60 protein-coding genes and 2 pseudogenes (1 of these 62 running past the window's edge) are annotated in these 56,717 nt (G+C 53.4%); 41 read left to right on the plus strand and 21 right to left on the minus strand.

Annotated features, from left to right (window positions below; all coding sequences use genetic code 11):
* Window positions 1–105: 105 nt before the first annotated feature.
* The 3 genes from HA51_RS27210 to HA51_RS14165 form a co-directional block, all read right to left on the minus strand.
* A complete protein-coding gene (locus HA51_RS27210; RefSeq protein WP_169718787.1) occupies window positions 106–276 on the minus strand; it encodes a hypothetical protein in 171 nt (56 codons plus the stop codon).
* Window positions 277–483: 207 nt separating this feature from the next.
* Entirely contained in the window at window positions 484–1,980 is a 1,497-nt protein-coding gene (locus tag HA51_RS14160) for a SulP family inorganic anion transporter (protein WP_084935247.1), read from the minus strand.
* A gap of 155 nt (window positions 1,981–2,135) precedes the next feature.
* Entirely contained in the window at window positions 2,136–2,393 is a 258-nt protein-coding gene (locus HA51_RS14165) for a biofilm/acid-resistance regulator YmgB/AriR (protein ID WP_084935248.1), read from the minus strand.
* A gap of 484 nt (window positions 2,394–2,877) precedes the next feature.
* On the opposite strand from HA51_RS14165, the gene HA51_RS14170 reads away from it, so the two are divergent.
* The 24 genes from HA51_RS14170 (at window position 2,878) to HA51_RS27220 (ending at window position 24,636) form a co-directional block, all read left to right on the plus strand.
* Window positions 2,878–3,309, plus strand: a complete 432-nt coding sequence (locus tag HA51_RS14170; protein WP_084935249.1) for a MarR family winged helix-turn-helix transcriptional regulator — start codon at window positions 2,878–2,880, stop codon at window positions 3,307–3,309.
* 2 nt (window positions 3,310–3,311) lie between these two features.
* Window positions 3,312–4,991: an MFS transporter gene (locus tag HA51_RS14175; protein ID WP_084935250.1), complete on the plus strand. Its 1,680-nt coding sequence runs from the start codon at window positions 3,312–3,314 to the stop codon at window positions 4,989–4,991.
* Window positions 4,988–6,076, plus strand: a complete 1,089-nt coding sequence (locus HA51_RS14180; protein WP_084935251.1) for an HlyD family secretion protein — start codon at window positions 4,988–4,990, stop codon at window positions 6,074–6,076. The genes HA51_RS14175 and HA51_RS14180 overlap by 4 nt, the downstream gene beginning before the upstream one ends.
* Window positions 6,073–7,443 carry an efflux transporter outer membrane subunit gene (locus HA51_RS14185; protein ID WP_084935252.1) on the plus strand — a complete coding sequence of 457 codons (1,371 nt, stop codon included), beginning with the start codon at window positions 6,073–6,075 and terminating at the stop codon, window positions 7,441–7,443. The genes HA51_RS14180 and HA51_RS14185 overlap by 4 nt, the downstream gene beginning before the upstream one ends.
* 231 nt (window positions 7,444–7,674) lie before the next feature.
* Entirely contained in the window at window positions 7,675–8,067 is a 393-nt protein-coding gene (locus tag HA51_RS14190; protein WP_139810690.1) for a hypothetical protein, read from the plus strand.
* A 197-nt stretch (window positions 8,068–8,264) separates the two neighbouring features.
* Complete coding sequence (locus HA51_RS14195) at window positions 8,265–8,996, plus strand: beta-ketoacyl synthase chain length factor (protein ID WP_084935254.1); 732 nt, start codon at window positions 8,265–8,267, stop codon at window positions 8,994–8,996.
* Window positions 8,986–9,786: a lysophospholipid acyltransferase family protein gene (locus HA51_RS14200; RefSeq protein ID WP_084935255.1), complete on the plus strand. Its 801-nt coding sequence runs from the start codon at window positions 8,986–8,988 to the stop codon at window positions 9,784–9,786. The genes HA51_RS14195 and HA51_RS14200 overlap by 11 nt, the downstream gene beginning before the upstream one ends.
* Before the next feature lie 2 nt (window positions 9,787–9,788).
* A complete protein-coding gene (locus tag HA51_RS14205) occupies window positions 9,789–10,046 on the plus strand; it encodes a phosphopantetheine-binding protein (protein WP_034820252.1) in 258 nt (85 codons plus the stop codon).
* An 11-nt stretch (window positions 10,047–10,057) separates the two neighbouring features.
* Window positions 10,058–10,312 carry an acyl carrier protein gene (locus HA51_RS14210; protein ID WP_084935256.1) on the plus strand — a complete coding sequence of 85 codons (255 nt, stop codon included), beginning with the start codon at window positions 10,058–10,060 and terminating at the stop codon, window positions 10,310–10,312.
* 8 nt (window positions 10,313–10,320) lie between these two features.
* Window positions 10,321–10,881: a COG4648 family protein gene (locus tag HA51_RS14215; protein ID WP_084935257.1), complete on the plus strand. Its 561-nt coding sequence runs from the start codon at window positions 10,321–10,323 to the stop codon at window positions 10,879–10,881.
* Window positions 10,878–12,206 carry an AMP-binding protein gene (locus HA51_RS14220; protein ID WP_084935258.1) on the plus strand — a complete coding sequence of 443 codons (1,329 nt, stop codon included), beginning with the start codon at window positions 10,878–10,880 and terminating at the stop codon, window positions 12,204–12,206. Before HA51_RS14215 ends, HA51_RS14220 begins: the two co-directional genes overlap by 4 nt.
* Entirely contained in the window at window positions 12,193–12,540 is a 348-nt protein-coding gene (locus tag HA51_RS14225; protein WP_084935259.1) for an ApeI family dehydratase, read from the plus strand. Before HA51_RS14220 ends, HA51_RS14225 begins: the two co-directional genes overlap by 14 nt.
* A complete protein-coding gene (locus HA51_RS14230; RefSeq protein WP_281253444.1) occupies window positions 12,534–14,216 on the plus strand; it encodes a glycosyltransferase family 2 protein in 1,683 nt (560 codons plus the stop codon). Before HA51_RS14225 ends, HA51_RS14230 begins: the two co-directional genes overlap by 7 nt.
* Window positions 14,209–14,625 carry an acyl-CoA thioesterase gene (locus HA51_RS14235; RefSeq protein ID WP_084935260.1) on the plus strand — a complete coding sequence of 139 codons (417 nt, stop codon included), beginning with the start codon at window positions 14,209–14,211 and terminating at the stop codon, window positions 14,623–14,625. Before HA51_RS14230 ends, HA51_RS14235 begins: the two co-directional genes overlap by 8 nt.
* Window positions 14,622–15,233, plus strand: a complete 612-nt coding sequence (locus HA51_RS14240; RefSeq protein ID WP_084935261.1) for an outer membrane lipoprotein carrier protein LolA — start codon at window positions 14,622–14,624, stop codon at window positions 15,231–15,233. Before HA51_RS14235 ends, HA51_RS14240 begins: the two co-directional genes overlap by 4 nt.
* Window positions 15,199–17,520, plus strand: a complete 2,322-nt coding sequence (locus HA51_RS14245; protein WP_084935262.1) for an MMPL family transporter — start codon at window positions 15,199–15,201, stop codon at window positions 17,518–17,520. Before HA51_RS14240 ends, HA51_RS14245 begins: the two co-directional genes overlap by 35 nt.
* Window positions 17,517–18,092 (plus strand): DUF3261 domain-containing protein, encoded by a 576-nt coding sequence (locus HA51_RS14250; protein WP_084935263.1) that lies wholly within the window; start codon window positions 17,517–17,519, stop codon window positions 18,090–18,092. The genes HA51_RS14245 and HA51_RS14250 overlap by 4 nt, the downstream gene beginning before the upstream one ends.
* Window positions 18,089–19,246: a beta-ketoacyl-[acyl-carrier-protein] synthase family protein gene (locus HA51_RS14255; protein WP_084935264.1), complete on the plus strand. Its 1,158-nt coding sequence runs from the start codon at window positions 18,089–18,091 to the stop codon at window positions 19,244–19,246. The genes HA51_RS14250 and HA51_RS14255 overlap by 4 nt, the downstream gene beginning before the upstream one ends.
* On the plus strand, window positions 19,239–19,715 hold the full coding sequence (locus HA51_RS14260; protein ID WP_084935265.1) for a hotdog family protein: 477 nt from the start codon (window positions 19,239–19,241) through the stop codon (window positions 19,713–19,715). Before HA51_RS14255 ends, HA51_RS14260 begins: the two co-directional genes overlap by 8 nt.
* The gene (locus HA51_RS14265) at window positions 19,712–20,443 is read left to right on the plus strand and encodes a 3-ketoacyl-ACP reductase FabG2 (protein WP_084935266.1); all 732 of its coding nucleotides are present in this window, start codon (window positions 19,712–19,714) and stop codon (window positions 20,441–20,443) included. The genes HA51_RS14260 and HA51_RS14265 overlap by 4 nt, the downstream gene beginning before the upstream one ends.
* Window positions 20,440–21,675, plus strand: coding sequence for a beta-ketoacyl-ACP synthase (locus HA51_RS14270; RefSeq protein ID WP_211282944.1), 1,236 nt, complete (start codon window positions 20,440–20,442; stop codon window positions 21,673–21,675). The genes HA51_RS14265 and HA51_RS14270 overlap by 4 nt, the downstream gene beginning before the upstream one ends.
* A 266-nt stretch (window positions 21,676–21,941) precedes the next feature.
* Entirely contained in the window at window positions 21,942–24,149 is a 2,208-nt protein-coding gene (locus HA51_RS14275) for a TonB-dependent receptor (protein WP_084935267.1), read from the plus strand.
* Window positions 24,150–24,279: 130 nt separating this feature from the next.
* The gene (locus HA51_RS27215; RefSeq protein WP_166931877.1) at window positions 24,280–24,423 is read left to right on the plus strand and encodes a hypothetical protein; all 144 of its coding nucleotides are present in this window, start codon (window positions 24,280–24,282) and stop codon (window positions 24,421–24,423) included.
* 39 nt (window positions 24,424–24,462) lie between these two features.
* Window positions 24,463–24,636 (plus strand): hypothetical protein, encoded by a 174-nt coding sequence (locus tag HA51_RS27220; RefSeq protein WP_167135866.1) that lies wholly within the window; start codon window positions 24,463–24,465, stop codon window positions 24,634–24,636.
* Here HA51_RS27220 and HA51_RS14280 read toward each other — a convergent pair.
* On the minus strand, window positions 24,633–25,772 hold the full coding sequence (locus HA51_RS14280; RefSeq protein WP_084935268.1) for a glycoside hydrolase family protein: 1,140 nt from the start codon (window positions 25,770–25,772) through the stop codon (window positions 24,633–24,635). The two genes, HA51_RS27220 and HA51_RS14280, sit on opposite strands and share 4 nt — an antisense overlap.
* 155 nt (window positions 25,773–25,927) lie before the next feature.
* On the opposite strand from HA51_RS14280, the gene HA51_RS14285 reads away from it, so the two are divergent.
* Window positions 25,928–27,388 (plus strand): phospholipase D family protein, encoded by a 1,461-nt coding sequence (locus HA51_RS14285; RefSeq protein WP_084935269.1) that lies wholly within the window; start codon window positions 25,928–25,930, stop codon window positions 27,386–27,388.
* A 90-nt stretch (window positions 27,389–27,478) separates the two neighbouring features.
* On the opposite strand, the gene mdoC is transcribed toward HA51_RS14285, so the two are convergent.
* Window positions 27,479–28,618 (minus strand): glucans biosynthesis protein MdoC, encoded by a 1,140-nt coding sequence (gene mdoC, locus HA51_RS14290; protein WP_084935270.1) that lies wholly within the window; start codon window positions 28,616–28,618, stop codon window positions 27,479–27,481.
* A 279-nt stretch (window positions 28,619–28,897) separates the two neighbouring features.
* Here mdoC and HA51_RS14295 point away from each other — a divergent pair, with 279 nt between their 5' ends.
* The 3 genes from HA51_RS14295 (at window position 28,898) to HA51_RS14305 (ending at window position 33,389) form a co-directional block, all read left to right on the plus strand.
* Complete coding sequence (locus HA51_RS14295) at window positions 28,898–30,433, plus strand: glucan biosynthesis protein G (RefSeq protein ID WP_211282946.1); 1,536 nt, start codon at window positions 28,898–28,900, stop codon at window positions 30,431–30,433.
* Complete coding sequence (gene mdoH / locus HA51_RS14300) at window positions 30,426–32,975, plus strand: glucans biosynthesis glucosyltransferase MdoH (RefSeq protein ID WP_084935272.1); 2,550 nt, start codon at window positions 30,426–30,428, stop codon at window positions 32,973–32,975. The genes HA51_RS14295 and mdoH overlap by 8 nt, the downstream gene beginning before the upstream one ends.
* Window positions 32,976–33,149: 174 nt before the next feature.
* On the plus strand, window positions 33,150–33,389 hold the full coding sequence (locus tag HA51_RS14305) for a YceK/YidQ family lipoprotein (RefSeq protein WP_084935273.1): 240 nt from the start codon (window positions 33,150–33,152) through the stop codon (window positions 33,387–33,389).
* Between the two features lie 3 nt (window positions 33,390–33,392).
* Here the strand turns inward: HA51_RS14305 and HA51_RS14310 are convergent, their stop codons facing one another.
* From HA51_RS14310 to HA51_RS14320, 3 genes are all read right to left on the minus strand, one after another.
* A complete protein-coding gene (locus HA51_RS14310; RefSeq protein ID WP_084935274.1) occupies window positions 33,393–33,791 on the minus strand; it encodes a MysB family protein in 399 nt (132 codons plus the stop codon).
* Window positions 33,792–33,910: 119 nt separating this feature from the next.
* On the minus strand, window positions 33,911–34,177 hold the full coding sequence (locus tag HA51_RS27545) for a hypothetical protein (protein ID WP_084935275.1): 267 nt from the start codon (window positions 34,175–34,177) through the stop codon (window positions 33,911–33,913).
* A gap of 558 nt (window positions 34,178–34,735) precedes the next feature.
* Window positions 34,736–35,659, minus strand: coding sequence for a Kdo(2)-lipid IV(A) acyltransferase (locus tag HA51_RS14320; protein ID WP_084935276.1), 924 nt, complete (start codon window positions 35,657–35,659; stop codon window positions 34,736–34,738).
* Between the two features lie 267 nt (window positions 35,660–35,926).
* Between HA51_RS14320 and trhO the strand changes: the two genes are divergently transcribed.
* Window positions 35,927–36,982, plus strand: coding sequence for an oxygen-dependent tRNA uridine(34) hydroxylase TrhO (gene trhO / locus HA51_RS14325; protein ID WP_084935277.1), 1,056 nt, complete (start codon window positions 35,927–35,929; stop codon window positions 36,980–36,982).
* Window positions 36,983–37,026: 44 nt separating this feature from the next.
* Here the strand turns inward: trhO and HA51_RS14330 are convergent, their stop codons facing one another.
* The 10 genes and pseudogenes from HA51_RS14330 to mdtH form a co-directional block, all read right to left on the minus strand.
* Window positions 37,027–37,602 carry a YceI family protein gene (locus HA51_RS14330; RefSeq protein WP_084935278.1) on the minus strand — a complete coding sequence of 192 codons (576 nt, stop codon included), beginning with the start codon at window positions 37,600–37,602 and terminating at the stop codon, window positions 37,027–37,029.
* 4 nt (window positions 37,603–37,606) lie between these two features.
* Window positions 37,607–38,176, minus strand: coding sequence for a cytochrome b (locus tag HA51_RS14335; RefSeq protein WP_084935279.1), 570 nt, complete (start codon window positions 38,174–38,176; stop codon window positions 37,607–37,609).
* Between the two features lie 297 nt (window positions 38,177–38,473).
* Window positions 38,474–39,589: an N-methyl-L-tryptophan oxidase gene (solA, locus tag HA51_RS14340; protein WP_084935280.1), complete on the minus strand. Its 1,116-nt coding sequence runs from the start codon at window positions 39,587–39,589 to the stop codon at window positions 38,474–38,476.
* A gap of 105 nt (window positions 39,590–39,694) precedes the next feature.
* Window positions 39,695–39,949 carry a biofilm formation regulator BssS gene (bssS, locus tag HA51_RS14345; RefSeq protein ID WP_013508627.1) on the minus strand — a complete coding sequence of 85 codons (255 nt, stop codon included), beginning with the start codon at window positions 39,947–39,949 and terminating at the stop codon, window positions 39,695–39,697.
* A 287-nt stretch (window positions 39,950–40,236) separates the two neighbouring features.
* Window positions 40,237–40,506, minus strand: coding sequence for a hypothetical protein (locus HA51_RS14350; RefSeq protein ID WP_084935281.1), 270 nt, complete (start codon window positions 40,504–40,506; stop codon window positions 40,237–40,239).
* A 143-nt stretch (window positions 40,507–40,649) separates the two neighbouring features.
* Entirely contained in the window at window positions 40,650–40,895 is a 246-nt protein-coding gene (gene dinI, locus HA51_RS14355; protein WP_084935282.1) for a DNA damage-inducible protein I, read from the minus strand.
* A 68-nt stretch (window positions 40,896–40,963) separates the two neighbouring features.
* The gene (pyrC, locus tag HA51_RS14360; RefSeq protein WP_084935283.1) at window positions 40,964–42,010 is read right to left on the minus strand and encodes a dihydroorotase; all 1,047 of its coding nucleotides are present in this window, start codon (window positions 42,008–42,010) and stop codon (window positions 40,964–40,966) included.
* A gap of 134 nt (window positions 42,011–42,144) precedes the next feature.
* A pseudogene (locus HA51_RS14365) lies at window positions 42,145–42,707 on the minus strand (lipoprotein).
* Between the two features lie 110 nt (window positions 42,708–42,817).
* Window positions 42,818–43,465, minus strand: a complete 648-nt coding sequence (grxB, locus tag HA51_RS14370; RefSeq protein WP_084935284.1) for a glutaredoxin 2 — start codon at window positions 43,463–43,465, stop codon at window positions 42,818–42,820.
* Between the two features lie 89 nt (window positions 43,466–43,554).
* A pseudogene (mdtH, locus tag HA51_RS14375) lies at window positions 43,555–44,758 on the minus strand (multidrug efflux MFS transporter MdtH).
* A gap of 245 nt (window positions 44,759–45,003) precedes the next feature.
* Here mdtH and rimJ point away from each other — a divergent pair.
* The 4 genes from rimJ (at window position 45,004) to murJ (ending at window position 48,821) form a co-directional block, all read left to right on the plus strand.
* Window positions 45,004–45,591, plus strand: a complete 588-nt coding sequence (gene rimJ, locus HA51_RS14380) for a ribosomal protein S5-alanine N-acetyltransferase (protein WP_084935285.1) — start codon at window positions 45,004–45,006, stop codon at window positions 45,589–45,591.
* An 18-nt stretch (window positions 45,592–45,609) separates the two neighbouring features.
* Entirely contained in the window at window positions 45,610–46,239 is a 630-nt protein-coding gene (locus HA51_RS14385) for a DUF480 domain-containing protein (protein ID WP_084935286.1), read from the plus strand.
* A gap of 1 nt (window position 46,240) precedes the next feature.
* Entirely contained in the window at window positions 46,241–47,161 is a 921-nt protein-coding gene (locus HA51_RS14390) for a Gfo/Idh/MocA family protein (RefSeq protein WP_084935287.1), read from the plus strand.
* Between the two features lie 121 nt (window positions 47,162–47,282).
* Window positions 47,283–48,821 carry a murein biosynthesis integral membrane protein MurJ gene (murJ, locus tag HA51_RS14395; RefSeq protein WP_084935288.1) on the plus strand — a complete coding sequence of 513 codons (1,539 nt, stop codon included), beginning with the start codon at window positions 47,283–47,285 and terminating at the stop codon, window positions 48,819–48,821.
* Between the two features lie 30 nt (window positions 48,822–48,851).
* Here murJ and flgN read toward each other — a convergent pair whose 3' ends face one another.
* The 3 genes from flgN to flgA form a co-directional block, all read right to left on the minus strand.
* Window positions 48,852–49,283 (minus strand): flagellar export chaperone FlgN, encoded by a 432-nt coding sequence (gene flgN, locus HA51_RS14400; protein ID WP_084935289.1) that lies wholly within the window; start codon window positions 49,281–49,283, stop codon window positions 48,852–48,854.
* A gap of 5 nt (window positions 49,284–49,288) precedes the next feature.
* Window positions 49,289–49,597 carry a flagellar biosynthesis anti-sigma factor FlgM gene (gene flgM, locus HA51_RS14405; RefSeq protein ID WP_084935290.1) on the minus strand — a complete coding sequence of 103 codons (309 nt, stop codon included), beginning with the start codon at window positions 49,595–49,597 and terminating at the stop codon, window positions 49,289–49,291.
* 105 nt (window positions 49,598–49,702) lie between these two features.
* Window positions 49,703–50,362 (minus strand): flagellar basal body P-ring formation chaperone FlgA, encoded by a 660-nt coding sequence (gene flgA, locus HA51_RS14410; RefSeq protein WP_084935291.1) that lies wholly within the window; start codon window positions 50,360–50,362, stop codon window positions 49,703–49,705.
* A 153-nt stretch (window positions 50,363–50,515) separates the two neighbouring features.
* On the opposite strand from flgA, the gene flgB reads away from it, so the two are divergent.
* From flgB to HA51_RS14450, 8 genes are all read left to right on the plus strand, one after another.
* Window positions 50,516–50,929, plus strand: a complete 414-nt coding sequence (gene flgB, locus HA51_RS14415) for a flagellar basal body rod protein FlgB (RefSeq protein ID WP_034830667.1) — start codon at window positions 50,516–50,518, stop codon at window positions 50,927–50,929.
* A gap of 2 nt (window positions 50,930–50,931) precedes the next feature.
* The gene (gene flgC, locus HA51_RS14420) at window positions 50,932–51,336 is read left to right on the plus strand and encodes a flagellar basal body rod protein FlgC (protein ID WP_034830669.1); all 405 of its coding nucleotides are present in this window, start codon (window positions 50,932–50,934) and stop codon (window positions 51,334–51,336) included.
* A gap of 12 nt (window positions 51,337–51,348) precedes the next feature.
* Window positions 51,349–52,023 carry a flagellar hook assembly protein FlgD gene (flgD, locus tag HA51_RS14425; protein ID WP_084935292.1) on the plus strand — a complete coding sequence of 225 codons (675 nt, stop codon included), beginning with the start codon at window positions 51,349–51,351 and terminating at the stop codon, window positions 52,021–52,023.
* A 24-nt stretch (window positions 52,024–52,047) separates the two neighbouring features.
* Entirely contained in the window at window positions 52,048–53,304 is a 1,257-nt protein-coding gene (gene flgE / locus HA51_RS14430) for a flagellar hook protein FlgE (protein WP_084935293.1), read from the plus strand.
* 20 nt (window positions 53,305–53,324) lie between these two features.
* The gene (locus tag HA51_RS14435; RefSeq protein WP_084935294.1) at window positions 53,325–54,083 is read left to right on the plus strand and encodes a flagellar basal body rod protein FlgF; all 759 of its coding nucleotides are present in this window, start codon (window positions 53,325–53,327) and stop codon (window positions 54,081–54,083) included.
* Between the two features lie 17 nt (window positions 54,084–54,100).
* Window positions 54,101–54,883 (plus strand): flagellar basal-body rod protein FlgG, encoded by a 783-nt coding sequence (flgG, locus tag HA51_RS14440; protein ID WP_084935295.1) that lies wholly within the window; start codon window positions 54,101–54,103, stop codon window positions 54,881–54,883.
* A 63-nt stretch (window positions 54,884–54,946) separates the two neighbouring features.
* Window positions 54,947–55,657, plus strand: a complete 711-nt coding sequence (locus tag HA51_RS14445) for a flagellar basal body L-ring protein FlgH (protein ID WP_084935296.1) — start codon at window positions 54,947–54,949, stop codon at window positions 55,655–55,657.
* 11 nt (window positions 55,658–55,668) lie between these two features.
* Window positions 55,669–56,717, plus strand: partial view of a flagellar basal body P-ring protein FlgI gene (locus tag HA51_RS14450; protein WP_084935297.1) — the 5' portion only. Its footprint extends 58 nt past the window's final position; 1,049 of the gene's 1,107 nt are visible here — the first part of the coding sequence; the start codon lies at window positions 55,669–55,671; its stop codon lies beyond the right edge, outside the window.

Here is a 56,717-nt window from a genome sequence, read left to right on the forward strand (position 1 = left end):
TAGTAATCGCTAAAACCAAATAAAATAAAAGCAATAAGCAGCAATGTCGTGACCGCCTAAGGGCGGTTTTTTGGTTTTTGTCGCTAATGAATCTTACCCGTCTCTTTAGGCTTGCGGCTGTCCGACCGGGCCTTTGCTCATTGGGCCGCCCGGAATCGGCTGCTCAGTGGGCACATTTGGACGACCATCCGGGCCGATAGGTCTTTCTGGCTGTTGGCAGCCAACCAATGCCGTCAGGCAAGTGATGATCAGTATCCCACCTAAGAAGTGATGCATAACAGCGTCCTTTAATCAGCAACCCAGCGTTGCTCCCTAAGCGTAGTTGATATCGCACCATCACCATCACCATCACCATCACCATCACCATCACCATCACCATCACCATCACCATCACCATCGCCGTGCATTGCCCTTTACGCCGATAAAAAAACGGCCATCTCGTGAGAAATGGCCGTTTCAGTGATCAACCTGGGTGTGAAAGGGCTAGCCTAAATTCCCACTCAAGCGGTCGCGGAAATCGCTGCTGCGGTTATCCAGCCCAATAAAGTGCACTGATGCCCCATGCCGTTGATAGCGATACTCAATGGCATCCAGCGCGGCAACACTGGAGGCATCCCAAATTTGCGCATGGGTCAGATCAATGGTGACGTTTTTCGGGTCGTGGCCATAATCAAAATGTTCAAACAGATCGTTACTGCTGCCAAAGAATAGGGGCCCGCGCACGGTGTAATGCACTTGCTCACCATCATCGCTTAACTGGCGCTCAGCATGGATAACGTGCGCAATGCGGCGGGCGAAGAGCATCATGGCAAGGATCACGCCAATGAGCACGCCCAGCGCCAGGTTACCTGTCCACACGGTGACTGCAACAGTGAGGACCATCACTGAGGTTTCGGACCATGGCATACGCTTAAGGGTGGCGGGCTGCAGGCTATGCCAGTTGACGGTTTTCACCGCCACCACCATCATGATCCCAGCCAGGACCACCATGGGAATTCGCGCCATGATTTGGCTTAACCCTGTCACCAGCAACAGCAACACCACACCCGCCGCAATGGTCGAAATGCGCGTGCGCGCTTTGCCAAGCTCGACGTTAACAATCGTCTGACCAATCATTGCGCAACCGGCAATCCCACCGTAGAAACCGGCAAGGATATTTCCCACTCCCAGTGCCCACGACTCGCGCCGCTTACCTGACGGCGTATCGGTAATGTCGTCGACTAATTTGGCAGTTAGTAGCGATTCCATCAAACCCACAAAGGCGATGCTCAACGCGGTGGGCCAGACAATGGAAAGCGTCTGCAGATTAAAAGGCACTAACAGGGTGGTGAAGCCGGGCAGGCCTGAGCTCATTGGGCCTTCGTCTCCAACATTCGGTACGCGGTATCCCAATAGCAACGCAACACCGGTCACCACCACAATCGCCACCAGCGGGGAGGGAACGCTCTTCAGAATTTTTGGCAGCAATAGCACGATGGCTAAAGTCACGGCGAACAATGCCCAAACCAACCCCGACTGCCCCCAAACATGAGGGACTTGAGCAAAGAAGATCAGAATACCTAAGGCATTAACGAAGCCGATCATCACCGAACGGGGGATGTAGCGCATCATGCGTGACAGGCCAGCCAGGCCAAAGATGATTTGGATAATGCCACCGAGAATCACGGCAGGAAGAATGTATTCCACGCCGTGGACATGCACCATCGGTCCGATAACCAGTGCGACCGAGCCGGCGGCAGCGGTCACCATGGCTGGGCGTCCACCGAGGATTGACAGGGTCAAACACAGTACCACCGATGCCACCAGGCTTACCTTGGGGTCAACTCCGGCAATCACCGAAAAGGAGATCACTTCAGGGATCAGTGCCAACGCAGTAATGACACCTGCCAGGCACTCTCGGGTCAATAAAGCGGGCGAGCGTAGGACGCTGCCCACGGTGATATCGTTCGCCCCAGGGGCGTGTTCAGCGGGTTGGCTCATAAATTTTTGCAGGCTCTTTTATTTTTTGCACATGTCGTCACGACACGGCAGTAACCAGACAGGAATTAGACGGGGATGATGTTACCGGGCAATGAAGAGGGATGCCAGTATCAATGGCGGGTAAACAAAGCAGATTCCATCCTTGGAATCAGGCATTAGGCGGAAAGGTCATCAGGCGTTTTATTGACCACTAATTCCAGCAAATGACGATAAATATCCAGCTGTACCACATCACTCTCCAACTCAAGGCGATAGATGAGTGATGAAATAATCGCTTTGTTAGTGACTGGCATGCGGGTTTGCAGGATTTCAGCGATGATCTGTCCGAAAACTTCCATCTCAGCGCTGTCGCTGTTACCCGGCAATTTAAAATAGTCAGCGATAGCTTCGCTGCTGGTGACAGCATTTTGCATAGTGTAGCCCTTAGGATCGGAGCGAAGGCGTGTTGCCTCCAGCGCCATGATGAAATAATTTACGTGCGGACAGGCACGTAAAACCCAAACTCATCAACCAACGCAAAAAAGACACCTCTGAAGGTGGAAATCCACTGCACCTTCAGAGGCGACGCAAAGTGCATCATTCGTTACGGAGCTATTCGCTAGCTCACGGCGAGTAAAGTTATACAATTACAGGTAAGTTGTACAAGGTAAATTTTGAATTATTTTCAATATTTGTTTTAAAACAATGTGATGGGTTGGCGCTTTGGCTTTAAAGCTATACAGGATAATTGTACAGGATTGCTTTTCGGCAGTTTTCTACATCTGAAAACAGAAAATTGGTCTTAAAGAAGGGGAGCGTCTAAATTTGAGGTTGTAAGCAATCTTTTCAATGGCCTCATGCTTTGATTATAATAACGCACCCGTTTAGTTAGATACCTAACAATTAGGCTACTACGTTTTGAGCGACTATCCACAACCTTTTTCACGTTTACTTCATCTGACGGCCCACGCCTGGCGGCTGGCGGTGGATCGCCGCCTGAAAGAGAGTGGGCTCAGTATGAGCAGTTGGATGGCGATTGCCACGATTGCCACGGCCAGTGAGCCTCCCACGCAAAAAGCACTGGCACAACTGCTGGGTCTAGAAGAGGCGAGTGTAGTGCCACTGGTTGATCGGCTGGTCCGACAACAACTCTTGGCCCGTGTACAACCCAAAGAGGATCGCCGTAAGCGCTTGTTGGTGTTAACGGAGCAGGGCGGTGTGGCTTTCAATGAAGTGAAAACGCAGGCGGATGCATTACGTGCGCAGCTGCTGGCAGATATCGACCCTGAAGCGCTTGCCGTCACTGAAAAGGTGCTGCAACAACTGCTGACCCGGCTGGGGACCAGCTGAACGTGGCGAAACGCAACCCCTATGCTCAGCGTGAATGGCTACCCCATGAAAAACCCATGCTGCCTGGGTCTCCCTCCACGCCGATTCATTCGCCGTCAAAACGTGTAGCCTTTGGTCTGATTGGACTCCTCATCTCAATAACCGGCGCGCTAAGTAACGCGCTGGTGACGGCCAATCTCACCAATCTGCAAGGCACTTTTGGTGCTTATAGCAACGAAATCGCCTGGTTACCGGCGGTTTATGTGATGGGCAATATCTCCATCAATCTACTGCTGGTGAAATTCCGCCAACAGTTTGGTCTGCGGTTGTTTACTGAAGCGTTTCTGGTGCTGTATGTGATTGTGGCATTCTTCCACATTCTTGCGAACGATCTGAGCTCGGCCATTATCGTGCGGACTGCACACGGTATGGTGGGGGCAGCACTGAGTTCCCTGGGCATTTATTACCAAATCCAGGCGTGGCCTGCGAAACATCGACTCAAAGCCTTGGTCATTGGTATTACCGCCTCCCAGCTGGCCATTCCACTGGCACGCTTGTTCTCCACCGAGCTGTTGCAGTTAGAAGAGTGGCGCGGCTTGTATCTGTTTGAACTGGGGTTGGCAATGATTGCGTTGGGGTGTGTGCTGGTGGTGAAACTGCCGCCGGGTGACCGCATCAAAGCCTTCGAGAAAATGGATTTTGTCACCTTCATGCTGCTGGCTCCGGGTATGGCGCTGCTGTGTGCTGTGCTATCGCTAGGGCGCATTGAGTGGTGGTTCACTACGCCTTGGCTGGGTATCGCGCTGGCCATGTCTTTAGTGCTGATCGTTGCGGCGGTCGTGGTGGAGCACAACCGAGCTAATCCTCTGATCAATACACGCTGGCTAAGCAACGGCATGATCGTCCGACTCGGCATTGTGATGATTATGATGCGTATCGTACTGGCCGAGCAGAATACCGGTGCGGTGGGCTTTCTGCAGCAGCTTGGCTTACTGAATGATCAGATGCGTGGGCTGGCACTGGCGATTATTGCAGGTGTGATTTGCGGCATGGTGGCCAGTGCGCTCACCATTAAACCCACGCACCTTAGCTGGCCGATTGTGACTTCACTGGTGGTGATGATCATAGCGTCTTACATGGATGCGCAATCCAGCCCTGTGACGCGTGGCAACAATTTATATGTGAGCCAGTTTTTGCTTGGCTTCGGCAGTGCTTTCTTCCTTGCACCCGCGATGCTATTAGGGATTGGCGGCGTAGTGACGCAGCCGAAAAACCTGGTGAGTTTCGTGGTGCTGTTTGGCATGAGTCAAAACCTGGGGGGCCTAATTGGTGCCGCTATTCTTGGCACATTTCAAACATGGCGCGAAAAATACCACTCCAGCCAGTTGGGCGATCAGCTATCGCAGCTTGATCCCAATGTCATTGAGCGGCTGAACCAATACAGTTCGCTTTTCAGCAACCAGCTGCCGGATAACGTGCTACTCAGTGCGCAAAGCACCAGCCAGTTACAAACCGTCGCTACCCTTCAGGCGAATGTGTTGGCTTACAACGATACCTATCTACTCACCGCCGCCGTGGCATTTATTACCCTGATGTGGGTGCTATGGCGACTCACACGGCAGCGTTATCTCAATTGGCGTCAGGCGCGCCGCAACCTAACAGAACAACAACATCAAGCATCAAATCAGACGGAGAATTCATGAGCCAACAGGATGATCTTCAGGCCGCGGAACGCGAGCGCGTTAACCGCCGACGCATTCTTTCTATCGCCTTCGGCAGCGGTATCGCGATTGTTGGCGTACTGGTCATTTTGTATGCCTGGCAACTCTGGCCGTTCACCAGCACCATTCAGTCGACGGAAAACGCCTATGTGCGCGGTCAAGTGACCTTCATCAGTCCACAGGTGAGCGGTTACCTCACCGACGTGCAGGTAGTGGATCTGCAACCCGTGACGAAAGGGCAGTTGCTCATGACGATTGACGACCGGATCTATCGTCAACGGGTGCATCAGGCGCAGGCGCAGTTGGATATGAAGATTGCCGCGCAGAATAACAACCAGCAGCAGCGTCGCAGTGCCGAAGCGACCATCCTGAGCAACAAGGCCGCGCTGGAAAACGCTAAAGCCCAAGCGTTAAAAAGTACTCTAGACCTCAAACGCGTGGAGAATCTGGCGGCTGATGGATCGCTGTCTGTGCGCGAGCGCGATGCCTCACGCGCCGCTAATGCCCAAGCGCAGGCCGCACTGCGCCAGGCGGAAGCGCAAGTTGCCGTGTCGCAACAGAGTTTGCAAACCGTGGTGGTGAATCGGGCCTCTTTAGAAGGGGATGTTGCCAGCGCGAAAGCCGCACTGGAGTTGGCCAACATTGATCTGGACAACACCCGGATTATTGCGCCAGACAGTGGGCAGTTGGGGCAGTTGTCCGTACGCAAAGGGACTTACGTCACCGCGGGGACGCGACTGACATCGGTGGTGCCTGATAACAAATGGGTCATCGCCAACTTAAAAGAGACCCAGCTGGCACGTGTACGACCTGGCTTGCCGGTCACCCTTCGTGTCGATGCGCTGGAAGGGCGGCGTTTTGACGGGCGCGTGGAGTTCATTTCCCCTGCTGCTGGCTCCGAATTTAGCGCCATTTCGCCAGACAATGCCACGGGCAACTTTGTGAAGATTGCCCAGCGTATCCCGGTACGTATCAGCATACTCGGTGACACCCAAGACCTGCGTCCCGGTATGTCAGTGGAAGTGAACATTGATACCGCAGCAGAACCGCACAAGGATGCACCATGAAGCGCATATTACTGGCTTCATGGGTTGCATTACTGGTTGGCGGTTGTGCGACGGAAGTCGAAAAGGCCCCCTCATCATTACCAATACCTGATAGCTGGCGGCAGCAAGTTGGGCCGACTGCCGCACCAGAAGCACAGTGGTGGCGGAGCTTCGGTGACGATAACCTGAATCATCTCGTCAATCAGGCCTTAAACCACAACACTGATATCCTCACGGCCCGTTCACGGGTCGATCAGTATCGTGCCCAACTGCGGGCCGCACAGGGAGATAATTTCCCGACCTTATCAGCAGGGGTTGCCGCAACGCATCAACGCGCCTTGTCGGCCGCCACTGGGTTACCCTACGAGAACGCCGTGTTTCAAGGGTTGTTGCAGGCGAACTATGAAGTCGATCTTTGGGGGAGCCGCAGCAATAGCATTCGGGCAGCAGAGGCCACACTCGATGCGCAACGCGCGGCAGCCTCAGCGGCAGAATTGACGGTGGCCAGTTCCGTTGCGTCAGGCTATCTCAGCCTGTGTGCGTTGGATGAGCAACTGCGTGTCACACAGGCGACGTTAGCCACACGTGAAAACGCCCTTAACCTGGCACAACGTCAGTTTGAAACCGGCTACACCTCACGGCTGGAGTGGATGCAAGCGGCATCAGAGTATCAAACTGCTAAAGCGCAGATCCCCCAGTTGCAGCACCAGATTGAGCAACAGGAAAATGCGCTCAGCGTGCTGGTGGGGATGAATCCGCGTCAGATTGCGCGCACCAGCCAGTTTGATCATATCAAGCCGCAAACATTGCCATCCTTGTTACCCTCTCAATTGCTGAATCGTCGACCAGATATTGTGCAGGCACAGCGGCAACTCATTGCAGCGGATGCCTCACTGGCATCGGCGCAAGCCAACCTGTTGCCGTCACTCAATCTCACGGCCACGGGGACGTTACAAAGCAATGAGTTACATCAACTGCTGGATAATCCTTTCCGTCTCTGGAGCATTGGTGGCAGCATATTGGCCCCGTTGCTTAATCGTGAAGCGTTAACCGCTCAGGTCGATGTGGCGATGGCGACGCGCAATCAGGCGCTTTATGGCTACGAAAAGGTGGTGCGCAGCGCCTTCTCCGATGTCGATAACGCGATTGACGCCATCAGGCGTAGTCAGGAGCAACTAGACGAGTTGCAGAAACAAGAAGGCTATGTCGCCGAAGCGTACCGTATCGCGCAGAATCGTTATGAAAATGGTTATGCCTCCTATCTGGATGTACTCGATGCTCAACGCACATTGTTCAACACGCAGTTGAATATCGTTTCAGTGAAAAATACGCTCCTGCTCTCACAAATCGAACTTTACCGTTCGTTAGGGGGCGGCTGGCAGGGTTAGAATTGATGTGGTAATGGGATTTTTCGGCATTTTCAACGCTGTAAACCCGTTAAATTCTGCTTTTGCCGCAAAGTGCGTCAATTCTTAAGTCATTCGTGCTTTTTTTTACTTGTCTTTACATATAGTGGTATTATCCGCGCGCTTTACAAAGTCTGAACGGAATAGTGCAGTTGGGTTAACTTGCACGGTCGCGGTGATTCGTGACTTGCCATGACAGGGGAAAAAAAGGAAATGATGAATAAAAAAGCAGTTCTCGCATTAGTCGTGACCGCTGCACTAATGAGCGGTTGTGCTCCGCGCACCGCACCGATTCAAAATGTGAGTCAAACCGTTGGTCAGAGCTATTCAGATAGCCAGATGCAACGTGCGATTGTCGAAGCAGGCGCAGCGAACCATTGGGTGATTTCACCTGCAGGACCGGGTGTGATGAACGGTCAACTGGCCGAGCGTGGCCACACTGCTGACATTCGCATCACTTACACGGCGAACAGCTATCGTATTGATTACGTGAGCAGTACCAACCTCAAAGCAGGCAGTGGTCAGATCCACCGTAATTATAATCGCTGGATTCAGAACCTGAATCAGGGCATTCAAACGCGTCTTGCCGTTCAGGCGGTAAAATAAGCGCCAGGCATTTTGGCTGACGGATAGATATAAAGTTAGCTCAAACGCTGCCGAAATAGAAAACAGGCGGGCTATGTGCCCGCGTTGTTTATCGGTGACATCCGCATAAGACGGGTGATAGGAATAGTATGCAAGCAGGGAAGGGATGCCGCGCAGCGCAATCTGACCATTCCCGAGGCTGAAGAAAGAATGCAGGTATGAAACTCGCTTACACCTTGGTTGACTGGCACGCAATGGCTCCGGGCCACAGTACCGCCGAAGAATGGCGACACTGGGCTGAACACGCGCCTGTGCTGGATGCCAGCCAACCTATCGCAAAACCGCAATTTTTACCCATGATGACCGCGCGTCGTCTCAGTGCGGGTAGCCGTGCTGCTGTTGAGTGCGGGCTGACGCTGCTGGCGCGCCAATCGGTTGATGCCGTGGTCTTCACCAGTCGTCACGGTGAACTCGAGCGGAACTTACGTATCCTGACCGCGCTCGCGGAACAGCAGGCGCTATCGCCGACGGATTTCGCCATGTCGGTACACAACTCAGCCGTCGGCAGTTTAACCATCGCTGCTCGTCAGCCACTGGTATCCTCCTCCCTTTCCGCCGGTATCGACAGCTTCCAGCAGGGATTAATCGACGTGACTGCGCTGCATCAGGCGGGGTATCAGCAGGTATTACTGGTGGATTTTGAAGGCGCAGTGCCGGACTACTACCGACCCTGGCTGCCGGAAACGGAGCACTTCAATTCACCCTATGCCGTTGCCTTGCTACTGCGTGCCGGTCAGGAGTGGCATTGTCAGGGCCAGGCTGCGCAACCTCTAGCCGCTGCTCTGCCGCAAAGTTTGCAGTTTCTGCGTGCGGTATTACAGGATGCCGAGCGTGTGACCATCCCCGGCGAACGTCATCAGTGGCATTGGGAACGCCGTCATGGCCGGTAATCCACAGCCAATGCCGCGCCAGCCTGGTTTTAATTATTACTGGCGTCTGGTCATGACCGCCATCAGTTTCACGTTGTTCAGCCTTGGCGCCTTATTGCTCTCCCTGACATGGTTCAATTTGCTACTGCTGTTGAATCGTGATGGCCTGCGCCGCCGACAGATTGCGCGCAGCAGCATTGCGTGGAGCTTCCGCTGTTTCCTGCGCTTTTGCCGCTTTGTTGGCGTGTACGATTATCAGATTATCGGTGCTGAGTTACTGCGCCAGGACCGTGGCTGCCTGATTGTGGCTAATCACCCTTCATTAATTGATTACGTGATGATTGCCTCGGTGTTACCAGAAATGGATTGCCTGGTGAAAGCCGACTTGCAGCACAACTTTTTTTTCCGCGGCGTGATCAAGTCCGCGGATTATCTGATAAATAGCGAAGCGGACACGCTGCTACCTGATAGCCAACAGCGCTTGGCGCGTGGCGACACCATCCTGATTTTTCCAGAAGGTACGCGCACCCGTTACGGTGAGCCGCTTAAGCTACAACGCGGTGCGGCTAACATTGCGGTGCGTGCCGGATGCGATCTGCGCGTGGTTCATATTAGCTGTACCCAGCGTATGCTCGACAAACAAAGTCGCTGGTATCAGATTCCGCTGGTTAAACCGCTTTTTACTGTACGCGTACAATCGCGTATTGATAGCCAGGCCTTTTGCGAAGCGGATGAAGATGCGCAGCCATTGGCCGCACGTCGCCTGACGCGTCACCTGCAACAGGCGCTGGTCCCTGAAGAGACAAAGTAAGCATGCAAGCACTGATTGACGACATCAAACTCATGATTATCGACACGCTGAATCTGGAAGATATCAGCCCGGACGATATAGAAACCGACGCGCCACTGTTTGGCGAGGGATTGGGCCTCGATTCCATCGATGCACTGGAGCTAGGGCTGGCAGTGAAAAATCGCTTCGGCGTACAGCTCTCAGCGGAGAGCGAAACGTTGCGCGCGCACTTTTTTTCCGTGGCCACCTTGGCTGCGTTTGTTGAACAACAGCAAGCCTGAGAACAGTCAAAATGATGAACAAAGACGAAATTTACCAGGAAGTGGCCACGCTGCTGACCTCGCTGTTTGAAATTGATGCCGATGATATCCGCCCGGACGCGCGTTTATATGAAGACCTTGAGCTCGACAGCATTGATGCGGTCGATATGGTCGTCCATCTGCAAAAGCGCACGGGACGTAAAATCAAACCGGAAGCCTTCCGTGCGGTGCGTACGGTGCAGGATGTGGTTGACGCCGTTGACCAACTCATGCACAACGAGGCCTGATTAGGCCTATGCCTGCACTCCTGCGCCTGCTGAATGCGCTGGCGCTGCTGACCTGGCCATTTTTGGTCTGGCTGGCGGTGACACACCCGCAGTGGCGCGGAGTGATTGTCGTGCTGGCACTGGTGTTTGGCTGGCGGATCTGGAACTTGCGGCATGCGCAGGGCGCGATGGGCCGCGTGATGCTGCTGCTGGCGCTGGTTGGTACCCTGTTGTGCCTGGCCAGTGTGCTCTTACGCAGCCAGCATCTGCTGCTGTGGTATCCGGTGGTGGTCAATGTGCTGATGCTGCTGATGTTTGGTGGCTCCTTATGGAGCCCGATGCCATTGATTGAGCGGTTGGCGCGGCTACGTGAGCCAGAACTGCCGCCGCGAGCGGTGCAATACACGCGACGCGTGACGCAGGTGTGGTGCATTTTTTTTATCGGTAATGGCAGTGTGGCGTTGTTCACCTGTCTGCTCAATGATGTCACGCTATGGACACTCTGGAATGGGTGCATCAGTTACCTGTTAATGGGGACGCTGATGGGCGGCGAATGGCTGTTACGCCAACGCTTAAGGAACAAGACATGAACGTTTTGAGTATCCGCGAATGGTTTACCGCTCCGGATCGCGTGGTCGCCTGGCAAGGGCAGCAGCAACACTGGTTATCAGAAATGCGTCAGCAGGTGCAGGCGCTGGCGGATAAGCTCCGCAGCCAACCCGGCCAACACTGGGCGTTGTGCTTCGATAACAGCTACCATTTCACGGCCGCGCTATTGGCGTTGTGGTACGCCGGTAAGACACCAGTGATCCCTGGACATTGCCGTGCCGCGCAACTCGAAGAGATGGCGGAACATCTTGATGGCGTCATCAGTGATATGCCGCTGGCCATCTCTCTGCCACAAATACGCTGGGACGGAGCGTTAGCGTTGGGTGAATTGCCGATATTAGATGCTAGCGCCGAGTTAGTGCTGTTCACATCGGGTTCAACGGGCGCGCCACGTCGGGTGGTGAAATCCTTACGGTCGTTGGATTTGGAGGCGCAATGGCTGGCCACCTTATGGGGCCATCGCTTACAGCAGTGTCATGTCATCGCTTCAGTCAGCCATCAGCATCTGTATGGGCTGACATTCCGCATCATGCTGCCAATGGCGCTCAGTTTGCCACTCGCCGCACAGCAAATATTCTACAGTGAACAGCTGGCCGATCAGCGCCGCGATCGTCGCTACCTGTTTATTAGCAGCCCAGCCTTTTTACGTCGTCTGGACACGTCGTTAATCACACCGCCTTGTGCACTGGTGGTCTCTGCCGGAGGCGCCTTACCTCGGTCTGATGCGCAGCGTGCGCAAGCCGCTTTGCACTGTGTCGTGGATGAAATCTACGGAAGCACCGAAACTGGGGTGATTGGCTGGCGCTCCGCCGATGCCGAGCAGGCACTGTGGCGCTGTTTTCCCGATGTGACCTTGCGTGAGCAGGAGGCGGGACGCTGGCGGGTATTTTCCGCCCTGCTTGAAACCGAAGCCGGCTGGCCGCTTGATGATCGTATTCTTCAACAGCCTACTGGTGAATTTCAGCTGGCTGGTCGCCAGGATCGCGTCGTTAAAATTGAAGATAAGCGCGTATCGCTGAGCGAAATTGAACGCCGTTTGTTGACGCTATCCGGCGTCGAAGATGCTGCGGCGCTGGCGATTCAGCGCCATGGACGTCATGCGATAGGTGTGGTGCTCGCCTTGCCTGACATCCCGGATGCGGCAACGTTGTCACAGTATAAGAAGCAGTGGAAAAGCGCGTTACAGCCTTGGCTTGAACCCGTGGCGATGCCGCGCTACTGGCGCGTGGTGACCAACATTCCCATCACGGCGCAGAGCAAACGCGCGTGGCCACAAATTGAGGAGTTATTTGATGTTGCCGGTTGAACTTGACGCCCAGCAGCAGGGGACGACGCTGACGTTGCGCCTGCGCGCCTCCGCCGATCTTTTTTGGTTTCGCGGCCACTTCCCCACGTTGCCGATTTTGCCCGGTGTGGCGCAACTTGACTGGGTCATGCACTACGGTCTAACTCGCCTGGCGCCCGGCAAAACCTTTGCTTCTATTGATAACATCAAGTTCCAGCAGCCCGTACCGCCGGATGCGGAACTGGAACTGCAACTCATTTGGCAGGAAGAGAAATCGCTGCTGAGTTTTAGCTATAGTCTGATGGGTCATGACAGCGTTGACGTTGCGAGCAGCGGGAAGATCCGCCTGTGCTGAAGCCCTGTATTTTGATTCCCTGCTACAACCATGGTGCGATGTTGGCATCGGTGTTAGCACGGCTTGCCCCCTTTAATCTGCCGGTGATCATCGTTGATGATGGCAGTGATGCAGAGACGAAACAGCATATCGCCGCCTTGAGCGCGCCACAGTTAGAGATACTGACTTTGCCGCACAATCAGGGGAAGGGCGCTGCCGTGATTGCAGGTATGCGTAAAGCCGCAGCGGCAGGCTACAGTCATGTGCTGCAACTTGACGCTGACGGTCAACATCAGGTTGAAGACACACCCCGCATGCTGGCAGAAGCCGAGCGCCATCCTGAGTACTTGATCTCCGGCCAGCCGATTTATGACGCGTCGATTCCCAAATCGCGCTTGTATGGTCGCTACATCACCCACTTCTGGGTATGGGTTGAGACGCTGTCATTCTCACTGAAAGACAGCATGTGTGGCTTTCGCGTCTATCCATTGCAACCTTCGCTATCACTGTGCGATCGCCGAGCGATCGGACAACGCATGGACTTCGATACTGAAATCATGGTGCGTTTGTACTGGCAGGGTACGCCAAGCCGCTTTATCAGCACGCGCGTAACCTATCCCGCCACCGGTCTGTCTCACTTCGATGCGCTGCGTGACAATCTGCGTATTTCATGGATGCATACGCGTCTGTTCTTTGGCATGTTGCCGCGCATCCCTCAACTGTTGCGCCGCCGCGACCCGATGCAGCACTGGTCAGCCACGCCGGAACGTCGTGGGCAGCATGGCTTACGCTTCATGCTGTGGTTGTATCGTCGTGCCGGGCGATTGCCGTTTAAGTTATTGCTGTGGCCAGTGGTGGCGGTGTACTGGCTGAGCGGACGTGAAGCGCGTGCGGCATCCAGGCAATGGCTGGCGCGTGTGCAAGCGGAAGCCAGTAAGCAGCAGATTGCACTGCCTGCTCCCCTCAACAGCTATCAGCACTTTTTGCGTTTCGGCTATAGCATGCTGGATAAAGTCGCCAGTTGGCGCGGTGATGTGCAATGGGGGCGTGATATTGATTTTGCGCCCGGTGCTGAACAGGTCATTCGCTCGGCAGACGGTAAAGGACATTTGATTCTGGCCTCACATCTCGGTGATATCGAAGCCTGTCGCGCCATGGCGAAACAGGTGAGCGGGCTGGTGATTAATGCGTTGGTGTTTACCGATAACGCACAGCGCTTTCGCGACGTGTTAGAGAGCATCGCGCCACAGGCCGGGGTCAACCTGATGCCGGTGACGGACATTGGCCCTGATACGGCGATCTTGCTGCAACAGAAACTGGATGCCGGCGAGTGGGTCGCCATCGTGGGCGATCGTACGGCAGTGCATCGCCAACGCGGCGGTGAACGTCGCGTGGTGTGGAGTCCATTTATGGGGCGTCCGGCACCGTTTCCCCAAGGACCCTTTGTGCTGGCCGCTGCGCTGCGCTGTCCGGTACTGCTGATGTTTGCTTTGCGTGAACAGGGCACATTGCGGGTGCACTGTGAACCCTTCGCCGATCCGCTATTGCTGCCACGTGCCCAGCGCCAACAGGCGTTGCAGACAGCGGTAGATCGCTATGCCGAAAGATTACAACAGAATGCGCTGATGGCGCCGCTGGACTGGTTTAACTTTTACGATTTCTGGACCTTACCAGAGGAGAAAAGCCGCGATGAGTGAACGCATCTGGCGCGCTGAAGTTGCATTAACCGTGTCATTCCACGACTGCGATCCGATGGGTGTGGTGTGGCACGGTAACTACTTCCGCTTTTTTGAAGTGGCGCGAGAAGCGCTGCTGCGTAGCGTCAACTACAGCTACAGCGAAATGGCTGCCAGCGGATTTGTCTGGCCAGTGGTGGATACGCGTGTGAAATACCGCCAACCGCTTCGCTGTGAAGAGGCGATCCGCGTGGAAGCCAGCATCAGCGAATATGAAAACCGTCTGCGCATCGATTATGTGATCCGCAATGGTGCAGGGCAGGTCACCACCAAAGCACATACATTGCAGGTGGCGGTTGATGCGAAGAGCCAGGAGATGCAATTCGTTTCACCTGACATTTTGTTTGAACGCTTAGGGGTTAAACCGTGATCAGAATCTTTTGCCTGTTACTCACGCTGGTGGCTGCCGGTGCCCAAGCTGTCACGCTCGACCAGTTACAGCAACGCTTCGCTAGCCAGCCGGTGATCCGGGCTAACTTCGAACAGGTGCGCACCATTTCCGGCATGTCGCAGCCGCTGGTGTCGCGCGGCCAGCTTTTGATTGCCCAGCAACAGGGTCTGTGGTGGCATCAGGCGACGCCGTTTGTCATGACGTTAATCCTTGACGACAAACGTATGGTGCAAAGCATGAGCGGCCAGCCGTCACAGGTGATCACTGCTGACAGCAATCCGCAGATGTTCCAGTTTAATCACCTACTGCGTGCGCTTTTTCAGGCCGATGAAAAGGTTTTGCGGGAGAATTTTGACCTCGATTTTCAGGACCGGGGGAACGATAACTGGCAGCTCAGCCTGATACCGAAGGCGGCACCGCTAAATAAAATCTTTAACCGTATCGATCTGCAAGGCGCGGCCTTCCTGAATGGCATCACATTGGATGACAAACAGGGCGATAAAACGGTGATCACCCTCAGCGATACCCGAACCGAACCCAAACAACTGACTGATGAAGAGCGAGCGCGTTTTGCCCCAGCGCAGTGAAAAAACCTTCGCATTGCTGTGGTTAGCGGTGTGTCTGGCACTGGCGATCGCGCTGGCAATCCTACTGCCACGCAGCCAGTTAAACAGCAGCGTGCTGGCCTTGTTGCCCCAGCAAAATCTGGGACAGGCACCGGCTGAAATTCAGCAAGGCTTTATGCAGCGCCTGGATCGTCAACTGGTGTGGCTGGTCAGTGCCAATCCGCAGGAGGGTGATGCGGTAGCACAGTGGTGGCAAACGCAGTTACAGGCGTTGCCGATGTTGAAACAAGTGAGTGGTGCGCTAGATGATGACCAGATGCAACGTTGGGGCGCCTACGCTTTTCAGCACCGCAATGGGTTGATAGACCCTCTCACGCGCGCACGCTTGCAAAATGGCGGTGGGGCGCAGGCTGACTGGATCCTGGCGCAGCTATTTTCAGCCTTTGCCGGTGTGGGTAGCAAAGAGATCCAAAACGATCCGCTGCTGCTGGTGCGTGGAGCACAGTTGGCGCTGCAACAGAACGCCAGCAAAATGGTGCTACACAACGGCTGGCTAACGGTGAATGACGCTCAGCAGCGCCGCTGGTATTTCCTGCACGGTGAACTGGCGAGTAATGCATTCAGTATCCAGCAGAGCCATCAACTGGTCACCGCGCTGAATCAGTTAGAACAGCAGTTGAAAACCCGATGGCCGGATGCACAGTTGCTGACGCGTGGCACGGTATTGTTTAGCGATGATGCCAGCCAGCGGGCACAACATGATGTTGAAACGCTGGGCAGTGTGACGTTGGGCGGTTTGCTGCTACTGATTTGGCTGGTGTTCCGGTCGCTGCGGCCTTTGGCGCTGTGCGCATTATCCGTGGCGATAGGCGCGATGGCGGGAACCGTCATGACGTTGCTGTTTTTTGGTGAGCTGCATCTCACCACGCTAGTCATGAGCCTCAGTATTGTCGGCATCTCTGCCGATTATACGCTCTACTATCTGACGGAGCGGATGGTGCATGGCGAGCACACTACGCCCTGGCAAAGCTTGCACAAAGTGCGTGCGACCTTGCTGCTGGCACTGGGCACCACCGCGATAGCCTGGTTGCTCATGCTGTTAGCGCCTTTCCCTGGTCTGCGTCAACTGGCGGTCTTTGCCGCAAGTGGGTTAAGCGCATCCTGCCTGACGGTGATTTTTTTCTACCCCTGGCTGGTGCGCGGCTTACCCGTACGTCCGGTTCCTGCCATGGTGTGGCTAGCACGCTGGTTAGCGGCGTGGCGTCGTCACAACGGGTTGAAGTTTGGCTTACCGCTGTTGGTGGCCATTTATGCCATTAGCGGCATGATCCAACTGCATGTCGATGATGATATTGCGCATCTGCAAAGTGCGCCGGCCAAACTTTTAGCCCAGGATCGCCAGTTAGCGCAGCTCACTGGACAGCAGGCAGATCAAACCTGGTTTGTGGTATGGGGCGACAACGAGCAGCAGGCGCTTCAGCGCTTAAGTGCGCTGGCGCCAAAGTTACAGCAGGCGCAGCAGAAGGGTTGGTTTGCCGGCTACCGGGTGTTGCCGCTTAATTCACTGGCACAGCAGCAGCAAGATAGTGCGCTGTTACAACAGGCGGCACCGACCATTTTGCATCGTTTACAGCAGGCGGGTATCACCGCAGCGAATGCCGATCTGAGTACGATGTCGGTCACCCCGCAAGATTGGCTGGCCAGCCCACTGAGTGAAGGCTGGCGATTGCTCTGGCTGTCGTTGCCGGATGGACGCAGCAGTGTGTTGGTCCCGGTTAACGGAGTGAAAAACAGTGCGGCGCTGTTTGAGCTGGCAACCCAGCAATCTGGCGTTAGCTGGGTCGATCGCAAAGCCAGCTATGATGAACTGTTCCGCTTCTGGCGCACGCTGTTGAGCGGTTTACTGGCGTTAGCGCTGCTGTTGATCACGGTGAGTTACACCGTGCGCCTCGGGTTTAAAGTCGGCCTACGCAGTGCCTTGCCGTCGTGGCTATCGCTGGCGGCTGCATTGGCAACGCTGGGGTGGATTGGGGCGAGTTTAAACTTATTCGCGCTGCTGGCGCTGATTCTGGTGCTCGGCATTGGGATCAATTACACGCTGTTCTTCAGCAATCCGCGTGGCACACCGTTGACGTCGATGCTGGCCGTGACGCTGGCGATGATGACTACACTGTTGACGCTGGGCATGTTGGTGTTCAGCAGCACGGCGGCGATCAGTGGCTTTGGTACGGTGCTGTGTAGCGGTATTTTTTGTGCATTCTTGCTGGCGCCAATGGCGCTGGCTCCGGGGAAAAGGAAACAACGATGAGAACGGGTGCATTTCTGCTGATGCTGAGTCTGCTATTAAGCGGCTGTGCGCAGCATGAGGGTCAGTCCAATCGGCCAACCGCATGGCTCAAGCCAGGCGTGCGCGTCACCTTACCGGCTCCGGGTATTTCCCCTGCGTTTCAGCAGCAGCAATTGTTGACCGGTCACGCGAAAGGGAAAACCCAGTCGCTGCTGGTGTTGCTGAGTGCTGACGCGCAACAAATCAGCCTGGCGGGGCTATCCTCGTTGGGGATTCGCTTGTTCCGCGTGACCTATGATAAAAACGGCATTCATACTCAGCAAATGATGGCACTGCCAGAGATGCCACCTGCGAGTCAGGTGCTGGCCGATGTGATGCTCAGCCACTGGCCTGTTAGCGCCTGGCAGCCACAGTTGCCGCCAGGCTGGCAGTTGGTCGACATCGGCGATCGTCGCGAGTTGCGCGATGCGTCCGGCGAGCTGGTGACGCTGATTCGCTACCTGCAACGCGGGAAGATCCGCGAGCCGATCAGCATCGATCAGCGCGCCTTCGGTTATCAAATTGACATCCAGCATCTGGACGCTTCTTCATGATCTACATCTCGGCTTTCGGTATGGTGAATGCATTGGGCAACAGCCTGGCACAGATTGCTGCGCAGCTGACGCAAGGCCGTGCGCCCGGCATGCAGCCGCGCGAAGGCTGGTTGCAGCAGGGGAAGGTTTGCTGGCTCGGCGAAGTGCAGGGCGAGTTGCCGTCGATCCCGGTTGCGCTTGCTGCGCATAACACACGCAATAACCAATTACTGTTAGCGGCACTGGCTCAGATTCGCCCAGCCGTCGAGGCCGCCATAGCCCTGTATGGACGTGATCGCGTGGCGATTGTGCTCGGCACCAGTACGTCGGGTGTGGATGAAGGTGACCGTCAGGTCGATGAAGGCCTGGCGGGTTACGATTATCGCATGCAAGAGTTAGGTGACCCCTCACGCTTCCTGGCGCACTACCTTGAACTCGACGGCCCGGCCTACACCCTTTCTACAGCTTGCTCTTCCAGCGCTCGCGCTCTGATCAGCGGGCAACGCTTAATTCAGGCTGGACTGGCGGACGTGGCGCTGGTGGGAGGAGCCGACTCCCTCAGCCGTATGCCGATTAATGGTTTCGCCAGCCTGGATTCACTCTCTGCGTCCCAGTGTGCGCCGTTCAGCGCCGAGCGTGATGGCATCTCCATCGGGGAAGCCGCGGCACTGCTCTTACTCACGCGTGAATCCCAGCCACTGGCGCTGCTTGGAGCTGGCGAGTCGTCGGATGCCTGGCATATGTCAGCACCGCATCCAGAAGGCGAGGGTGCTGAGCGCGCGATGCGGATGGCGCTCCAGCAGGCGGGTTTGCAGCCGCAGGAAGTTGGCTATATCAATCTGCACGGTACGGCTACGCCGCTCAATGACCAGGTGGAAGCGGGCGTTATCCATCGTTTGTTTGGCGACAGCGTGCCATGTAGCTCGACCAAACATCTGACGGGCCACACCTTAGGCGCAGCCGGTGCGACGGAGGCCGCCTTGGCGGCGCTGATTGTGCAACAAAACTTGCCTTTACCGGCGCAGGATTTTAGCGCAAGCACCCAAGATTCTACGTTGCCAGCCTGTGGATTACTCACGTCACCCCAGCCGCTGGCACGTCCCATTATTGCCTCAAACTCTTTTGCTTTTGGCGGGAACAATACCTGCCTGATTGTAGGAAAGCCTCATGACTGATTTTCTGCCGGTGAGCCAATATTTGCCGCACCGCGCACCGATGTTGTTATTAGACCGCGTCCTTCAGGTCAGCGAAGACAGCGTCGTGTGTGAAGTGACAGTAAATAACCAAGGTGTGCTGGCCCCTTTTCTTACCGCGCAAGGTGAATTACCCGCGTGGTTTGGCGTTGAAATCATGGCGCAAACGGTGGGCGTCTGGTCCGGTTATCATGCCCGCCAACGCGGCGATATCGATATTCGTCCCGGTATGCTGTTAGGGGGGCGAGGCTATCGTGCAATAACGCCCAGCTTTGCGGCGAATAGCAGGTTATGCGTTGCAATGCACCTGCTAATGCGGGATGACAAACTCGGCAGTTTTGAAGGCGAAATCCGTAGTCAGGACAGAGTGATAGCCAGTGGTCGGCTGAACACCTATCAGCCGGATGAACAGGAACTCACCCGATTAGCACAACAAGGAACTCAGCCATGACACGCAACGTATTAGTGACCGGCGCAAGTAAAGGTATTGGCCGTGCCATCGCATTGCGTCTGGCGCAGGATGGATTTCAGGTGGTGGTGCATTATCACCGTGATGAGCAGGGCGCGCAGCAGACGCTGGCGGAAATTGAAGCCGCGGGCGGCAACGGGCGCGTGCTGGCATTCGATGTCGCACAGCGCGAGGCGACACGTTCAGCCATTGAACAGGATATTGCTGCGCACGGCGCTTACTACGGTGTAGTGAACAATGCGGGCATCACGCGGGATGGCGCGTTCCCGGCGCTAACCGAAGACGAATGGGATACGGTGATCCACACCAATCTCGACAGTTTCTACAACGTTCTCCACCCCTGTGTGATGCCGATGATTGGTCTGCGTAAAGGTGGACGTATCATTACGTTGTCATCGGTTTCTGGCCTGATGGGCAATCGTGGTCAGGTGAACTACAGCGCGGCGAAAGCCGGGATTATCGGCGCGACCAAAGCGCTAGCGATAGAACTGGCTAAACGAAAAATCACCGTCAACTGTATCGCACCGGGATTGATCGACACCGGAATGACCGACCTGGAACCGTTAGTGATCGATGAAGCGCTGAAGATCATTCCGATGAAGCGTATGGGGGCGGCGGAAGAAGTCGCCGGGCTGGCCAGCTATTTGATGTCAGATATCGCGGGCTATGTCACGCGTCAGGTGATTTCAATTAACGGAGGTATGTTGTGATTCAGCGTGTAGTGGTAACCGGCATGGGCGGCGTCACGGCGTTTGGTGAAAGCTGGCCTGAAGTGGCTGCGCGTCTGAAGCAGGGGGAAAATGCCGTGCGTAAGATGCCTGAGTGGGAGATTTATGATGGCCTCCATACCTTACTCGGTGCCCCGGTCGATAACTTCGCTTTGCCTGCGCACTACACCCGTAAGCGCATTCGCTCCATGGGCCGCGTGTCATTGATGGCGACGCGTGCGACTGAACTCGCACTGGAACAAGCGGGGCTGATTGACCATCCGGTGCTGACCAGCGGTGAAACCGGTATTGCGTATGGCTCGTCCACCGGCAGTACCGGTCCGGTGAGTGAATTCGCCACCATGCTGACGGAAAAGCATACCAATAATATTACCGGCACCACCTACGTGCAGATGATGCCGCACACAACGGCAGTGAACGCGGGTTTATTTTTTGGTTTACGGGGTCGCGTGATCCCTACGTCAAGTGCCTGTACTTCAGGCAGCCAGGCGATTGGTTATGCGTGGGAAGCGATTCGTCATGGTTATCAAACCGTCATGGTCGCGGGAGGGGCAGAAGAGCTTTGCCCGTCCGAAGCGGCGGTGTTTGATACCCTGTTTGCCACCAGCCAGCGTAATGATGCGCCTCATACCTCACCGGCACCGTTTGACCAGCAGCGTGATGGTTTAGTGATTGGTGAGGGTGCCGGTACGCTGATCCTCGAATCTTTGGAACATGCGCAAGCGCGCGGCGCAACCATTTATGCCGAGCTGGTGGGGTTCCACACTAACTGCGACGCGGCGCATATTACCCAGCCGCAGCGTGAAACCATGCAAATCTGCATTGAAAGAGCGTTGAAGACCGCCGGCGTGACGCCAGACCAGATTGGTTATATCAATGCGCATGGTACGGCTACTGACCGCGGCGATATCGCTGAAAGCCTGGCGACCGCGGCGATTTTCGGCGAACAGACGCCGATATCATCATTGAAAAGCTACTTTGGGCATACCTTGGGGGCGTGTGGTGCACTAGAAGCCTGGATGAGCATTGAGATGATGCGTGAAGGGTGGTTTGCGCCTACGTTGAATTTGTCGCAACCGGCGCAAGAGTGCGGCGAACTGGATTACATCATCGGCGAACCACGGCTGATTGATACGGATTACATCCAGTCTAACAACTTTGCCTTCGGTGGTATTAATACTTCGCTGGTGTTCAAACGCTGGAGTGAAGCTTAAATCTCGTTTCAAGGCGGCTTTCGGTATGGAAGCCGCTGTTTTTCAGTGATAACCCGCCCCAAAATCCCCACATAGCATGTGCCAAAGTGACGATGCTTGTTCACCTCACCATTCAATGAGTTCAAATCGATAATTTCAACTTTTTCCCCTGACCTTTTGTGGCCTTAAAAGTTCCAAGATTTTTCTTGCTTTCCGTTTAGCAGAACGCATAATCGCAAACCGTAATAAAAATGATTATCAATTTCCTTCTTAATCAGGGGTTCTTCATGCGTTCGACGCCTTTCAATCCCGGACTGAAACCGACGCTGCTTGCCGTCATGGTCAGCGCCGGTTGTTTGCCAGTGATGGCTGCTACCACCAACACCACCAGTACTCCTTCAACGGCTGCGAAAAATGATCAGCAGACGCTCGTCGTGACCGCCACACCGCAATCGGACTTCAAGCCGGGTGGTAATGATTTAGTGCCAGCATACCTGGATGGTCAGATCGCCCATGGCGGCCGCCTCGGCATGCTCGGTGAGCAGAATGCGATGGATGTGCCGTTCAACGTTATCAGCTTCACCTCGAAGATGATTCAGGACCAACAGGCGAAAACCATCGCGGATGTCGTGCGTAATGACGCCAGCGTGCAGAATGTACAGGGTTATGGTAACTACGCTGAAACCTACCGCATTCGTGGTTTTGAGCTGGACGGTGATGATATGACATACGGTGGCCTGTCAGGCGTTGTGCCGCGTCAGGTCATTGATACGCAACTAATTGATCGTGTTGAAGTATTTAAAGGTGCGAACTCTCTGGTAAACGGTGCGGCGAGTTCGGGTGTGGGCGGGATGATAAACCTCGAACCTAAACACGCTGAAGATACGCCAATGGCACGTGTCGGCCTTGATTACACCTCATCTTCTCAGGTGGGTGGCTCTGTTGATGCGGGCCGTCGTTTTGGTGATAACAACCAGTTTGGTGTGCGCGTCAACGTGCTGGATCGCGAAGGTGATACTGCGGTTCATGGCGCGAAACGCCGTACAACTGCGGCATCAATCGGTCTGGATTACCGTGGCGATCGCCTGCGTACTTCACTGGATGTGGGCTATCAAAAGCAGACATTCCATGGGGACCGCATTGGTATCAACGTCAGTGGGCTGGACTTCATTCCTGCAGCGCCATCTGCCACGCACAACACCAGCCAACCGTGGGTGTATAGCGATATCGAAAGTGAATTCGGTATGGCAAAAGCAGAATATGATTTCACTGATAATTGGACCTGGTACGGTGCAGTTGGTGCGCAGCATTCACATGAGATTGGTTTGTATGCCAGCCCAGTTGTGTCTAATGCCAGCGGTGATGCACAGTACGGTCGTTTAGATACTAACCGAATCAACGATGGCTTCAGCGGCATGACGGGCATTCGCGGTAATTTCTCTACCGGCCCCGTTACCCACAAGGTCAACTTTGGTTACTCAGCAAATATTGCGAGCAACAAAACTGCGTGGCGGTATGGCGGAGCGTCTGTTGATACCAATATTTATGACACGCCGACCACATCCGTTCCAGCAAACACCCTCAGCAGCGGTGATTATCACGACCCTCTGACCACGGGGCGCACCCGTACGCAAGGTTATCTGCTGAGCGATACGCTGGGCTTCTTCGACGACACCTTGCTGTTCACGGCGGGTGCTCGCCACCAGAAAGTAGTCGTGCGCAGCTATGATAACAATACGGGTGCAGAAGATTCAGCCTCTAACTTTGACGCTAGCCGTTGGATGCCGACCTATGGTGTGGTTTACAAACCATGGAAAGAAGTCTCTTTCTATGCAAACCATACCGAAGCGTTGCAACCGGGTACTGCTGCGCCGAACACGGCGACCAACTATGGTAAAACCACTGGCATTGCTCACTCGAAACAAAATGAAGTGGGTGTGAAGGTTGATTTCGATCGCATGGGTGGTGCTCTGTCACTGTTTGATATCCGCAAACCGAATGCCATCACCAATAGCGATGGTTTCTATGCGCTGAATGGTGAGCAGCGCAACCGCGGTGTGGAATTGAACCTGTTTGGTGAACCGGTACTGGGCTTCCGCCTGAATGGTAGTGCAACCTGGCTGGATGCACAGATCACCGAATCGGCGAACGGAAGCTTGAACGGTAAGCAAGCGATTGGTGTGCCGCGCTACTACTTCGTACTGGGCGCAGAATATGACATCAAGCCAGTAGATGGTCTGACAGCAACCGCCTATGTTAACCACTCTGGTTCACAATTTGCCGATGCGCAGAACACCAAGTCACTGGATAGCTACACCACGCTGGATCTGGGCGTGCGTTATCGCACCAAAGTTAACGAGCATGACATGGTATGGCGTGTGGGAGTGGATAACGTCACCAATGAGAAATACTGGGCAAGTGTAGAAAGCTACGGTACTTACATCTATCAGGGCGATCCACGTACGCTGAAAGTCTCTATGAGCTACGATTTCTAATCTGCTCTTAATGGGGTGCGATTGCACCCCATTGTCCTTTCATTCTGAAATAATTCTGTACCTTAAGACGTATTCCATTACACTCAGTACGGCAATCCTGCACGACAAGTATCTCTTTCATTGAGCTAACATGAGTTCACCCGCGCCTCCTGACGATCACGACGAACCCTTACGGCAGTCATTGGACGACGCGCACTTCGCCATTGTGGTACTTGCAGTGACCTCTGTTACCCTTATAATCTTCGTCCTGATGGTGACGTTATGGATGAGCTAAGGTCAGCAACGGTTCAAGGAAGCCTGCAAGGAGATGTCGATGGAAGCCCGAGATGACAAACTGATAGCCATAATTGGCTTGCTCTCTGCCTGTTTAATTGGTGTGGTGTTTCTATTCACCATGACCTGGCTGACCGATGTGCGTCACCCGGCTGATCCCACACTGGATGTCCAAACCTGCCCGCCTAAAACTGTACCTTCACAACACACTTAGATCTGATTACGCCATTTAATCTGCTGGCTGCGTAACTCCAGCGCCAGTGCCTCATGCAATGTTCGATTGCCATTAGGATCGCCAAGACCAAATAGTGCGCCTGGTGAACGGCGATCGTCGGCCCACGCGGGATACTCCACCACCGGGTAAAGGGATATTCCCTCCAGTGCAACGCCTTGCGCCAGCGCCAGCATCGCTTCTTCAGCTACGTGTCGTAACCAGGGCGCGCGTGCCTCACCTTCCGCGCCCGTTTCAGCCAGCAGCAGCGGACGCTGGTAGCGCTGCCAGCATTGCTGAAGTAGCTGATGCAGCGGCTGATAGGCCGCATGTTGTGCGGAGAGCGTATCACCGGATAAAAACCAGTGATTATCCGGGTAGTAGTTCAGGCCAAGAATATCCAAAAAATCCTCGCGTCCGCCCAGCTCAGGCGCATCACGTCCGGCAATCCAGTCCCAGGCTTCAAACTGCGCCTGATTTTGCGCATCAGCGTAGGGCTTACTGTCGGGATTATCGGGATCGGGGGCGATCTGCACCAGCGGGTCGGTGAGCACGAAACGGGCATCAGGATAGATATCACGAATCGCATGCATGGCCGCGATCGTCGCGCGCACCAGTTGGCGCTTGAGTTCGCGTCCGCGTTCGCTGGCGTAGGGGTCGAGCCACGAGACATCGGCTCCTGCCCATGACCAGAACGAGATCTGATTGATAGGGGTAAAGAAGGGATGTTGTACTCCCTCATCTCGCATCAGTCGCGCCATCGCGCGTGCGAAGCGCTCGAAATGATCGACAAAAGAGGTGCGCCAGATATCGAGGTGCTCGGGATAGCCAAAATGCGCCAATTCCCAGATGATTTGCATATCGTGTCGGGCCGCAGCGTGAATCATCGGTAAGAAGCTGCGCCAGTCATATTCATTGGGTGTGGCTTCAATTAAGTGCCAGCGCGCGCCGTCACGCGCAGTGAGTAAACCTTCTTGCGCCAGCGCCGCGTAATCTTTTTCCAGCAGCATGTCATGACCGCTACTGATGACCATATCAATTCGACGCCCTCCACTGCGACAGGCGGTGGAGCAGGGGAAACTGCCCTGGAAGAAACTGCGAAAAAGATGTGGGTGATGGTGTGGGGATTGCTGGGGCATAATCCTCTCCTCACGGTAAACGCCGGATGCAGAACGCAAGCCTAAGTCTAGACTCTAAATTAACGTCGCGTCAGCGAGCCGATACAGAAGCCTCTGATTGGCTTCAGGCGCGGGAATACCAACAATAAAAGATCCAGTGAATTCAGGGATTCGGTATGAGTGAAGCAGCACCTGTGCAACCCACGGCGCCAACAGGCGATGGGTTACGAGAGATTGTTGATGCGCGCTGTGCGCTGCATCCTGATATGAGCGGCATTCATCCACTTAACGATGGACTGGACGCATTCGCCGCACGTTATCTGCTAATGGGCATGGCGCAACAGACTATCGATGTGCAGTACTACATCTGGCACAACGATATGTCAGGGCGTTTGTTGTTCAGCGCCTTGCTGGATGCGGCCGAACGCGGGGTGAAAGTCCGTCTGTTGTTGGATGATAACAACACGCCGGGTCTGGATGACACGCTGGCTGAACTTGACCGTCACCCAAACATTGCCGTGAAATTGTTTAATCCTTTCTCTTTCCGCACGCTAAGGGCGCTTGGCTATCTGACCGATTTCGCGCGCTTAAATCGCCGAATGCACAATAAGAGCCTGACGGTGGATGGCGCTGCAACATTGGTGGGCGGACGTAACATCGGCGATGAATATTTTGGCACGGGTGATGAGCCGCTGTTTACTGACCTGGATGTGCTCGCCATTGGCCCGGTGGTACAGCAAGTCGCGCACGATTTTGAGCGTTATTGGCAGAGCAAAGCGGTATCACCCCTGCGCAGTGTGGTGGATGTATCGGTCGATGCACATCAGACGGTGAGGTTGCCCGCTGAGTGGCAGCAGAGTGAGGCGGTTCAACGCTATCTGGCGCGTCTGGAACACTCTTCTTTTGTCAGCCAAATGGAGCAGGGCTCGATGCAGATGACGTGGGCAGAATCGCGCTTGCTCAGTGACGATCCACGCAAGGGTTTGGGCAAAGCCAAACGTTCAAGTCTCTTACCGCAGCGCATGCTGGAGGTGATCGGCACACCGCAGCGGCAGTTCGACATAATCTCAGCCTACTTTGTGCCGACGCGTGCCGGTGTTGCCCAGTTGGTGGCGCTCAAGCGGCGCGGGGTAAAAATCGCTGTGTTGACGAATTCCCTCGCCGCCAACGACGTTTCAGTGGTGCATGCGGGCTATGCGCGCTGGCGAAAAAAACTACTGCGCCATGGCATCGCTTTGTATGAGATGAAGCCCCAGGACAATGGTCGCGAAGCCCCGCACGACCGAGGCCTCACCGGTAATTCTGGCTCCAGTTTGCATGCCAAAACCTTCACCGTAGACAACCGTAAAGTCTTTATTGGTTCGTTCAATTTTGATCCCCGTTCTGCGGTACTTAATACGGAAATGGGGTTGGTAATTGAAAGTGAAGCGCTGGCTCAGCAAACCCATCAGCGTTTCATTGCCGGGATGCGCGATCGTGCCTGGACGCTGCGTCTGGATAACTGGGGGCGGGTTAACTGGGTCGAGTATGCTGGCGAATCAGGGGAAATTGTGCACAAGCACGAACCCCAGTGTACGGTACTGCAGCGATTGTTGGTGCGGTTGGTGTGGCGTTTGCCGGTGGAATGGCTGTTATAGGAACATGAAGGTAGCGGCACGATGCATTGCGAACTGAAGCGACAGTGTCGCTGACGAATGCGCAATGCATGGCGCCGCTCACCCTTTTAGTCACGTCTTAATGGGTTGTTTACGCTGCGGTTTGCCTGAGAAGAGAAAACGCAGCAGTGGAATGCGCAGATGAATCTCATACAACGCAAAGGCCACGGCGAACACGATTGCCAAACCGACAAAAAAGCCAAGCGTGTCGCTACTGATGTGCGGCATGACATAAATACCGTACAAAATGGTCAGCGGGTGGTGTACCAGATAGATAAACAGTGAAGCATTGACCAGATACATGATGCGTGGCGAGTGGCTATTGAGCAGTTTGTGGCCCACGCTAAAGCACAGATTCAGCATGCAAAGCCCCATCAAGGTCGAAACGATGGCATCGATCTCATACAACCAGCCATCACCGCTGCTGAAGCGCTGATTCAGGGTGTAGGCAGCAAACACCACGATGGCACCAAAGCACATCACCGGGTTGAAGCGCACGAACAACGCTTTCAGCGCCTGATGTTTCCAGGCAAGTGCGCCGAGCATAAAGAATGGCAGGAAGGTGAGGGTTTGCATCACGGCGACGCTAAACAGACCATCCGCAAATACATTGGGTACCGTGTAAAACAGCGCGCGGCGCAACAGGCACCACAACAGTGCATAGGCCATAAAGGCCAAGGTGAGTTTCCCCCAGCCAACCTGCTGATAATCAATGCGGCGCTGTTGTTTACTCAGCCAGCGAAAGGTCAACATACCTAAAGCGGTCAAGATCACTAAGACCAGTAAAAACCACAGGTGAGAAATCAACTCCCACGCCAGAGTGTTGTACTTGTCGTAAAGGGAAAAACGGTTCCAGTCACCCACTTTGTCCGTCAGGTTTTTTAGCATAAAAAACTGCGGCAGGGTGATGAGTGGAATGGCTGTTAGTAAGGGTATCCCGACACGCTCCATGCGCACCTTCAACCAGCGCTGTGGTTGATAACGCAGGTAAAGCATGTAGGAAAAATAACCCGAAATAACGAAGAAGACCTGCATGCGAAAGGCGTGGATAAAATCATTGAACACCGTCAGCCACATAGAGGCTTCCTGGCTGTTCACCGCCCAGCGTTGGGTGGAGTAAATCAAGGAGACGTGGAAAGGTACGCCTAATAACATCAAATATGCTCGAATAGAGTCGAGAAAATATTCACGTTCGGGTTTTGCTGAACTCATAAGCTTCCAATTTGTCAGTTTACCTGCCGGTTTCGCCCTGAAACCAGATTATGCTGGATGAAAATTCTACCTGCTGTAAACAGCGTATACTATCAGGTGATTCTGTATCTTAACCTGAAGGGTTTAATTATCCGAAAAGCACACTTTCAGCTTACAAATCAGCGGAACAATGTTGTGCATATGCTGTCGGAAAACGGAATAATCCTTTAAGATAAATGGGTTTGATTAGAGCGCACGAAAGGGGGGGATGTGCTAAATAAAGTGAATAATAAAGTAGGACTGGTAAAAATGCGGTGGGTTGGCGCGGCAGTTCTGCTGGCGTTGTACGCCAACAATAGTTGGGCGTTCAACATTGATGATGTAGCAAAACAAGCCAAGGCGTTGGCCGGGAAAGGTTACGAAGCGCCGAAGAGCAATTTACCCTCTCAGTTTCGTGATATGAAATTTGCTGACTATCAGCAAATTCAGTTTAACCACGACAAAGCCTACTGGGGCAAACTGCGCACGCCGTTTAAGCTCGAGTTCTACCATCAGGGCATGTATTTCGATACCCCGGTAAAAATTAATGAAGTCACTGCGTCATCGGTACGTGAAATCAAATATAACCCTGACTATTTCAACTTCGGCAATGTAAAACACGATGCTGATGCGGTTAAAAATCTTGGCTTTGCTGGTTTTAAAGTCCTGTATCCGTTAAATAAAAAGGGTAAGGACGACGAGATTGCAAGCTTCCTTGGTGCCAGCTACTTCCGCGTCATTGGTGAAGGGCAGGTCTACGGTCTGTCAGCACGTGGTTTGGCAATCGATACTGCGCTGCCATCCGGTGAAGAGTTCCCGCGCTTTAAAGAGTTCTGGATTGAACGTCCAAAACCGCAAGACAAGCAGCTGGTGATTTATGCCCTGTTGGATTCACCGCGAGCATCAGGTGCCTATCGCTTCATTATCAAACCGGGCAAAGAGTCCACGGTTGATGTGCAGTCAAAAGTTTACCTGCGTGATAACGTCGGCAAATTGGGTGTCGCACCCCTGACCAGTATGTTCCTGTTTGGTGCTAATCAGCCTTCACCTGTGACCAACTTCCGCAATGAATTGCACGACTCCAACGGATTGTCGATTCACGCGGGGAATGGTGAGTGGATCTGGCGTCCGCTGAATAACCCGAAACATTTGGCGGTGAGCACGTTCACCATTGAAAACCCGAAAGGTTTCGGTTTACTGCAACGTGGACGTGATTTCAGCCACTATCAAGATCTTGACGATCGCTATGACCTGCGCCCAAGTGGCTGGGTTGAGCCGCTGGGTGACTGGGGTAAAGGTCGCGTTGAACTGGTAGAGATCCCGACCGCTGATGAAACCAACGACAACATCGTTGCTTTCTGGTCGCCGGAAAAACTGCCAGAACCTGGCAAAGAGATGAACTTCCAGTATCGTCTGCACTTCACACGTGATGAAAACCTGCTGCATCAAGATGATGTGGCATGGGTGAAAAACACACTGCGTTCTGCCGGTGATGTGAAACAGTCCAATCTGGTGCGTCAGCCAGACGGCTCCATTGCCTTCACCATCGACTTCGTGGGTAAAGCCATGAGTAAGTTGCCGGATAACACGCAAGTGGCGCCGCAGGTCAGTGTCGGTAACAACGCCGATGTGGTTGAGCAGAGTGTACGCTACAACCCGGTGACCAAAGGCTGGCGTCTGGTGTTGCGTCTGCGCGTGAAAGATAACAAGCAGCCGACCGAAATGCGTGCGGCGCTGGTGAGCGGCGACAAGACATTGACGGAAACCTGGAGCTATCAGCTACCTGCCAATGAATAATTCGACATTTTTACCTCAATCTTATGTGGAAGCTCTGCCGCTTGATGCGGCAGGGCGAGCTCGCCTGAGTGATTCACTGCAACATGCTCAGGCGTTCCACGCTATTCATTCGTCGCTGGGGCAAGATATCGCTGCCAGCGAGCGCCCGGATGATGCACCGCTGAAATCGGTGTCATCCCGCGTGCAAATGGCTTGGCCAGATTCACTGGCTGAGGGTCAGCAACTCAGTAAAGATTATCTCGACCGCACCACACTGAAGGCGATGCCGAAAGTGAAGCGCTCGCTGATGTTCCCGGAAATCTGGCGCACCAACCCAATTGCGCGCGCCTGGGATTCACTGCGAGGCCAGAAATCCACTCCCCGTTATGCGACGGCGGAAGAGCAAAAGACGGAAGACAAATGGCGTCATGTGGGTTCAATGCGCCGTTATGTGCTGTTGATTCTGACGCTATTGCAGACGGTCATCGCCACCTGGTACATGAAAACCATTCTGCCCTATCAGGGCTGGACGCTGCTCGATCCTATCGAGCTGTTTAACCAGAACTGGTTGCAGTCGGTGGAGCTGATACTGCCGTACATTTTGCAAACCGGGATATTATTCCTGTTTGCGATTCTGTTCTGCTGGGTATCCGCCGGTTTCTGGACCGCATTGATGGGCTTCCTGCAGCTGCTGATTGGGCGGGATAAATACAGCATTTCGTACTCGACTAACGGTGACGAGCCGCTCAATCCTGAGCACCGTACGGCGCTGATCATGCCCATTTGTAATGAAGACGTCGAACGTGTGTTCGCTGGGCTTCGTGCAACTTGGGAATCAGTGAAGCGTACCGGTAATGCAGAGCACTTTGATGTTTATATCCTGAGCGACAGCTACGATGCGGATATCGCTATCGCTGAGCAGAAAGCCTGGATGGAGCTGGTGCGTGATGTCGGCGGTGCAGGTAAGATTTTCTATCGTCGCCGTCGTCGTCGTGTGAAGCGTAAAAGCGGCAACATCGATGACTTCTGCCGTCGCTGGGGGAGCAACTACAGCTATATGGTCGTGCTGGATGCTGACAGCGTGATGAGCGGTGAGTGTCTCACTGGCTTGGTGCGCATGATGGAAGCTAACCCGAACGCCGGTATTATCCAGTCGTCGCCTAAAGCGTCTGGTATGGATACGCTGTATGCCCGCTGCCAGCAGTTCGCCACGCGCGTTTACGGCCCGCTGTTTACCGCCGGTCTGCACTTCTGGCAGTTAGGGGAGTCGCACTACTGGGGGCATAACGCCATCATCCGTGTTCAACCCTTCATTGAGCATTGTGCTTTGGCACCGTTGCCGGGTGAGGGTTCCTTTGCTGGTTCGATCCTGTCGCATGACTTCGTTGAAGCCGCGCTGATGCGTCGTGCTGGCTGGGGTGTCTGGATCGCTTACGACCTGCCTGGCTCCTATGAAGAGCTGCCGCCGAACTTGCTGGATGAGCTGAAGCGTGACCGTCGCTGGTGCCACGGTAACCTGATGAACTTCCGCCTGTTCTTGGTGAAAGGTATGCACCCGGTGCACCGTGCAGTGTTTCTGACAGGCGTAATGTCTTATCTCTCCGCACCGTTGTGGTTTATGTTCCTGGCACTGTCTACTGCTTTGCAGGTGGTGCATACGCTGATGGAACCGACCTACTTCCTGCAACCGCGCCAGTTGTTCCCGGTGTGGCCGCAGTGGCGTCCAGATTTGGCGATTGCGCTGTTCTCTACCACTTTGGTGCTACTGTTCCTGCCGAAGCTGCTGAGCGTGGTGCTGATCTGGTTCAAGGGTGCGAAGTCATATGGGGGGGCGATTCGACTGTTCTGCTCCCTGATTCTGGAAATGCTGTTCTCGGTGCTGCTGGCACCCGTGCGTATGCTGTTCCACACCGTGTTCGTGGTCAGTGCTTTCCTCGGTTGGGAAGTGGTCTGGAATTCGCCGCAGCGTGATGATGATGCCACTCCGTGGAGTGAAGCTTTCCGTCGTCATGGTTCTCAGATGCTGTTAGGTATCGTTTGGGCTGGCGGTATGGGTCTGCTCGATCTGAACTTCCTGTGGTGGCTGTCGCCAATTGTATTCTCACTGATTCTGTCGCCGTTTGTGTCGGTGATGTCGAGCCGCGCGACGATAGGGCAGAAGAGTAAGAACGCGAAGCTGTTCCTGATCCCGGAAGAGTATGACCCGCCGAAGGAACTGATTGATACCGATAACTATCTGCAACTCAACCGCGAGCGTGCGCTGAAGAATGGCTTTATGCATGCGCTGTTCAACCCCGCGTTTAACGCATTAGCGACTGCGATGGCAACGTCACGTCACAAGCAGAGCACCTTGCTTGATCATGCCCGCGATCGTCGCGTCGATCAGGCACTGAGCGATGCACCTGAAAAGCTTAACCGCGAGCAACGCTTGCAGTTGATCAGCGATCCAGTGGTGCTGGCGCGTGTGCATTCACGCCTGTGGGAAAGTGCGGATAAATATCATCAGTGGGTGGAGAGCTATCAAAAGCTGAAACTCAATCCTGAAGCGCTGCCTCAGCGTTAAGATGGAAACAGAAAAGCGGCAGAGATGCCGCTTTTTTATTGCCGTTAGATACGCGAGGAGGGGTTCATAAGGGACATGATAATGGATGCCACTACGCAATCTTTACGCTTCAGGGTGTGGTTATTAGCGTGCGTCAACGGTTAAAATGGCGCCAGTTCATTGTGAGTAAATGTTGTGAATGATTTCCTGAAATTAACCGCGCTCAGCGCCGCCATCCTGCTGCTCAGTGGATGTGGCAGTATCATTAGCCGCACCATTCCTGGTCAGGGCCACGGCAGTCAATATTACCCTGGGGTACAATGGGATGTTCGAGACGGCCCATGGCGCGTATTGACCATTATTGATTTGCCCCTGTCTCTGGTGATGGACACGCTGTTGTTACCGGTCGATGCCCATCACGGTCCCTACGAATAATATTTACGCCCACTTGTCTGAAGGACTGTCGTCATCTTCCCACTCTTCCGCTGCGGCTTCACCTTCTTCGAGGTCGCGTGGGGGTTCCAGCTGGAATTCACCTTCATCCCATTCGTGCAAAGTATTCTCTGCCTGCCACTCTTGACGCAGTTCCACTTCGTCAAAATCACCGTCAAATACGGCCTGTGCCGCTTGGCCGCTGTAGATGGGTAGGCATTCACCCTGATCATCATCACCGGCAAAAAATTCGGCCTGCCACATAGTATCGCCATCCTGCATCACATACTTTTGCAGCGCAAACTGACTGACGCTGGCATCGTCTTCATGAGTATCGGGTTGGCTGGCAAGAAACTCTTCCCGTGCTGCGTCAATGGCTTCTTCAAGGGTGCTGTAGAGGCTCATCATAAACTCCATGTCTGTTTAAAGGGGATTTCTCAGAAGGATAGACGAAAATTGGCGGAGTGCAGGGCAGGATGGAAATAACGGCGGGCGATTGAGTGATTCTCAATCGCCCGGTCCGTTTAGATCATCTTTTGCGGGAAATGCAGTACAGGACGTACAGACTCGCGAATAATAGGGGCAGAATAACGGATGCAGCATTTAATACAGGGTTTCACCTTTTTGAAATTAATTCGCGCGGTCGATAAGGCCTGATTTAAATTATAGAGTGTACCGATAAATACCATGTCCTCCTTTACAGGTAGACGCTTACACTCTTTCCGATGCAAGAGGTGATATCCCTCCGGATCAGTACTGATCGTTACATAGTAATAGATGCCTTTATTCATATTATAAGTTCCTGCGATATATATGCTGTGTGTAATCTTTTTATATTTTTAGAAGGGCAGTTATTGAACTAACTGTCACGGTTGAAACTAACTGGAATCGATTTCGCGAACAAATTCCAGAATGGTATAACGATATTGCTAATGTGATAGAAAAAGCATATAGGTCTAAACACCTAAGACAAAACCTTGTTAAGTAAGTTAATTTTATTGGATTGATAAGCGAAGCCGAAGCATTCAGCAATATTAAATAGGAATAGGCCTGGAATTACTTAAAATCAGATCCGCGCAGGTGTATTTCAATCGGTAAACGAGTCTGATGAGGTAAGATAAGAATTCAACAAGATGCGCCATTCGTTATTCACATTTTGTTAACAAGGGTTAAGATTCTGCACGCCTATTAATGTTTTAAGATGAGTTTTGAAGTTTACATTGGATCTGTCTGAAGCAGGGGCCTGAATTCAGGCTGGTCCAGTTTTAACAAATTTTGCCGGATATCATCGCGGCCTAAGCCAAATTAGGTTGGGAGTAAATGGAGCACATAACGTGCTCCAGGTCACATTAATAAAGGGAAGGTTGACCTTCGGGGCGAGTTTTAAAACGGCGGTGCAGCCACATGTACTGTTCTGGCGCCAGCAGTACGGACTCTTCTACGACTTTGTTCATCACGATGGCCGTATCAAGTTCATTCTCCAGAGAAAATTTATCGCGAATGTCGGGCATCATCTTTAATTCATAGCCGCGGGCATGAGGCAAACGACGTGCGAGAAATGGGATCACACTGGGGTTACCCAGGCGAATGAGCATATGGGTTCCGGTGGTGGTCGCTGCATCGGGTACGGCAAAGAAGGGTGCGAAGACACTGCTGCGTGGGCCGTAATCATGGTCCGGTGCGTACCAGATAATATCGTTATTCTTCATGGCACGAATCATGCCCTTAAGGTCTTTGCGATCGAGCATGCTTTTATTGGAGCGCATTCTTCCCCAGGTCTGTAGCCAGTCAATCAGCTTGTTATCATTAGGACGATAAACACCGATACCTGGATTGTGCATGCCAAACACGCGTGCTCCCAACTCGAGGGTCAGAAAATGCATGCCAATCAAAAGAATGCCACGTTTCTCAGCCAGCGCATTGGCAACGTGTTCAAGCCCGGTAGTGGCTACCCATTTTTGAATGCGCCAGTCCGGCCAGAACCATGCCATACCGGTCTCGATCAGCCCCATGCCGACTGACTCAAAATTATGCTTCACCATTGCCTCACGTTCGCTGGTGGGCATATCCGGAAAACACAACTCCAGATTACGTTCCGCAACCTCAACACGACGTTTCAAGAAGCGCATTGCAATACGACCTAAGCCGCAGCCAATTGCGTGTAACACCGGGTAGGGGAGTAATACCAGCAGGTAGAGAAAACCGATGCCAATCCAGGTTAACCAATAGCGTGGATGAAGAAGCTCACGAGAAAGTTGGGGAAGTTGAGTCATTGAAATGTCAGTATCCTGCGTCTTGTGCCAGAGAGTCCGGTTTCTGTTATTTGCCGCGATTATGCCATTTTTTCTCGCTGACTGAAATCAAGCATAGCTTGCCCCCTGGCTGTCGGCGGCAGCTTTACGCATTAAAATGCAATAGCGAAAGAGAAATGCGCCTGAAATCACGACCTGGAGGATAATGGCACCAAAGGCTTTGCTTCAGGGTGAATTCAGGTATCATGTGCGCGCTAAATTTCTCTGATTGCTAACAGGAAGAACACCATGCCAGTGTTACACAACCTTGTTTCCAATAAAGAGCTGAAAGAACGTATGCTGGCGGAAACTGAGCCGCGTACCACAGTCTCTTTTTATAAATATTTCCAGATCGCCGACCCTAAAGCCTTCCGCGACGCCCTGTATATTGAGCTGACTAAGCTTAAAGTGTTTGGCCGCGTGTATGTTGCTCATGAAGGGATTAACGCACAAATCAGTGTTCCAGCCAGCCAATATGAAAGCATGAAGGCTGCACTGTATGCCTTTGAACCCGCGTTCAACCAGCTGCGCATGAACATTGCGCTGGACGATGACGGTAAATCATTCTGGGTATTGCGTCTCAAAGTCCGCGAACGCATTGTGGCTGACGGGATTGAAGACAATAGCTTTGATGCCAGTGATGTGGGCGCCTATTTAAAAGCAGCGGACGTTAATGCGTTGCTGGACGATCCCGAGGTGGTTTTCGTCGATATGCGTAACCACTACGAATTTGAAGTGGGGCACTTCGACAATGCGATTGAAGTTCCTGCAGATACGTTCCGCGATCAGCTGCCTATGGCTGTGGATATGTTGCAGGAGCAGAAAGATAAAAAAATTGTCATGTACTGTACCGGCGGCATTCGCTGTGAAAAAGCCAGTGCATGGATGAAACACAACGGTTTTAGCGATGTTTCTCACATTGAAGGCGGGATTATTGAATATACCCGCCGTGCTCGTGAACAGGGATTACCTGTACGCTTTAAAGGCAAAAACTTTGTCTTTGATGAACGTATGGGAGAGCGTATTTCCGACGATATCCTTTCCAGCTGTCATCAGTGTGGCGTCCCCTGCGACAGCCATACCAACTGCGTTAATGATGGATGCCATCTGTTATTCATTCAGTGCCCTAGCTGCGCGGAGAAGTACCAAAACTGCTGCAGCCCGATTTGCATGGAAGAGTCAAAGCTGGAGCCAGAAGAACAGCGCGCACGCCGTGCGGGCCGTGAAAATGGCAATAAAGTGTTCAATAAATCTCGCGGATTATTGAATATGACCATGGCGATCCCTGCGCCAGACAAGAAGTAATCGATGTTCAGCCTGAAGTCACTCGACTTCAGGCTGCTTGCGTTTTATTGACGTACACCTTCCACCGATATAATCAGTTCTGCAGTTTGCGAAGCCGGCCCTAAATCTTTGCTGATATTGAATTCTTTCAGCACGATGTTGCCACTCGCCTCAAAGCCTGCACGATAACCTCCCCACGGATCTTTGCCTTCACCCATTAATTTGGCATCCAGCGTAATCGGTTTAGTCACACCGTTGAGCGTCAGATCGCCGGTAATCTTGTAGTCCTTGCCTTCTTTTTTTACTGCGGTGGAAGTAAAGGTGGCTTGCGGGAATTTGGCGCTATTCAGGAAGTCAGCGCTACGAATATGCTTGTCTCGCTCTGCATGGTTAGTATCGAGACTGGCAGTATTCAGGGTTACACTCACTTTATCCGCAGCGGGATTGGCCTCATCAAAGGTGAAAGTACCGTCAAAGTCTTTGAAGGTGCCGTATAACCAGCTGTAGCCTAAATGCTGGATGCGGAACTGCACAAAGGCGTGTTGGCCTTCTTTATCAAACTTATAGTCAGCGGCGTTGGCCATCAAGCTGGCGCTGAGCACGCTGACGGCGCCGAGTGCCAGTAGGGTTTTCTTTAACATATTACTATTCCTTTTCAGAGGTTAACGGGATGCGGTAACCCAACATCCTTTTCAATGTCACATCACGATCAACAAAATGGTGTTTCAACGCGGCGAGCGCATGCAGAGCCGAAAGCAGCACCAACCCCCAAGCCAGCCATAAATGAATGTCACCCGCCAGGTCGGCTTGCATACCTGCACCACTGAACAAAGCGGGCACGCTGAACCAACCGAAAACTGAGATAGGTTTACCATCGGCGGTGGAGATCAGATAACCACTCAACAGCAAAATCAGTAGCAGGCCATACAGTAGCCAGTGTGCTGCAGAGGCGGAGCGACGAACCTGAGGTGAGTAATGTGCCAGTGGAGCAGGCGGCGGTGAGACCACGCGCCAACTCAGCCGCAACAGTAACGTGGCAAATAATAAGATACCGATGCCTTTATGTATTTCCGGCGCACTGCGATACCAGCCATCATAATAACCCAAGCCCACCATCCATAAACCCAACGCAAACATGCCGTAAATGGCCAGCGCCATCAGCCAATGCAATAAAAGGGATAAGAGCCCGAAGTGTTGAGTGGAATTACGCCACATGATTGTTGACCGGAAAATGAAATAAGTAGTAATGAGCATCCACATTTTGAAATGTGAAAGCAATCAGGCTTACTTTTCTATAACTTTTAAAAAGTCATTCGTAATAAATGGGTAATTATTCCAATGTTGATCAAGATTATTGAATGCAGAGGACGGTTAGCGGGAAAAGATATGAATAAAAAATCAATTGCTACACCAAATGCGGCAATGGCTGTTTTAAAAATTAATGAAAGATAAATTAACGTCAATTTATGTCAACCATGCTGGCGCGGCAGTGCGCCAGCACGGTGATATTATTCAAGCAAAGCGTGCCAGGGAGAATGGCGTGAGATCGAATGAGAAAGGTTTGTCCTGAGCGAATTCGCTGGCGAGTTCACCGAGCACGCTGGCAAATTTGAATCCGTGGCCGCTTAAGCCAGTGATGATCAAACGATTTGGCTCACCCGGTAGCGTATCAATAATGAAATCTTCATCAGGCGTATTGTCGTAGCTACAAGCTTCACCGTGCAAACATACTCCGACGCCCGGCAGGAACTGGCGCAGGAAACTGAATGCCTCATTGCCATCTGCCGCTATGCTGCCAAAAGGTTTACGATCTTCAGGTTTCTGCATCAGCTGGCCGCCATCATGGCGTCCTACTTTTAATGCATTGTTATCCGCTGGGAAGCCATAAAAATGCGTGCCATCCGGCATCTCCACGGTAAACCCTGGAAATTGATTATTTTCACTGTAACGTCCGTCAGCCTGATACCAGGCAAACACCTTACGTACTGGGCTGACAGGCAGGTCTTGCACCAGTTGACTGACCCAGGTTCCCGCGCTGACCAGTAGCTTACGCGCGCGGAACACGCCATCGCGCGTAGTGACTTGCTGCAGGTCGCCGTCGCGGCTTATTTCACTCACAGGGCAATTAAACAGCTGCGCACAGCCAGCTTGTTCAGCCAACTTTATCCAGCTACGTACCGCTTGCTCACACTTAAGGAAACCGGAGTTAGGCTCAAATACACCAATGTATCCATCTGGCACTTCGATTTGTGGCCAGCGCTTACGCACCTCGTCCGCCTGTAACACTTTCACATCCAGCTTGAAGGCTTTTGCACTGTCGATGACATTCTGAATAAAGGTTGAAGTCAGTGGCGCGAGGTTGAGGATACCGCTGCGGTGCATAATACGCTCGCCGCCTTGGCGTTCCAGCTCATCCCATAAGGTTTGTGCACGCAGCACCAGTGGCACATAGCGTTCACCTTCGCCGTAAGCGTGGCGGATGAGGCGCGTTTCACCATGATGTGTGCCCTGGCTGTGTGGGGGATGGGCGCTATCAATCATCAATACCGATAAGCCCGCTTGGGTCGCATAAAAACCGGCGGCTGCGCCAACCGATCCGCTGCCCACCACAATCAGATCATAAACCATAACCACATCACTCCTGCACACGGCGAATTTTTTCAACAGCATACCAAAAGAGAGCGCCCATGAAAAAGGCACCCGATTGGGTGCCCTTTCACGCGAAGATAAGAATTAATGCTTTTGATTGTCGCGTAGGTATTGCTCTGTGGACTCTATCTTTGCAATGCCAGCTTCGAGTATCGAGATGAACTGCCTGGCTACATCGGTAGTCAGCCAGTAGGTGGGGCCTACGTCAGCTTCTTCTTCTTTCTGATCCTGCGATGATAGCGAGTGCAGGCGGATCATCATGGCGTCATAACTGTCTACGGTGCTGATGTCCCATCCAACCAACGGATGCGTCTGGATGACGTCTTTATTTCTGTCCATTATAACCTCCATATTACTCGTTAAACGAAGTGCTTCTTGAGGTTCAATGCGGCTTTTCTTGCACTAGCGGAACAATTATAACATGAAACAGGCGGTACAATAGTTTAAAAGTGGGTGTTATAAAACAGTTCTAAAATAAATGCGTTTCAAATGCTATTTTTGTCGAATAATAGCATGCCCGATGCACTGGGCATTTATTGGATAATCTACAGAACTTCTACAACAGCGTTATCGGCGCTCATCATGTGAAACTTTACAGCGCGTGATGGGTATAAAACGCTACCCACTCAGGCGTGAGGATCGGCGGGTAACAGGCCATTACGCTTCTGAATCTCTTCGGCCAACCGGGTAAAATGTTGCTGTAACTGTGCGTCGTGGTTCTGGTTTTGCGCTTCAAGTGACAAGTTATGCACCAGCAGTTGGCTGGCACGATCGTCAAGACAGAACGTTAAACTGGCAAAAGCATTTTCCAGTACGGTCAAGCGGCGTTGCTGTTCGGCAATTAATGCCAGTAACTCACCAAACGTCATCGCCTCTTCTGGTTTTTCAGTAGTCATGTAAAACACCTCCTGTCAGCATGACGAGGCAAGAATAGGGGATCGTTTAATCAGAGTCTAGATGCAGCAACTTTATCTGGCGAGGGGGAAATAAAAACAAAAAAGCCGGGTGGCGAAACCCGGCGAAAACGGCACAGTGGCAGTTAATCAGTAATAAACCAGTCGTCTGCACTTTCCCACGTTTCTTGTAAAATATCGCTGATGCGCTCGCGCGTCTCTTTACCGCCGCCGAATACGCTGAGCTGATTACCGCCCGCATAACGGACTTTGACATGGTGATCGTCATCAGAGAATTCAAGAGAAATACGGCGGGTCAGTTCGGCACTCAGTGCGTCTAACGCACCTGCAGGAAGGGGCTGGGTTTTCGCTACGGTAATTTCAACACGCATAAGAGCCTCCGGAATAATATACTGTTTATTTGTACAGTATAGTTATCCCAAAGGCAAGTAGCGCAAAATTATTCTTTGATACGCCAGTTCAGCGTTTCACCTGCAAGGAAAGGCACCAACGTGTCATCGGCGACCTTGATGGTCTCTTGCACCGTCCATGGATCACGAACTAACGTCAGCGTGCCCTCGTTGAGCGGCAGCCCATAGAAATTAGGTCCGTTCTCTGAACAGAACGCTTCGAAGTGCTCGAGTGCTTGCAAATCTTCGAATACGGTGGCGTAAGCCGGTAGCGAGGTGGGTGCATTAAAGACACCAGCACAACCACAGCTGGCTTCTTTCAGATGGCGCAGGTGCGGCGCAGTGTCAGTGCCGAGGAATACGCGACGATTGCCACTGGCGACCAATTTACGCAGTGCCTCCTGATGAATATTGCGCTTCAGAATGGGCAGGCAATAAAGATGAGGACGCACGCCGCCCACTAGCATGTGGTTACGGTTAAACATCAGATGCTGAGGCGTAATCGTTGCCCCTAACAGATCGTTGCCGGCCGCGACGTATTCCGCTGCTTCTTTGGTGGTGATGTGTTCCATGACCACTTTCAGGCCTGGGAACTGCTGGCGTAGCGGCTCCAGCACGGTTTCAATAAAACGCGCTTCACGATCAAAAATATCGATATGCGAATCGGTCACTTCACCATGAACCAGCATTGGCATACCGATCTGCTGCATCCGATCCAGCACACTGGCGATGGAAGCGATATTGGTGACACCGTGGCTCGAATTCGTGGTGGCATGTGCGGGATAGAGTTTAGCGGCGGTGAACGTCCCGCTACGGAAGCCGCGTTCGATCTCATCGGGATCCAATGAATCGGTGAGATAGCAGGTCATCAACGGCGTAAAGGCGTGCTCAGCGGGCAGCGCGGCCATAATGCGTTCGCGATAAGCTATCGCGGCATCGACGCTGGTCACCGGTGGAACCAGGTTTGGCATGACAATCGCACGTGCATTCACTGCGCTGGTATAAGGCAATACGGCATTGAGCATCGCGCCATCGCGCAGATGGATATGCCAGTCGTCAGGGCGGCGAATCGTGATTTGCTGAGGTTGGGCTGTCATTCAAAAGGCTCCGGCTAAGAAAAAACGAAAGGGCACGTTTAGGCCGGGGAGTAATCATAAGGGTGTGAGCAACCGTTTGCACGGGATTTTATTCGGGTAAATGAAAACCGCACCCGAAGGTGCGGTTGCAGAGGTTAATCCGTAAACGGAATCACCAGTTCTCCTGGCTTGACCTCAATGCCTTTAGCAAATTTCTTCGCCAGCGCTTCCCCTTTGCTCCGGTCTTCACTGAGCACATAAGCGGGTTTCTCGTTGAAGTAGCGCTTCAACGACTCATTCAAATAGGGTGTCAGCGTTTTCATGATGGATGCCATCTTCTCTGGCTGTACTTGCGCATCAACAATCTCTATATCATGCAGATAAATAGCACCTTCTTGCGCATTGAAAACGGGTTGTGCTTTCATCTTCAATTGCATTTCAGCCTGCTGCGGACCGAACAGGGAACTGACATTGATGTTAGCTTTGCCAGACAGGGTAATCTTGCCGGGTTCTTCGCGGCCAATTTGGCTGTTCAGATCGCTCAGCACAATATGTGCATTGACCAACCCGGAAACACCGATGTCTTTTTCGAAGTTATTGCGCTTCTGCAGCGCCTGATTCACTTCCTGCTCGCTGATGGTGTACTGCGTCAATTGGTTACAGCCGCTCAACATCACGCTAAAAACAGGGCTAGCAGCCCAGACATCGCCTTTTTCATATTTCCTCATCCTGAACGATACGGCAAAACAGGCATAGCGTGCCTGAAAGCGTGCCAGGTGTCACCAGGAGAGGGATGAGAAACGCCGCAGCGTTTCTCAGGACACAGCACTATGCTGCGATGGAAGAGAGCAGATTGACTTGCGTTTGTTTCGCCATATTGTCTCGATAATCGGCAACGCGACTCGGCCAATCAATACCGGCTACCAGCGTGAGCGAGCGCAGTAAAGGAAACAAATTAATATCATCTTCTGACAGTTCACCGTTCACCGCATTGGGTTTGACGATGAGCTTGTCGAGTTGGCGCAGGTCATCACTGATATTTTTAATCAGTCCCGGTGCGTGTTTACGCAGCTCGGTGAAATCGCCGAGGCTGGCCTGTTTTTTTTCGCGGAAGTAGTTGCGTGCTTCCGGTGTGGCAAACTCGGCAAACGAAGCTTCCGCGATGCGTGGGATCAGTAGCTTATTAATATAACCGTTCACGCGCCGCAACCATTCGCTGATGGCAGGGTTGTTTTTGCCATTGAGCAAGGGTTCGCGATCTTGTTTATCCACTAACCGGACAATATCCATGCTCTCTGGCATGGCGCTACCATCGGCTTTTTGCAGAATGGGCGCCATTTTCTGACCAATGAGTTTTTTGGGCATTTGCTCATCGTCATTGAGCATAACAATCAATTCAACTGGCAGATTTTTTAACCCGAAAATCATGCGCGCTTTGACGCAGAAAGGGCAGTGATCGTAGATGTAAAGTTTCATCCCGCTTCTCCTTTGATGCAAAGGGTGACAGCGGTCACCCTTTTTCCGGACGTGCGGGAAGTATGGAAGAGATTGTCTGAAGGGGCAAACTAGCTGCTGAATATGACTGGTGCGACGGGACGCGGTTGAAGCTGCCACCACAATGCCAACAAGGTGATCATCCCGATGCTGCTCAGCAGCATCCAGGGCAATTCCGGTAACGCCATCTGTTGCCCGATGTCAAACATCCAGCCGCCACCGGAGTAGCCAATCAACCCGCCAATGGCGAGTCCTAATTTGCTGAAGCCCATATAGCTGCCGCGAGCACGAGAACTGGCCAGTGAAGCGCTGAGTGTCTCACGTGCGGGTTCAGCAATGATTGAACCGAGATAAAACACGCCGATGAGCATGAACAACGAGGGAAGTGAATCCGTCATGCCGACCGGGAGCAGGCTAAAGGTCATCAGGAACAAACCGGCCATCAGGCGGGTCTCCAGCCGAAAACGCTTTTCGCTCCAGCGTGCAATCGGATAGAGCAGACTCAGCGAAAGCATGGCTTCAATGGCGTACATCCATTTTACCGCTGCCGGCGATCCCGCGACTTGGTTCACCATCACCGGTAGCATCAGCATGACTTGCACCGCCAAAATAAAGTAACCGGTGAGCGTCAAAACATAGAGGCGAAAGCGTTTATCTTGCCAGACACGCTGCAAGCCCTCGCGCATGGCAATGCGTTCAGTCGAGATACGCCAGGCGGGTAGCCAGATGGCGTTGAAGATTGCCGCGGTGACAAACACCCCTGCGCCCACCCAGCAGACCAAACGGAAATCCCATGCCAGTAACCAACTGCCCACCAGCGCTCCGAGCACTGCGCCGGCACTGTCTTGCATCATTAACAGCGAGAAAAAAACGACCGCGTTCGCGTGCGCGCACCAGTTTTACCACCATGGCGCTACGTGGAGGATCAAATAACGTGCCGCCAAGGCCTGAGAGCACACAGGCCAACCACAGTAGCCAGGGTTGATGGGCCAGAGCCATGCAGGCGAAACCAGCCGCGCGCATCAGCATGCCGGTGACAATAAGGGGGCGAGCACCAAAGCGATCGGCAATGGCCCCGCCAAAGATGCCGAACCCTTGCTGGACAAACTGGCGCAATCCCAGCGCAATACCCACCATTAATGCCGCCCAACCGAGTTGTTCGACAAAATGAATGGAAATTAGCGGGAATACGACAAAAAAACCCAACACGACCAGCATGTTATCGACTAATAAAAATGTTTTACCAAGGCGTCGTGCCCGCGCAACCCGAGACATGCTTTATCCTGAGCAAGAGAGTGGAATAAGAGACCATTTGGTCTATTTTCTGCCTGCTCAGGTGGGAAAAATAGTTTTATCAGGATGATATTTTTTAATCGAATGCGCAGAAAATTTAATCCTGAATCAGGAACAATGACGTTGCATGCTTTCGAGGGTTTTACCGCAGCGAAGGGGACGGTTATAGTGAGAAGTATCGCCGCTGGCGTACATCTTTCTTAAAGTTATGGATTTCAGGAGTCATGATGTTTGGCTATCGTTCTGCTGGCCCACGCGTGCGCCTCACTACCGATCGTTTGGTGGTCCGTTTAGTTCACGAACGCGATGCCTGGCGATTGGCTGATTACTACGCTGAGAATCGCGTTTTTCTCAAGCCCTGGGAGCCGGTGCGCGATGAAAGCCACTGCTACCCCTCCGGTTGGCAAGCGCGTCTTGGCTTGATAGCCGACATGCATAAACAGGGATCGGCTTACTATTTTGTGTTGATGGACCAGGAAGAGCGCGAAGTGCGCGGTGTCGCCAACTTTAGCAATGTGTTGCGCGGTTCCTTTCACGCCTGCTATCTCGGTTATTCGCTGGGTGAGAAGTGGCAAGGGCAGGGCATGATGTTTGAAGCACTGCAGTCTGCCATTCGCTACATGCAGCGTCAGCAGCGTATCCATCGCATTATGGCAAATTATATGCCGCACAATCAGCGCAGTGGTGATCTACTCGCTCGCCTTGGTTTTGAGAAAGAAGGTTATGCGAAAGACTATCTGCTTATTGATGGTCGCTGGCAGGACCACGTGCTGACTGCCCTGACCTGGCGCGAGTGGACCCCGGAACGTCGTTGAAAATAAAAGGACTAAGCAATGAAGATGGCACTTTCTGCGCAGGCGCTGCGCGTTATCGGCTGCTTGCTGGAGAAGCAGGTCACCACCCCCGACCAATATCCACTGTCATTGAATGGCGTGGTCACTGCCTGCAATCAAAAATCCAACCGTGAACCGGTGATGAATCTTAGTGAAATGGAGGTGCAATCGCAGCTTGATGAGTTAGTGAAAAAACATCTCGCCACCTCTAATAGCGGCTTCGGGCAGCGTGTCAGTAAATACGAACAGCGCTTCTGCAACTCAGCGTTTGGCAATCTGCAACTTAACAGTGCAGAAGTGGCGGTATTAACCTTGCTGTTTTTGCGCGGCACTCAGACGCCAGGTGAGCTACGTACTCGCAGTGGGCGCCTGCATGAGTTTAGCGATATGAATGAAGTGGAACAGACGCTGAGCGGTTTGATCACGCGTGATGATGGTCCAATGGTCGTGCGACTGTCGCGTGAGCCGGGTAAACGGGAAAGCCGTTATATGCACCTGTTTGGTGGCGAAGTGGCAGAAGAGAGCGTTGAGCACCTCAGCACGGCAGACAATGAAGACCTCACCACGCGCGTTGCACAGTTAGAAGCGCGTGTCGCCCAGTTGGAAAAATTACTGCAACAGGAGCACTGATATGACGTTACGTATTGGTATCGTGGGGCTGGGGGGGATCGCGCAAAAAGCGTGGCTACCGGTGTTGTCACACGCTACGGATTGGCAATTAGCGGGCGCTTTTTCACCGAGTCAGGCGAAAGCACAACCCATTTGCGACAGCTACCGTATTCCCTATTTTAGCCAACTGGATGCGTTGGCGGCGGCCAGCGATGCGGTATTTGTCCATAGCAGCACGGCCAGCCATTTCGAAGTGGTTCAAGCGCTATTGCTCGCGGGGAAAGATGTCTGTGTCGATAAACCTCTGGCTGAAACGCTGCAACAGGCAGAGTCGCTGGTGGCCTTGGCGGAAAAGCGCAAGCGAAAGTTGATGGTGGCGTTTAATCGCCGCTTCGCCCCGCGTTATCAACAGCTGAAAACCGAGATGCCACGCGCTGCCTCATTACGTATTGAAAAACACCGCGCCGACAGCGTCGGTCCGCACGATCTCCGTTTTACGCTGCTGGATGATTACCTGCATGTGGTGGATACCGCTCTGTGGCTAGCGGGCGGCAAACTCACGCGAGAGCAGGGCCATATCGAAACCAATGACGAAGGTGCCATGCTCTATGCTGAGCACCATTTCTCGGCGGGGTCGCTGCAAATCACCACCAGTATGCACCGTCGCGCTGGGACACAGCGTGAGGTCGTCAGCGCTATTTGTGACGGTGATTACATTGAAATCAATGAAATGCGCAATTGGCAGCAAGAGAACACCCACGGTTTGCGCTGTGAAGCATCCCCCTCATGGCAAAGCCATCTCACGCAGCGCGGTTTCAGCGGCGCAGCCCATCATTTTATTCAGTGTGTTCAAAATCAGACGATGCCTGAAACCAGTGGTGAGCAGGCGCTAGCGGCGCAGCGTCTGGTGGAAAAGTTGTGGCGCGATGCTGAACAGGAATAACCCCTTGTAACACTCAATGCTGGTCATTTCCTGCCGTGTCAGTAGACTATCGCCGGGCATCACAGGTTGCCCGCGCTAAGTTGCTCATTTATCCGATACTTTTCAGGATGCGTCACTCATTATGAATTTGTTGAAATCGCTGGCAGCCGTCAGTTCGATGACGCTGTTTTCTCGCGTGCTGGGCTTTGCCCGTGATGCCATTGTGGCTCGTGTATTCGGTGCCGGGATGGCTACCGATGCCTTCTTCGTGGCCTTTAAGTTGCCTAATTTGCTGCGCCGCATCTTCGCTGAAGGCGCCTTTTCTCAGGCATTTGTCCCCATTCTGGCCGAGTACAAAAGCAAGCAGGGGGAAGAGGCGACGCGAGTATTTATTGCCTATGTGTCCGGTTTGCTGACATTGGTATTGGCGGTGGTAACGGTTTTAGGGATGGTTGCCGCCCCATGGGTGATTATTGTGACCGCTCCCGGCTTTGCCGACACGGCGGATAAGTTTGCGCTGACCAGTTCGCTGCTGCGCGTGACCTTCCCTTATATCCTGCTGATCTCGCTGGCGTCTCTGGCTGGCGCAATACTCAATACCTGGAACCGCTTCTCGGTACCTGCCTTTGCACCCACGTTACTGAACATCAGCATGATTGGCTTCGCGGTGTTTGCGGCACCGCACTTCCACCCCCCGGTGATGGCACTGGCTTGGGCGGTGGTGGTAGGCGGTGTGTTGCAGCTGTTCTATCAACTGCCGCATCTGAAGAAAATTGGCATGCTGGTGCTGCCACGCGTCAATCTGCGTGACGCAGGCGTTTGGCGCGTGATGCGTCAGATGGGACCGGCGATTCTTGGCGTATCGGTGAGTCAGATATCGTTGATCATCAACACGATTTTTGCCTCATTCCTCGTATCAGGATCGGTGTCATGGATGTATTACGCTGATCGTCTGATGGAGTTCCCGTCCGGCGTGTTAGGCGTAGCATTAGGCACGATTTTGTTGCCATCCTTAGCGAAGAGTTTTTCCAGCGGCAATCACGCTGAATACTCTCGTCTCATGGACTGGGGCCTACGCCTGTGCTTCCTGCTGGCGCTGCCAAGCGCCGTGGCGTTAGGCATTCTTTCTGGTCCGCTCACGGTAGCCCTGTTCCAATACGGTAAGTTTACCGCCTTTGATGCTGCGATGACGCAACGCGCGCTGGTGGCGTATTCCGTCGGATTGATGGGCCTGATCGTGGTGAAAGTGCTGGCTCCGGGCTTCTATTCTCGTCAGGACATTAAAACGCCGGTCAAAATCGCCATCGTCACGTTGATCATGACGCAGCTGATGAACCTGGCCTTTATTGGCCCGCTTAAACATGCCGGTCTGTCGCTTTCAATCGGTTTGGCAGCTTGCCTCAATGCCGCACTGCTTTATTGGCAACTGCGTAAGCAGGACATCTTCCAGCCACAACCCGGCTGGATGAGTTTTCTGGTGCGTTTGTTGATCGCGGTGGTGGTGATGGCGGCAGCGCTACTGGGGATCTTGCATGTCATGCCCGCTTGGGAAGAGGGGCAGATGTGGTCGCGTTTGTTGCGTTTAGCGGCAGTGTGCGCCATCGGTGGCGGAGCCTACTTCGTGATGCTCGGTTTACTCGGTTTCCGACCAAAAGATTTTGCCCGCCGTACGCTGGCATAAAAAAATCCCGCCTCGGCGGGATTTTTCATTTTACCCTTTGCGACTGAGCGTCGCCTGACCCTTACCTAATCCATCTGGGCCGTAGAACGCCTGCGTCTGGTGCGGCTTCAGCACCGCCAACGCCTCGTTGGTAAAGCTGATTTGATGTTGCAACAGAATACCGTTATGCGTGTTGGTATCACGCAGGCGACGGGTATGCTGCTGAATGCTCTGCCAACGACGTTCACGATCGCTGTGACCACCATAAGGCGCCTGTGTACCGAGTGTCTTCTCAGTACTGCGGCGCATTTCGTCCAGATAGTTCAACGTGGTCAGCAGCGCGCTTTTATCTTCTGAGATGCGCTGCAGCATGTTGCCATTCACCTGGCCGGCAGAAAGTTGCTGTTGTTCTTCATTCATCACCACTGTGAGTGAAGCCAGCACATCCTGCATTTTGTCTAAAGTGGTCAGCAGATTGTCCATTGGGATTAGTTACCCTCTAAATACGCCTTGGTATCGGCGATCAGCGCGTCGGCGATCTTACCGGTATCCATTTTAAGTTCACCATTGCGAATGGCGGTTTTCAGCTGCTCAACACGAGCGGTGTTGATGTCTTTACTGCCTGGTTGCATCAACTGTGCCTGGGCGGTACTCAACTTCACTTCAGCACCGCTTTCGCTGGTGGTCGTGGTGACGGCAGGCGTTGCGCTCTGGCGCACTTTGCTGCTGTTATCGTTGGTATCACGGGTTTGCACAGTGCTAACCGGGTTTAAAGGCTGCGTTCTGTCGATGCTCATGGTATGGCTCCTGTAAGTTCAGTTGGGGGTCAGCCAACTGAGTCAGCATAGGGTAATGTCTTTGTTGATATCTCTATCGGCAGAACAACAGGGTTCTTTAACGCTTTATAGCGATATCAGAATATTCCCATCCGCATCGACGCGACCACTGACAACCTGACCATTTCCCATGCGTACGCGCACCATCTGAGCCGCGCTGGCGTTGTTCAGCGCACGTCCTTCGCTACTGGCATTAAACCCGTTTCCGCTGGCGACGACCATCACATTTTGGCCCGCTTTTACTCGCCAAGGCTGGCGGAGCATCGAAGCTGTCACAGCCTGTCCTGGTGGGATATCGCGTAGGGCAATGGCATCGACCACGCTGTTGTTATCAAACAGGGCGCGAGGCGGTAATTCATCAAGGCGACCTGTTTCCATACGGAAGTCATTAGGATCAAGGGCGCTGCCTCGTGCCACCTGACGGCTGGCAACCAAATACTGTCCAGTCACCTGAATCTGCACCTGCAAAAAGCGACGATTCTGCGCGCAGTTGGCTGCAATGCTGAGGTTACCCCATTGGCGACTGTTACCCGGTAGTTGTAATTCCGGCGTCTCACAGCTGGGCCACTGCTCTTTTGGCGTGCGTATCACTACCGTCATACCCGCCGCATGTTGTGGATCGCGTGCTTTAAAAAACTGCGTTAACTGGGCGGTCAGGTCCGCCGCATGACCGGGCAGCGCGATAGCCAGCAAAAGTGTCGCCAACAAGGGGGAAGAATTGCGCATAAACGCCTCCTGTCGAGAAGATGGCCTGAGTCTACTCTTCGCGCGAAAAATTCAATGTCAAAAATAGCCGTCATTTTTGCTGCTATTCAGACGATAGCCCTTGCTTTTGTCCAATTAAGCTGTCCACTCGAAATTCTCATTCGCGGAGGAAGCATGCTCGACAAACTCGATGCCGCGCTGCGATTTGGTACAGAAGCGTTAAACCTACGTGCTCAGCGTCAGGAAATCCTGGCGTCTAACATTGCCAACGCCGATACCCCAGGCTACCAGGCGCGGGATATCGACTTTGCCAGCCAGCTGAGCAAGGTGATGGAAAACGGCCGCGCGGAAGGCAGCAGCATGGCATTGAAGGTGACTTCTTCTCGCCATATTGCAGCAGAAACCAATTCGCAGCCGTCTATGGACTTGATGTACCGCATTCCCGATCAACCCGCCGCGGATGGCAACACCGTGGATATGGATCGTGAACGTACGCAGTTCGCAGATAACAGTCTGAAATACCAAACCGATCTCACCCTCATCAGTAGCCAGATCAAAGGCATGATGAGCGTGCTGCAGGGGCAATAACCATGGCATTGCTGAATATCTTTGATATCGCCGGTTCTGCGATGACGGCGCAATCACAGCGCCTCAACGTCAGTGCCAGTAACCTGGCGAACGCCGACAGTGTGACGGGCCCAGATGGCCAACCCTATGTGGCGAAACAAGTGATTTTCCAAACCGATGCGGCGCCAGGCGCGGCGACCGGGGGTGTCAAAGTGGCGGGTGTCGTTAACGATCCAACCCCTGCCAAACTGGTGTATGACCCGGGTAATCCGATGGCGGATGAAAAGGGCTACGTCAAGATGCCAAACGTCGATGTCGTCTCAGAAACCGTTAACACCATGTCAGCGTCGCGCAGCTATCAGGCCAACGTCGAAGTGCTGAACACGGTGAAGTCCATGATGATGAAGACCCTGACGATGGGTCAATAACGGAGCACGATTATGAGCGTAGCAGTAGGCGTTAACGCCAACCTTGACCCAACGGTACTCAGTTCATCCAGTTCAACTGGCACCGGCAACAGTGCCCAGGACTTGCAGAACCAATTCCTGACCATGCTGGTCACGCAATTGCAGAATCAGGACCCAACCAATCCGATGGATAACAGCCAGCTCACCACCCAGCTGGCGCAAATCAATACCTTGAGCGGCATTGAGAAGCTGAACACCACCTTGGGTTCAATCTCTGGGCAGCTCACCACCAGTCAGTCTCTGCAAAGCACCACGTTGATCGGTCATGGCGTGATGATTGATGGCAGCCAGATTCTGGTCGGCAGTGGGACCACGACGCCATTTGGGGTAGAGCTGACGACGGCCTCCACCGCGACCACCGCGACCATCAAGGATTCGAATGGCACTGTGGTTCGCACTATCGATTTGGGCGCATTGACGTCTGGCGTTCACGCCTTCTCTTGGGATGGCACTGACGCGAACGGCACAACGGTGGCTGATGGAAAATATTCGGTATCGATTGCCGCCAGCAATGGCAGCACACAACTGGTGGCCCAGCCGCTCAACTATGCCTACGTCAATGGCGTGAGTACGGTCGATGACACCGCAAAACTGGATCTCGGCACCATGGGCTCCGCCACTCTTGATGAAGTTCGTCAGATTCTCTAATTAACATTTAGCAGGAGACACGCTATGTCTTTTTCTCAAGCAGTCAGTGGTATGAATGCGGCCTCCAGTAACCTGGATGTCATTGGTAACAACATCGCCAACTCCGCAACAGCAGGCTTTAAATCCAGCACCATTTCCTTTGCCGATATGTTTGCCGGTTCCAACGTGGGTATGGGTACCAAAGTGGCGGCGGTGATTCAGAACTTCAACGACGGTACCACCACCTCAACCAGCCGTGGTCTTGATGTTGCACTGAGCGGTAACGGCTTTTTCCGTATGACCGATGCCGCAGGCGGCGTGTTCTACTCACGTAATGGTCAGTTCACCTTGGATGAGAACCGCAACCTGGTGAACACTCAGGGTTTGAGCGTGACAGGTTACCCGGCAACCGGTACACCGCCAACCATCCAGACGGGCGCAAACCCGGTGGCACTGAGCGTACCGACCACTCAGATGGCCGCGCGTGCGACCACCACAGCAGGTCTGGTTTCTAACCTGAACTCGACAGATGCGGTGCCTACAGTGACCACCTTTAGTGCATCAGATGTCGACAGCTACAACGCCAAAAGCACCGTGACTGTTTATGACTCACAGGGTAACGACCACGCACTGGACCTGTATTACGTTAAAGACTCCGCCAGCAACAGCTGGACCGTGCATGCCTTGGATTCCACCACCGGTGACAACCTGGGCACCTTCAACATGGCCTTCAGCACCAATGGTCAGTTGACTGGCGTGACTAATGATGCAACTCCACCGGTGACAACGGCCAGCACTGTTTCACTGACGCTAAACCCATCTGCAACCGCCACTGCAGCCAACGGTGCAGCAGCCAACCAGGTGATTAGCCTCAGCTTGCTGGGCAGCGCGCAGCAGAACACCGGCACCACGTCTTTTGGTAGCCCAACGCAGGACGGCTATGCACCGGGTGACTTGACCAGCTACGCCATCAATGATGACGGCACCATTACCGGTACCTACTCCAACCAGAAAACCCAGCTGTTGGGTCAGGTGGTATTGGCCAGCTTCTCTAACCCAGAAGGCCTGAAGTCAGAAGGCGATAACGTTTGGTCATCAACCAGCTCTTCTGGTCAGGCTGCCATCGGCCTGGCGGGGACCGGCACTTATGGCAATCTGACCTCAGGCGCGCTGGAAGCTTCCAACGTCGATCTGAGTAAAGAATTGGTCAACATGATCGTTGCACAGCGCAACTACCAGGCCAACAGCCAGACCATCAAGACACAGGATCAGATCCTCAACACACTGATTCAATTACGTTAATACACTAACGGGATTGCACTATGGATCACGCAATATATACCGCGATGGGCGCAGCCAGTCAGACGATGGAACAACAATCGGTGACCGCCAGCAACCTCGCCAACGCCTCAACGCCGGGCTTTCGTGCTCAGCTCAACGCGTTGCGCGCGGTGCCGGTCAACGGTTGGTCGCTGCCAACGCGCACCTTAGTTGCCGCTTCAACCCCGGGTGCCGATATGACACCCGGCGCGATGGACAACACCGGGCGCCCGCTGGATGTGGCAGTACAGCAAGATGGCTGGCTGGCGGTACGTACCGCTGACGGTTCTGAAGCTTATACCCGCAACGGCAACATGCAGATTAGCTCGACCGGTATTTTGACCATTCAGGGCAATCCCGTGATGGGCGATGGCGGTCCAATCGCCATTCCGCAAGGCGCTGAACTGACGATCGCGGCTGACGGTACCATCACCTCGCGTAATGCGGGCGATGCGCCGAATGCCACGGTGCAGATCGGCAAGCTGAAGTTGGTTAAGGCCACCGGTAAAGAGCTACAGCGCGGAGACGACGGTATGTTCCGTCCGACCCAAGCCGCTCAGGCGACACGCGGTGCTGCGTTTGCTAACGATGCCACCGTTGCAGTGATGCCCGGCGTACTGGAAGGCAGCAACGTCAAGCCAGTGGAAACCATGGTCGATATGATCGCCAACGCCCGACGTTTTGAGATGCAGATGAAAGTCATCACCAACGTCGATGAAAACGAACAAAAAGCCAATCAACTGCTCAACATGAGCAGCTAAGGCGTAAGGAAAACAGCATGATTCGTTCTTTATGGATCGCCAAAACCGGTCTTGACGCCCAGCAAACCAATATGGACGTTATTTCGAACAACCTCGCCAACGTGTCGACCAACGGCTTTAAGCGTTCGCGTGCGGTGTTTGAAGATTTGATGTACCAGACATTACGTCAGCCGGGTACGCAGTCATCTGAACAGACGACATTGCCTTCCGGCTTGCAGATTGGTACCGGTGTGCGTCCTGTCACCACTGAACGTCTGCATACCCAAGGTAACCTGTCGCAGACCAGCAACTCGAAAGATGTGGCTATCAACGGCCAGGGTTATTTCGAAGTGCAGATGCCAGACGGCACCTCTTCTTATACTCGCGACGGTTCTTTCCAGGTGGATCAAAACGGCCAGTTGGTCACCAACGCCGGTTACCCTGTACAGCCGGGTATTACTATTCCAGCTAACGCCACCAGTATCACCATCTCGCGTGACGGTGTGGTGAGCGTGACGCAGCAGGGTCAGACCAACCCAGCACAGGTTGGGCAGCTGACAATTAGCACCTTTATGAACGATGCGGGCCTCGATAGCCTGGGTGAAAACCTCTATCAGGAAACGCAGGCATCGGGTGCGGCAACACAGAGTACACCGGGTCAGAACGGCGCGGGTCTGCTGTATCAGGGTTACGTCGAAACCTCGAACGTCAATGTGGCGGAAGAGTTGGTGACCATGATCCAGACGCAGCGTGCTTATGAAATTAACAGCAAAGCGATCACCACCTCTGATCAGATGCTGCAGAAATTAACCCAGATTTAATCTGGGATCGTTGGGCCAGCTTGGGGCTGGCCTGATTAAGAACATGAAAAAGGTCAGAACTCCGTGGCGAAGCAAGTGATTATCAAGCCTGGGCATTGGTTAGTAGCCACGCTGCTACTGACACTTAACGGTTGTGCGCTGGTTCCGCGCACACCACTGGTACAGGGTACAACCACGGCAGAGCCAACGCCGTCTGCGCCGCCGGTGGTGAATGGGTCTATTTTCCAGGGCGTGGCGCCACTGAACTACGGCTATCAGCCGCTGTTTGAGGATCGCCGCCCACGTAATATTGGCGACACACTGACGATCACGCTGCAAGAGAACGTCAGCGCCAGTAAAAGCTCTTCTGCTAACGCCAGCCGTGATGGCAGTAACAGCTTTGGTGTGAGTACCGTACCGACCGGACTGAGTGGTCTGGTGGGAGCCGCTGGTGAAAAAGCGGGACTGGATGCCAATGGCAAAAATGATTTCGCAGGCAAAGGTGGCGCAACCGCGAACAACACCTTTACCGGCACCATTACCGTCACGGTTAACCAGGTGCTGTCGAACGGCAACCTGCGCGTGGTCGGTGAGAAACAGATCGAAATTAACCAGGGAACCGAATTCATTCGCTTCTCGGGTGTGGTTAACCCACGCACCATCAGCGCCAGCAACGCCGTGTTGTCAACGCAGGTGGCCGATGCACGTATTGAGTACGTCGGAAATGGCTATATCAATGAGGCGCAGACCATGGGCTGGTTCCAGCGTTTCTTCCTGAACGTCTCGCCGATGTAATCGAGGTAATGATGAAAATAAACACTCTGCTACGCCTGAGTCTGAGCTTTTTGCTTGGCGTCAGCCTGATGGCTCACGCTGATCGTATTCGCGATCTCACTTCCGTGCAGGGCGTGCGCGATAACCAACTGATCGGTTACGGCTTAGTGGTGGGTTTGGATGGTACCGGTGACCAGACCACGCAAACCCCGTTTACCACCCAGACGGTAAGCAACATGCTGTCGCAGCTGGGCATTACGGTACCAACGGGTACCAATATGCAGCTGAAAAACGTGGCGGCGGTAATGGTAACGGCCAAATTGCCGACATTTGCGCGTCAAGGGCAAAACATCGATGTGGTGGTTTCCTCCTTGGGTAACGCCAAAAGTTTGCGTGGGGGCACGTTGTTAATGACCCCCATGAAAGGTGTCGATAACCAAGTCTATGCGTTAGCGCAAGGGAACATTCTGGTGGGTGGTGCGGGTGCGTCTGCGGGCGGCAGCAGTGTGCAGGTGAACCAGCTAAATGGCGGCCGCATTACTGACGGTGCAACGGTAGAGCGTGAGCTGCAAAGTAACTTCGGTAGCCAGAACACCATTAACCTGCAGCTCAATACTGAAGACTTCACCATGGCACAACGCATTGCTGATGCGATCAACAGCCGTGGCGTGGGATCAGCGCAACCGCTGGACGCGCGCACAGTGCAAATTCGTGTCTCGCCAAACAACAGTTCGCAGGTGCGTTTACTGGCCGATATTCAGAACATAGATGTTTCCGTGCCAGTTGAGGATGCAAAAGTCATCATCAACTCGCGTACCGGTTCTGTGGTAATGAACCGTGAGGTGACGCTCAACACCTGTGCTGTGGCGCAAGGCAACTTGTCAGTGACGGTGAATCAGCAGCAGAACGTCAGCCAGCCGAACACGCCGTTCGCCGGTGGACAGACGGTCGCCACCACGCAGACGCAGATCGATTTGCGCCAGAGCGGTGGAGCCCTGCAGCGTGTTAACGCCAGCGCCAACCTGAACAATGTGGTGCGCGCACTGAATGCCTTGGGCGCGACGCCGATTGAACTGATGTC

This window comes from Pantoea rwandensis, assembly GCF_002095475.1.
Taxonomy (GTDB): Bacteria; Pseudomonadota; Gammaproteobacteria; order Enterobacterales; family Enterobacteriaceae; genus Pantoea; species Pantoea rwandensis.

Excerpts from the sequence above, each read along its gene's own strand:
- HA51_RS27210 (WP_169718787.1), bottom strand. The coding sequence starts at position 276 with ATGCATCACTTCTTAGGTGGGATACTGATCATCACTTGCCTGACGGCA.
- HA51_RS14160 (WP_084935247.1), bottom strand. The coding sequence starts at position 1,980 with ATGAGCCAACCCGCTGAACACGCCCCTGGGGCGAACGATATCACCGTG.
- HA51_RS14165 (WP_084935248.1), bottom strand. The coding sequence starts at position 2,393 with ATGCAAAATGCTGTCACCAGCAGCGAAGCTATCGCTGACTATTTTAAA.
- HA51_RS14180 (WP_084935251.1), top strand. The coding sequence starts at position 4,988 with ATGAGCCAACAGGATGATCTTCAGGCCGCGGAACGCGAGCGCGTTAAC.
- HA51_RS14185 (WP_084935252.1), top strand. The coding sequence starts at position 6,073 with ATGAAGCGCATATTACTGGCTTCATGGGTTGCATTACTGGTTGGCGGT.
- HA51_RS14190 (WP_139810690.1), top strand. The coding sequence starts at position 7,675 with ATGATGAATAAAAAAGCAGTTCTCGCATTAGTCGTGACCGCTGCACTA.
- HA51_RS14195 (WP_084935254.1), top strand. The coding sequence starts at position 8,265 with ATGAAACTCGCTTACACCTTGGTTGACTGGCACGCAATGGCTCCGGGC.
- HA51_RS14200 (WP_084935255.1), top strand. The coding sequence starts at position 8,986 with ATGGCCGGTAATCCACAGCCAATGCCGCGCCAGCCTGGTTTTAATTAT.
- HA51_RS14205 (WP_034820252.1), top strand. The coding sequence starts at position 9,789 with ATGCAAGCACTGATTGACGACATCAAACTCATGATTATCGACACGCTG.
- HA51_RS14210 (WP_084935256.1), top strand. The coding sequence starts at position 10,058 with ATGATGAACAAAGACGAAATTTACCAGGAAGTGGCCACGCTGCTGACC.
- HA51_RS14215 (WP_084935257.1), top strand. The coding sequence starts at position 10,321 with ATGCCTGCACTCCTGCGCCTGCTGAATGCGCTGGCGCTGCTGACCTGG.
- HA51_RS14220 (WP_084935258.1), top strand. The coding sequence starts at position 10,878 with ATGAACGTTTTGAGTATCCGCGAATGGTTTACCGCTCCGGATCGCGTG.
- HA51_RS14225 (WP_084935259.1), top strand. The coding sequence starts at position 12,193 with ATGTTGCCGGTTGAACTTGACGCCCAGCAGCAGGGGACGACGCTGACG.
- HA51_RS14235 (WP_084935260.1), top strand. The coding sequence starts at position 14,209 with ATGAGTGAACGCATCTGGCGCGCTGAAGTTGCATTAACCGTGTCATTC.
- HA51_RS14245 (WP_084935262.1), top strand. The coding sequence starts at position 15,199 with ATGAAGAGCGAGCGCGTTTTGCCCCAGCGCAGTGAAAAAACCTTCGCA.
- HA51_RS14250 (WP_084935263.1), top strand. The coding sequence starts at position 17,517 with ATGAGAACGGGTGCATTTCTGCTGATGCTGAGTCTGCTATTAAGCGGC.
- HA51_RS14255 (WP_084935264.1), top strand. The coding sequence starts at position 18,089 with ATGATCTACATCTCGGCTTTCGGTATGGTGAATGCATTGGGCAACAGC.
- HA51_RS14260 (WP_084935265.1), top strand. The coding sequence starts at position 19,239 with ATGACTGATTTTCTGCCGGTGAGCCAATATTTGCCGCACCGCGCACCG.
- HA51_RS14265 (WP_084935266.1), top strand. The coding sequence starts at position 19,712 with ATGACACGCAACGTATTAGTGACCGGCGCAAGTAAAGGTATTGGCCGT.
- HA51_RS14275 (WP_084935267.1), top strand. The coding sequence starts at position 21,942 with ATGCGTTCGACGCCTTTCAATCCCGGACTGAAACCGACGCTGCTTGCC.
- HA51_RS27215 (WP_166931877.1), top strand. The coding sequence starts at position 24,280 with ATGAGTTCACCCGCGCCTCCTGACGATCACGACGAACCCTTACGGCAG.
- HA51_RS27220 (WP_167135866.1), top strand. The coding sequence starts at position 24,463 with ATGGAAGCCCGAGATGACAAACTGATAGCCATAATTGGCTTGCTCTCT.
- HA51_RS14280 (WP_084935268.1), bottom strand. The coding sequence starts at position 25,772 with ATGCCCCAGCAATCCCCACACCATCACCCACATCTTTTTCGCAGTTTC.
- HA51_RS14285 (WP_084935269.1), top strand. The coding sequence starts at position 25,928 with ATGAGTGAAGCAGCACCTGTGCAACCCACGGCGCCAACAGGCGATGGG.
- mdoC (WP_084935270.1), bottom strand. The coding sequence starts at position 28,618 with ATGAGTTCAGCAAAACCCGAACGTGAATATTTTCTCGACTCTATTCGA.
- mdoH (WP_084935272.1), top strand. The coding sequence starts at position 30,426 with ATGAATAATTCGACATTTTTACCTCAATCTTATGTGGAAGCTCTGCCG.
- HA51_RS14310 (WP_084935274.1), bottom strand. The coding sequence starts at position 33,791 with ATGAGCCTCTACAGCACCCTTGAAGAAGCCATTGACGCAGCACGGGAA.
- HA51_RS27545 (WP_084935275.1), bottom strand. The coding sequence starts at position 34,177 with ATGAATAAAGGCATCTATTACTATGTAACGATCAGTACTGATCCGGAG.
- HA51_RS14320 (WP_084935276.1), bottom strand. The coding sequence starts at position 35,659 with ATGACTCAACTTCCCCAACTTTCTCGTGAGCTTCTTCATCCACGCTAT.
- trhO (WP_084935277.1), top strand. The coding sequence starts at position 35,927 with ATGCCAGTGTTACACAACCTTGTTTCCAATAAAGAGCTGAAAGAACGT.
- HA51_RS14330 (WP_084935278.1), bottom strand. The coding sequence starts at position 37,602 with ATGTTAAAGAAAACCCTACTGGCACTCGGCGCCGTCAGCGTGCTCAGC.
- HA51_RS14335 (WP_084935279.1), bottom strand. The coding sequence starts at position 38,176 with ATGTGGCGTAATTCCACTCAACACTTCGGGCTCTTATCCCTTTTATTG.
- solA (WP_084935280.1), bottom strand. The coding sequence starts at position 39,589 with ATGGTTTATGATCTGATTGTGGTGGGCAGCGGATCGGTTGGCGCAGCC.
- bssS (WP_013508627.1), bottom strand. The coding sequence starts at position 39,949 with ATGGACAGAAATAAAGACGTCATCCAGACGCATCCGTTGGTTGGATGG.
- HA51_RS14350 (WP_084935281.1), bottom strand. The coding sequence starts at position 40,506 with ATGACTACTGAAAAACCAGAAGAGGCGATGACGTTTGGTGAGTTACTG.
- dinI (WP_084935282.1), bottom strand. The coding sequence starts at position 40,895 with ATGCGTGTTGAAATTACCGTAGCGAAAACCCAGCCCCTTCCTGCAGGT.
- pyrC (WP_084935283.1), bottom strand. The coding sequence starts at position 42,010 with ATGACAGCCCAACCTCAGCAAATCACGATTCGCCGCCCTGACGACTGG.
- grxB (WP_084935284.1), bottom strand. The coding sequence starts at position 43,465 with ATGAAACTTTACATCTACGATCACTGCCCTTTCTGCGTCAAAGCGCGC.
- rimJ (WP_084935285.1), top strand. The coding sequence starts at position 45,004 with ATGTTTGGCTATCGTTCTGCTGGCCCACGCGTGCGCCTCACTACCGAT.
- HA51_RS14385 (WP_084935286.1), top strand. The coding sequence starts at position 45,610 with ATGAAGATGGCACTTTCTGCGCAGGCGCTGCGCGTTATCGGCTGCTTG.
- HA51_RS14390 (WP_084935287.1), top strand. The coding sequence starts at position 46,241 with ATGACGTTACGTATTGGTATCGTGGGGCTGGGGGGGATCGCGCAAAAA.
- murJ (WP_084935288.1), top strand. The coding sequence starts at position 47,283 with ATGAATTTGTTGAAATCGCTGGCAGCCGTCAGTTCGATGACGCTGTTT.
- flgN (WP_084935289.1), bottom strand. The coding sequence starts at position 49,283 with ATGGACAATCTGCTGACCACTTTAGACAAAATGCAGGATGTGCTGGCT.
- flgM (WP_084935290.1), bottom strand. The coding sequence starts at position 49,597 with ATGAGCATCGACAGAACGCAGCCTTTAAACCCGGTTAGCACTGTGCAA.
- flgA (WP_084935291.1), bottom strand. The coding sequence starts at position 50,362 with ATGCGCAATTCTTCCCCCTTGTTGGCGACACTTTTGCTGGCTATCGCG.
- flgB (WP_034830667.1), top strand. The coding sequence starts at position 50,516 with ATGCTCGACAAACTCGATGCCGCGCTGCGATTTGGTACAGAAGCGTTA.
- flgC (WP_034830669.1), top strand. The coding sequence starts at position 50,932 with ATGGCATTGCTGAATATCTTTGATATCGCCGGTTCTGCGATGACGGCG.
- flgD (WP_084935292.1), top strand. The coding sequence starts at position 51,349 with ATGAGCGTAGCAGTAGGCGTTAACGCCAACCTTGACCCAACGGTACTC.
- flgE (WP_084935293.1), top strand. The coding sequence starts at position 52,048 with ATGTCTTTTTCTCAAGCAGTCAGTGGTATGAATGCGGCCTCCAGTAAC.
- HA51_RS14435 (WP_084935294.1), top strand. The coding sequence starts at position 53,325 with ATGGATCACGCAATATATACCGCGATGGGCGCAGCCAGTCAGACGATG.
- flgG (WP_084935295.1), top strand. The coding sequence starts at position 54,101 with ATGATTCGTTCTTTATGGATCGCCAAAACCGGTCTTGACGCCCAGCAA.